Source organism: Streptomyces sp. NPDC047061, from assembly GCF_040643955.1.
Classification (GTDB): domain Bacteria; phylum Actinomycetota; class Actinomycetes; order Streptomycetales; family Streptomycetaceae; genus Streptomyces.
On the sequence record NZ_JBEYVI010000004.1, the window covers coordinates 1 to 57671 of the forward strand.

Here is a 57671-nt window from a genome sequence, read left to right on the forward strand (position 1 = left end):
CTGGCGTTGACTTTTGGCACGCTGTTGAGTTCTCAAGGAACGGTCGCTTCCTTTGTACTCACCCTCTCGGGCTTTCCTCCGGGCTTCCCTTCGGTCTTGCGTTTCCGACTCTATCAGATCTTTTCTCGACCCGATTTCCTCGGTGCTTTCCAGGTTTCCGCTCTCGCGTTTCCCTTTCCGGCGGTTCCGACTCTATCAGATCCTTTCGGCGTCTGATTCCCAGTCAGCGGGAGTTGTCTTCGCGGCTGTTGGGCCGTTCCGACGTCCCAAACCTTAGCGGATCCGCTCCGCGATTCCCAATCGGGCCTCGCGGTCCGATCGGGCACCACTGAGACTCCGAATCGAATTGAATTCGGGCACGCCGAAATCAACCCGGTCGGGAGATCGTGCTGGTGGTTTGGGTTGCCGCTCATGCGGCGGAGGTGCTGTCGCAGAACCGTTACGGCTCCGTGGCAACTCGGAGAACATTACGGGGCGGGGAAGGGGGTGTCAACCCTCTCCTGTCAAGATTTTTTCCGCGGCCCGCGTGTCCCGGCGTCAGTCCAGGTCAGAGAGCCGACCGCCGGCATCGGGCTGAGCGTGCTCGACGCGACGCAGCAGCCTGGTGAGCACCTCGCCGAGCACCGCACGCTCCGCCGGGGAGAGGTCCTGGAGCAGATCCTCCTCGAAGACGGAGGCGAGGCGCATGGCCTCCAGCCACTTCTCGCGTCCTTCGGGAGTCAGCTCGACGATCACCCGTACGCGGTTGGATTCGTCCCTCTCCCGGGTCACGAGCCCTTCGGCGACCATCCGGTCGATGCGGTGGGTCATCGCCGCGGGAGTGAGGCCGAGGCGCTTGGCCAGTTCGCTGGGGCCCATGCGGTAGGGGATCCCGGAGAGGACGAGGGCCTTGAGGACCTCCCACTCCGCGTTGCTGATGCCGAGGGCGCCGGTCTGGCGGCCGTAGGCGACGTTCATGCGGCGGTTGAGCCGGGAGAGCGCCGAGACGATCTTCTCGACCTGGGGGTCGAGGTCCCGGAATTCGCGCTGGTAGGCGGCGATCTGTTCGTCGAGTGTCGGCTCGCCGGCGCCGGTGGTGTCGGCCATGGGTCGAAGTATCGCACGGGTGCGCTTGGCGTTGAAGTCCTTCGCGATGTAGTCTTTAGCTTCGAACTTTAGCTTCAAAGTCTTGAGACTTCAGCAGTCCAGGACTTGACGACCTGAGAGAGGTGAACGTGACCAGGGCGATGGGCGCAGCGATGCGCCGGATCCACGTGGGCAACGCACTCAGCGCGTTCGGGCTCGGCTTCACCGTCCCCTACCTGTACGTCTATGTGGCGCAGGTGCGGGGACTCGGTGCCATGACGGCGGGGTTCGTGCTCGCCGTCTTCGCCGTGGCCGCGCTGATCGTGCTGCCGTTCGCCGGCCGGGCGATCGTGCGGCGCGGCCCACTGCCGGTCCTTCTCACCGCCCTGGTGACGGCCGCGAGCGGTGCGCTGAGCCTGGGGCTGGCGGGGAGCGGTCCGACCGTGCTGGCCGCGGCGGCGCTGCTGGGGGCCGGGCAGGCCGTGATGCAGCCGGCGCTGGCGACGATGATCGTGGACTGTTCGACGGCGGAGACCCGGTCCCGGGCCTTCGCGACGCAGTTCTTCCTGCAGAACCTGGGGCTGGGCGTCGGTGGCCTCATAGGCGGCCACCTCGTCGACACGACCCGGGTCTCCTCGTTCACTCTCCTCTTCGCGATCGAGGCGGCGATGTTCCTGCTGCTGGCCGTCGTGATGTCGACGGTGCGGTTGCCGCACTCGCCGCGGATCGGCGACGCGCCGGCCTCGTCGTCGGCGCAGGGCAGCTGGAAGCAGCTGCTCGGGAACCGGGCGATGGTGCAGCTGTCCGTGCTGGGCTTCGTGCTGTTCTTCGCCTGCTACGGGCAGTTCGAGTCCGGGCTGAGCGCGTACGGCGTGGAGGCGGCGGGGATATCCACGTCCGCGCTGGGGACCGCGCTGGCCGCGAACACGCTGATGATCGTCGTCGCGCAGTTCGCCGTACTCAGGTTCGTCGAGCGGCGGCGGCGGTCGCGGGTGATCGCCGGGGTCGGACTGATCTGGGCCGTGGCGTGGGTCGTCGCCGGGTACGCCGGACTGGGGCACGGCAGCCAGGAGATGGCGACGGCGGCGTTCGTGTCGACGTACGCGCTGTTCGGGCTGGGTGAGGCGATGCTGTCGCCGACGGTGGCTCCGCTGGTGGCCGACCTCGCGCCGACAGGGATGGCCGGGCAGTACAACTCGGCGTTCGCGCTGGTCAAGCAGCTGGCGCTGGCGGTGGGGCCAGCGGTGGGCGGGCCGATGGGGGCCTCGCTGCATGCGCCGTACGTCGTGACGTTCCTGCTGTTCTCGCTGGGGATCAGTGTGCTGGCGGTGCGGCTCGGGAAGCGGCTGACCGACGTCCAGGACCGGCCGTGGCTCGCTGCGAGGAGCAGGGTCGTGGCGCGGGGCGGGGCGACTTCGGAGTCCGTGTCGGCTTAGTGGAGGCGGGGGCGGGGACGCTTACCGGCGAGAGCGCCCCGTAAGGGGCGCGGGGAACTGCGCGAGCAACCCCCACCGGCCCGCAGCCGAAACACAAGGGCCGCCCCCCTACGGCACTCCCCCTACCCCTTCGGCAGTACGAACTCGCACCACACCGCCTTCCCGCCCCCGGGCGTCCTTCTCGACCCCCACCCCGAAGCGATCGTCGCCACGATCGCGATGCCCCTCCCGGACTCGTCGCCCGGTTCCGCGCGCCTCCGGCGCGGCAGGTGGTCGTCGCCGTCCGTCACCTCGATGATCAGTCGGCGGTCGGTGCGGCGAAGCCGCAGCCGCATGGGCGGGGTGCCGTGCTGGAGGGAGTTGGCGACCAGCTCGCTCGTGGCGAGGACGCCCAGGTCGTGGAGATCGGCCGGGAACCGCCAGCTGGTCAGCACGCCGGAGGCGAACGCACGGGCGCGTGGCGCCGCCTCAATGCCACCGAGCAGTTCCAGCGCGGCGTTGCGGAACAGGTCGCTGTCCGGGCCCGTACGGGCCGGATGCTGGAGGACCAGGACGGCGACGTCGTCGTCGTGGTCGGCCGTGACGCCGGCCGAGCGGACCAGTCGGTCGCAGACGACCTGGGGGGTGCCGGTGGCTCCCGCCAGGGCCCGCTCCAGAGCCGCGATGCCCTCGTCCAGGTCCTCGTCCCGGCGTTCGACCAGACCGTCCGTGTAGAGGACGGCCGTCGAGCCGGGGCCCAGCGGTACCGAGCCGGACGCGTGGACCCAGCCGCCGGTGCCGAGCGGCGGTCCGGTCGGTTCCTCGGTGCGCAGCACGCTGCCGTTCTCGTCGCGGACCAGGATCGGGAGGTGGCCGGCGGAGGCGTACACCAGCCGGCCCTCGTTGGGGTCGTGGACGGCGTAGACACAGGTGGCGATCTGGTTCGGGTCGATCTCGGTGGCGAGGCCGTCGAGGAGCTGGAGGACCTCGTGCGGGGGCAGGTCCAGGCGGGCGTAGGCGCGGACCGCCGTACGGAGCTGGCCCATGACCGCCGCCGCGCGGACGCCCCGGCCCATCACGTCGCCGATGACGAGGGCGGTGCGGCCGCCGCCGAGGGTGATGACGTCGTACCAGTCGCCGCCGACCGCGGCCTCGGTGCCGCCGGGCTGGTAGGTGGCGGCGATGCGCAGGTCGTCCGGTTGTTCGAGTTCCTGGGGGAGGAGGCTGCGCTGGAGGGTCACGGCCGTCTCGCGCTGGCGGCGTTCGCTGGCGCGCAGCCGCTCCGCCGCCTCCGCGTGGTCGGTGACGTCGGTGGCGAAGAGGAGGACGCCGCCGTCGCGGTCGCCGTTCTCGGCGACCGGGGTGCAGGTGAACGTGTAGGTGCGGCCGTCGAGCGCCTTGCGGGACTTGAGCGTGCGGGGCTTGCCGCTGCGCAGGACCTGGTCGAGGAGGGGGAGGAGGCCCAGTTCGGCGAGTTCGGGCAGGGCTTCGCGGGCGGGGGCGCCCGGGGGGCGTGCGCCGAAGGCGGTCGTATAGGCGTCGTTGACGTACGCGATGTGGTGGTCGGGGCCGTGGACGAGGGCGACCAGGGCCGGGACGTGGTCGAGGACGCCCCGGGCGGGCAGTTCATCGACCGCGGGCACGCAGGACGAGTCGTCGGTCAGTTGTTCGGCGCGGGCCGCGGGCACGGAGCCTTCCCCCCGCCGGTCCGGGGAGACCGCGTGCTCGGTCCGCGCTGCGGCGCGGCGCTGCGTTCCGGGGAGCCGGGCGCTCCAGCGCGTGAAGTTCACGAAACCTTGCCTCGTGTCGTCGTCTCCGGCCGGCTCGGAGAGCGGCCGGGGGCCGGGGGAAGTCCCCCGGTGCAGTTCTGGGGAGAGGGTGGGGCGAAGCCTTGTGCTCGGTCGGGGAGCAGTCTGGCAGGGTGGCCGTCGGCGACGACATCCGTCAGACGCCGGGGCGGGCCGTGGAGTTCCTGAGTTCCGTCAGGACGACCCGTTCGAGTCGTCGGAGGGACTGTGAGGAGGCTTTCCACCGGCCGCGAGTTCGAACTCCGCTCGGGGATGTTCGAGTGATCCGAGCGAGACGATCTCCCGTTTGAAGAGCCCCGAGAGGGTCCATTCGGCGAGGACACGGGCCTTGCGGTTGAAGGTGGGCACCCTGCTCAGGTGGTAGACGCGGTGCATGAACCAGGCAGGGTAGCCCTTCAGCCTGCGCCCGTAGACCTGGGCGACGCCCTTGTGGAAGCCGAGGGAGGCGACCGAGCCGACGTATGCGTGGGCGTAGGTGTCGAGGGGTTCGCCGCGCAGTGCGTGGGCGATGTTGTCGCCGAGGACCCTGGCCTGGCGGACCGCGTGCTGGGCGTTGGGGGCGGTCTCGGTGCCCGGTTCGGCGGCGGTGACGTCGGGGACGGCGGCGGCGTCGCCCGCGGCCCATGCGTGGTCGACGCCGTCGATCGTCAGTTCGGCGGTGCATTTCAGCCGTCCGCGCGGGGTGCGCGGCAGGTTGGTGGCGGCGACCAGGGGGTGCGGTCTGACGCCGGCCGTCCAGACGAGCGTGCGGGTCGGGAAGCGCTGGCCGTCGCTGAGGGCGACGACGCGGTCGGCGCAGGACTCCAGGCGGGTGTCGAGCAGTACCTGGATGTTGCGGCGGCGCAGTTCGGTGACGGTGTAGCGGCCCAGCTCGGGGCCGACCTCGGGGAGGATCCGGTCGGTGGCCTCGACGAGGATCCATTTCATGTCCTCGGGCTGGACGTTGTGGTAGTACCGCGAGGCGTAGCGGGCCATGTCCTCCAGTTCGCCGAGGGCCTCCACGCCCGCGTAGCCGCCGCCGACGAAGACGAAGGTGAGGGCCGCGTCGCGGATCGCGGGGTCGCGGGTGGAGGAGGCGATGTCCATCTGTTCGATGACGTGGTTGCGCAGGCCGATCGCCTCCTCGACGGTCTTGAAGCCGATGCCGTGCTCGGCGAGACCGGGGACGGGCAGCGTGCGGGCGATCGAGCCAGGGGCGAGGACCAGTTCGTCGTACTCCAGGAAAGTGGGGCCCTTGCGCTCCTCGGCGGTGGCCAGGGTGGCGACTTCGGCGGTGCGCTTGGCGTGTTCGATGGCCGTCACCTCGCCGATGACCACATGGCATCGGTCCAGAACGCGCCGCAGGGGTACGACGACATGCCGAGGGGAAATCGAACCCGCGGCCGCTTCGGGAAGGAACGGCTGGTACGTCATGTAGGGATCGGGGGCGACGACAGTGATGTCGACCTCACCCTGCCTGAGCTCCCGCTTCAGCCTCCGCTGCAGCCTCAGGGCCGTGTACATCCCGACGTAGCCGCCGCCGACAACGAGAATGCGCGCACGTTCCTTCACCATCCCATGACGCACCCGTGACTGTTGTTTGTCCACAGCCCCGGCAATTTGTGTGACCGGACGGCGCGTGTGCCGGGCATCGGGCGCGTGCGCCGGGCCGGAGGAAAGGGGCCAGGTCAGCGGGGGCGGGCAGGGGGGCGCGAAGGCACCGAATCGGGAGGTAAACGACCCGTACTCCGATCGAGGGGCGCACCGTGCGGAACGTCCCCCTTCTGAATTGACAGCCTCTCAACTATGTTCGTGTGTCGACGGGGTGTAGGGGATGTGGCCGAAGGGTCCGCGACGGGCGGTCCGCCCGGCCCGGGGTCCATGGATCGATCATGGGTCGGTCGCATTTCCGCTCGCTCCGGCCATCAGTGACGGGGAGAGTCTCCGGGGGGAGACGTCGTTAACCGGGGGAACACAAATGCACATTCAGGACACACATTGGGCATCCGCCTCCGCCCTGGCGGCCGGTGGCGGAACGGTGAGCGCGACGGCGGGCAACGGACGCGGTGACGGGCCGCGTACGACGCCGTTGCGGGTGGACGCACAGCGCAATCTGGAGCACGTGCTGCGTGCGGCGCGTGAGGTCTTCGGCGAGCTGGGATACGGCGCGCCGATGGAGGACGTCGCACGGCGGGCGCGGGTCGGGGTCGGCACCGTGTACCGGCGCTTCCCGAGCAAGGACGTGCTGGTACGGCGGATAGCCGAGGAGGAGACCTCCCGGCTGACCGACCAGGCGCGGGCCGCGCTCGGGCAGGAGGACGAGCCGTGGTCGGCGCTGTCGCGCTTCCTGCGGACGTCGGTGGCGTCGGGGGCGGGCCGGTTGCTGCCGCCGCAGGTGCTGCGGGTCGGGGTGCCGGAGGAGGTCGGCGGCAGTGCCGTGGCCGGCTCCGGGGCCGAGGAGGCCCGGGTGCCGCAGCAGCGGACGCAGCCGGGGGCCGGGGAGTTGCGGCTGGTGCCGGAGGAGCGGGAGCCGGTGGCCGACGCCGCAGACGACGACGCGGGCGCGGCCGCGCTGCTCGACGTCGTGGGGCGGCTGGTGGAACGGGCGCGGGCGGCCGGTGAGTTGCGGCCGGACGTCTCGGTGTCCGACGTGCTGCTGGTGATCGCCACGGCGGCGCCGTCCCTGCCGGATGCCGCGCAGCAGGCGGCGGCTTCGGCTCGGTTGCTGGACATCCTGCTGGAGGGGTTGCGGTCGCGGTAGTGACGGTGGTTTCCGGTACTTGCGGTGCCCGCGGGAGCGCGGCAGCGTGTGCCGTGTGATGACCGTGGGCGAGTGCGGGTGCGTGGGGGCTGGTCGCGCAGTTCCCCGCGCCCCTTACGGGGCGCTGACGTCCCGGCTCTTCCCCTGACGGGGCGCTGCGGGTCGGTGCGTCTCCCCTTACGGGTGACCGTCTCGTCGCTCGGGGGTACGGGGGAAAGCCGGTGTGGCAGTCTGGGCCGGTGATTCGGTCGGGTGGGCAGGCATCGGGGGCGTTCCACGATGAGCGTTGACGGATGGGACGAGTCCGTCGGTGAGGGGACGGCCTCGCCGCAGGTGCCCAGCCAGGGCGGGCGGGCCGGGGTGCCGTCGGCCGGCGAACCGCCGGAGGGGAACGTTCCGGCACAGCGGGACGGGAGTGTGCTGCCGCCGCCCCGGGAACTGCCTCATCCCGACAGTCAGTTGATCGAGCGGATGCGGGCCGGCGACGACTCGGCGTACGAGGAGCTGTACCGGCGGCACGCGGACGCGGTACGGCGCTACGCGCGCACCTGCTGCCGGGACGGGCACACCGCCGACGACCTGACCGCCGAGGTGTTCGCCCGCATGCTGCAGGCGGTGCGCGGCGGGTCGGGACCCGAGTACGCCGTGCGCGCCTACCTGCTCACCTCGGTACGGCGGGTCGCCGCGCAGTGGATCAAGTCGGCCCGGCGGGAGCAACTCGTCGACGACTTCGCGCTGTTCGCGGCGCAGGCCGTGCGCGGCTCCGAGGTGTCCGACGACACCGCGTCCCTCGGCCCCTTCGGAGCGGGCCTGGACCTCGGCGCGGACGTGCGGGCGATGCACGAGGCCGAGCAGTCCTTGGCGATGCAGGCCTTCCGTTCGCTGCCGGAGCGCTGGCAGGCCGTGCTGTGGCACACCGAGGTCGAGGACGAGTCGCCGAGCGAGGTGGCCACCCTCTTCGGGCTGGACGCCAACGGCACCCGGGTCCTTGCCAGCCGGGCCCGTGAGGGTCTCAAGCAGGCCTACCTCCAGGCCCATGTGAGCGCCTCCCTCGTCGACGACGAGGAGTGCGCCCGCTACGCCGACCAGCTCGGCGGCTACGCCCGCCGCAAGCTGCGGGTCCGTGCCGAGCGGGGGCTGCGCAAGCACCTGGAGGAGTGCGCCAGGTGCCGGCTGGCCGCCGCCCAGATCGAGGAGGTCGCGAGCGGTATCCCGGCCGTCGTACCGGTCGCGGTCATCGGCTGGTTCGGGGCCGCCGGGTACGCCAAGGCACTCGGGATCATCGCCGGGGGCGCCGGGGTGGGGGCCGCGGGTGCGGCCGCCGCGGCGAGCGGTGCGTCCGGCGGGGCGGGCGGCGGGGCCGGGGGTGGTGCCGCGGCCTCGGAGGGGCTCGCGGGGCCGGTGAAGGCCGGTATCGCCGCCGGAGTGGTCGCGGCGGCGATCGCCGTGGTGGCCCTCGCCCTGACGAACGACAGCCACCCGGTCAAGGAGGCCGTGAAACCCGCCCCGTCCACGCCGGTCGTGCAGCCCGGGGCACCGACCCCCACCCCCAAGAAGAAGAAACCGGAACCCGAACCGGTCGCCCTGGCCCCCGAACCGACCCCGACGCCCACCCCGACTCCGACCCCGACTCCGACCCCGACTCCGAGCCCCAGGCACACCCCGAGCCCGAAGCCGACCCCCACTCCGGCACCCACCCCGACCCCGAGCCCGACCCCCAGCCCCACCCCGACGCCCACTCCGCCGCCCGCCCCGGTCGTCTACGAGTGGAGCGAGCTGAGCTTCGACGTCAACGGCGACGGCACCCGGCCCGAGATGCGGCTCCACGAGAGCAGCTGGGTGTGGCAGCGGTACGGCGTGACGGTCGCCGGCAAGGAGTACGCGCACGGCGTCACCGTGCACGGCCGGTCCTCCGTGACCATCGACCTCAACCGGCAGTGCACCGCCTACGACGCGATGGCCGGCGTCGACGACATGACCCTCGGCCTCGGCAAGGTCACCTTCGCCGTCTACGCGGACGGGGTGCGGCTGTGGCAGTCCGGGGTGGTCGAGGGCGGACAGGCCGCCGTACCCGTCCATGTGGACCTGACCGGGCACCGGACCGTGCGTCTGGTGGTCGAACCGCAGACCACCTTCGACAGGGCGGCGCTCGCCGACTGGGCCGAGTCGAGGTTCACCTGCCGGTAGCGGCCGGTGCGCTGCTCAGTTCGCGCAGGGCGTCCTCCTCGGTGAGGGAGGCGCCGCGCGAGCGCTCGGCCGCGTAGCGCTGCGGGGTCAGCGTCGCGCGGGCGGCCGCGTCGACCTCCTCGGCGCGGGTGCGCTCCGGCTCGGGGCGGACACACTCGGCGCGCCAGTGGTCGGCGGCGGCGTACAGCCGTACCGCCCCCGCCAGATCGCCGAGCCGGGCCAGCAGGTCGGCGCCGACGTCCGCCAGGGCCGCCGTGATCACCTCGGCGCACCGGTACTCCACCGCGTCGCGCAGCCCCTGCGCCACGACCGGCAGCGCCCGCGCAGGGCCGTGCTCCAGGGCCGTGAGCATGGCGTCGACGGCATGGATCGCGGCCATGAACTGCGGGGGCGCGCCGCCGGCCGCCGTCATGGCACGGGCGGTCTCGTAGTACTCGCGCGCGTGGGGCAGGTCCCCGTCGTCATGGGCCAGGACCGCCCGCAGCAGCGCCACGTACGCCTTCGACTCGGCCACCCCGTACCGGTCGGAGGTCTCGCCCGCCCGGTCGAGGGTGGCCCGGGCAGCAGCCCGGTCCCCGGCGCGGAAGGCGGTCTCGGCGAGCCGCGCGAGCAGGAACGGCGTCTCCGCGTGGGCGCCGACCTCGTGGGCGAGCCGCAGCGCCTCCCGGTACTCGCTCTCCGCCGCCGCGAACCGGCCGCGCGCCATGTCCGCCTCGCCGGCCGCGCTGCACACCTGCGCGCCCATCCAGCGGTCCCCGACCCGCCGGCTGAGGACGCGCAGCTCGGCCAGGTCCTCGTCGACGCCCCGCAGGTTGCCGGGCGAGTCGACCAGGATGTGGGTGCGGTACATCAGGGTGACGCCGACCTCCCAGTCACCGCCGTGCACCCGGCAGTTGGCGAGCACGGCGGACATGTCCGGGGCGATGTCCACGGCGGGGCCGCCCAGGGTCCACGCGGTGAGCGGCCAGACGATGCCCGGCAGCCGGGCGGCCCGCGGACCGCCCGGCTCGAAGGAGGCCCGGACGAGCGCGACGTACCGCGGCGTCCGCTCGTCCGTCACCAGGTCCCGCTGGCCGGACTCGGATGCCAGGAACAGGTCGAGCAACCTGAGGTCCATGCGCAGTTCGTACAGCGGGTGCCCGGCCTCGGCGTCGGGGGCGGCCAGGAGTACGCCGACGGGATCCGCCGCGCCGGCGACCGCGCGCAGCTCCTCCGGACCCGCGTCCTCGGGCAGGGCGTCCCGGGCGACGCCCAGACGCAGTACCGCGCGCACCGAGGCCGTCGCCTCCTGGCGGTAGTTGCGCAGCCACCAGAACCAGCCGACGGCGAGGACGATCCGGCCCGCCTGCACCTCGTCGCCCGCGCGGACCGCACGGTCCAGGGCGGCCCGGATGTTGTCGAGGTCGGTCTCCAGCCGGCGGATCCAGGGGAGCTGCTCCCCGGAGCGCAGTCTCGGCTCCGCCTCCTCCACGAGCGCCCGCACCCACGCGCCGTGCCGCCGCTCGACCGCCGCGCGCAGCCCGGGGACCTCCGCGGCGCGCTCGACGGCGTACTCGTGGATGGTCTCCAGCATGCGGTAACGCATTCCGCCGGTGCCGTGCGCGCCGTCCGGGGTGGCGACGATCAGGGACTTGTCGACGAGCGCGCCGACGAGGTCGGCGGCCGGTCCGGTGCACACGGCCTCCGCCGCCGTGAGGTCCCAGCCGCCGGCGAAGACGGACACCTCGCGCAGCATCGTCCGCTCCCGCTCGTCGAGCAGGTCCCAGGACCAGTCGACGACCGCGCGCAGGGTCTGCTGGCGGGGCAGGACCGTGCGGCTGCCGGCGGTGAGCAGGCGGAAGCGGTCGTCGAGCCGGTCGGCGATCTGCCGGGGCGTGAGCAGCCGCAGCCGGGCCGCCGCGAGCTCGATCGCAAGGGGCAGTCCGTCCAGGCGGCGGCAGATCTCGTCGACCGCTGCCGTGTCGTCCGGCACGGCGGCGGTGCCGGGGCGGACGGTGGCGGCGCGCTCCTCGAAGAGGCGGTGGGCCTGCTCGGGGGCGAGGGGTTCGACCGGGCGCACCGACTCCCCGGGGACGCCCAGGGGTTCACGGCTGGTGGCGAGGACCGTGAGACCCGGGCAGCGGGTGAGCAGGGTCTCGGCGAGGGCGGCCGCCGCTTCGATGACATGTTCGCAGTTGTCAAGGATCAGGAGTTGGCTGCGTGGGGCGCAGTACTCGACGAGCAGGGCCGTGGGGTCCTTCGGCACGGTCGCCAGCTCGTTGGTCATGAGCACGGTCTCGCGCAGGCCGAGGGCGCTGACCACCGCACCGGGCACCGCCTCCGGCCGGTCGAGCGGGGCGAGCTCGACGAGCCACGCCTGCGGGAGCCCGGCGGCGGCCTCCTCGGCGAGACGGGTCTTTCCGGAGCCGCCCGGTCCGGTGAGGGTGACGAGACGGGCCCTGTGCAATTCGGAACGAACGGCTTCGAGTTCGGGTTCCCGCCCCACGAAAGAGGTAAGCCGCGGACGGAGGTTGCCGGTGCGGGGCGGAGGCTCCTGCAACGGGGTCGCGAGCGGGGTTGCTTCCTGGGTGAGCAACGACGCGTGCAGCGCCTGGAGTTCCGGGCCGGGGTCGGTACCGAGGCCTTCTGCGAGGGTGCGGCGGGCGGTCTCGTACGCGGCGAGGGCGTCCGCCGGGCGGCCGGTGTCGCGCAGGGCGCGGATGAGCAGGGCGTGCAGCGGCTCGTCGTACGGGTGGACGGTGGTGAGCTCGGTCAGCTCCGGTACGGCGTCGACGGCACGGCCGAGGCGGAGGGCGGCGTCGGCGCGGGCACGGGTGGCTTCCAGCCGGAGCGCCTCGGGGCGGGCGGCGGCCGCGGTGCGGTCGGGGAGGTCGGCGAGTGCGGGGCCGTGCCAGAGGGCGAGGGCCGCGGTGAGGAGGCGGTGGGCCGCCGCCGGGTCGCCGACGGCCAGGGCTCGGGTGCCTTCGCGTACCTGCCGCTCGAAGACGTGCAGGTCGATGTCGTCCTCGGCCGCCGTCAGTCGGTAGCCGCCGGGGCCCGAGGTGACGGCGTCCTTCCCGAGACCGCGGCGGAGCCGGCCGACGAGGGCCTGGAGGGCGGCCGGGGCGTCCTGGGGCGGGTCGTCGTCCGCCGCCCAGATCTCCTCGATGAGGGTTTCGGGGGTGAGGGTGCGGGTGGGGTGCAGGGCGAGGACGGTGAGCAGGGCGCGCAGGCGGGGGCCGCCGACGGGTATGGGGGTGCCCTGGTCGTCGCTGGCTTGGGCCACGCCCAGGATTCGGTACCGCACCGGGTCATTGTCGCCGGGGGGTGGGGGGAGAGGCACGGAGTTTCGACGCCGGGGGTTTCGGGGCGCCCGGGGTGGGGGCGGGGAGCCTCGGCGCCGGGGTCGAGAGGTGCCCGGGGTGGGGGCGAGGGGGGGGACGCTTACCGGCGCTTGCAGGGTGCCTCCCCAGCCTTCGGCCGGGGGGACCCCCAGCGCCCACCCGTGCCGCCCTGCGGCACGCCTGCCCGCAGCTGGGTGGCTGTGAAGCGCCCCGTCAGGGGCGCGGGGAACTGCGCGAGCAACCCCCGCCGGCCCGCGGCCGAAGCACGAGGGTTCCACTCCGATGCGGGGGCCTGGGGGCGGCAGCCCCCAGATGCGGCACCCTCCTCACGCCCCCGAGGCCAACGCCCCCCTCATCGGCGTCACCCCCGCAGGGACCGCACGTGCCCGTGCCGGCGTCCCCGTCCAGCACGTGCCCCGGCGGGACAGCAGCCGGCGCAGCCACAGCTCCAGGGAGACCAGGTCGGCCAGCCCGTCCAGCGGCAACGGCTCCCCCGCGGCGGCCGCGCGCAGCGCCTTGCGGACCACCCTCGCCTCCACCAGGCCCGCCTGCGCCAGCAGCGGCGTGGCGAAGAGGGAGATCAGGTCGTCGGCCGCGACGCGCAGCCCCGTGCGGGTGGCGGCCGCCGAGGAGGCGTGGGAGGGGGCGCCCCAGCCCGGCGGGAGGTCGGTGACGCCGGCGCCCTCCAGGACCGTGCGGAGGATCGCGGCGCGGGCGCCCGGCTGGACGCGCAGTGCCTCGGGGAGGTCGCGGCACGCGCGGACCACCTGGTTGTCGAGAAAGGGTGTGTGGAGGCGCTGGGAGCGGATCTCGGCGGCCTGTTCCAGGACGCGGATGTCGGCCGCGTGGCGGGCCAACACCGCACGCGCGCGGTAGTCTCCGGGGCGCTGCGCGGGGCCGACGCCGGAGCGGTTCGCCGCCCCCTGCAGCAGAACCGATACTTCAGCGAGGGCCTCGCCGGTCAGCCAACGCGCCGCCGGGCCCGGTCTCGCCCAGGTGAGCGCCGCGAGGGACGCGCCCACCGCGCCTCCCGGATCGTCGAACCGGCGCCGCAGCAGGCGCTCGGCGAGGGACTCGACGCCCGCGCGGTACGGCGTACGCGCCAGGCGCCGCGCCGCGCTGTACACGCGCGCGGGGACCATCACCGAGCCGTCGGCCTTGGCGAGCGCGGCGACCGGGCGGACGAGGTGCCGGCGCTTGCGGTCCATCAGCAGGTCGGCGAGGCGCGCGGGGTGGGCGTCGAGGACCTGGCGGGCGCCGTAGCCGGTGAAGTGGTCGGCGCTGCCCGCGGCGAGCCGGGCGCGGTGCCGGGCCGCGGCGATCAGGGACGGGCCCGGTTCGTCGGTCAGGGGGCCGTCGAGGTCGGCGTACGGCAGGATCTCCTCGCCGCCGGTGACCACCACGTGGTGCAGGCGCGGGTTGGCGGCGAGGGTCCCGGCACGCTGGAGTTCGGCCTCGCGGCCGCCCACGGCCAGGTCGTTGAAGGTGACGGCGAGGAGCCGCTCGCCGGCGCCCGTGCCGTGGCCGAGGACCGTGCCGGGCATGCCGGGCAGGCCCGCCGCGAGCAGCGCGAGCGTCCCCGACGCCGGGCCGCCGGAGAGGTCGGCGCCGATGCCCGGGACCGGCATCCCGCGCGCCGCGCGGCGCTCCGCGGGGCCCATGCCGGGCACCGGACCTGGGTCGATGTCCGGGACGTGCCGGGGTGCCGACAGCCGCGCGCGTACCGCGTCTACGAGTGCGTCCCGTACGGCGTCCACCGCACGGTCCGGGTCGGCGGAGGGGGCCGCGACCGCGAGCGAGGCGACCTGCTCGTACCCGGCGACCTCGCGCGCCCCGGTGCGCAGGATCAGCGCATGCCCCGGCGGAATGCGCCGCACGCCCTCGTACGGGGTCGAGTCGTGCAGCGCGGCCGGTACGTCGGGGACGGCGAGGAGGGCCGCGAGGTGGCCGTAGTCGAGGTTGGCCTCGATGAGGTCGGCGAGCGGGAGCGCGGCCGTGGCGTAGGCCGTACCGCCTGCCCAGGGGGTGTGGAAGACCGGGCGGGCGCCCGCGAGGTCGCCGCAGACGGTGACCCGGCGGCCGACCTGGACGACGGCGGTGTAGCTGCCGGGCCAGGCGGTCAGATGCCGGAGAGCGCCCCCGCGCGCCGTGAAGAGGCCGAGACGCAGCTCCTCGTCGGTGGCACCGCAGGTGCCGAGGACGGCGATGCGGTTCTGCGCGTCCGCCTTGACGACGCGCACCTCGTCGGGGCGCCAGTCGCCGACCGCCCAGAGCGGGTCGGGGTCGCCCCACAGGAGCTGGGAGCCGACGGGATGGACGGTCTCGCCGTCGTAGCCCATGGCGCCGGCGGAGCCGAGCGTGGCGGCACCGGAGGCGGTGCTGCTCCATCCCACCAACCACCGCATCGACGCCTCCACAGGCTGTGGACAACCATGCACGGTACGAACCGGGTCCCCATGCTGCCATGAAGGACGCGCTCCGGAGGGGCGGTGGGGCCGCCTTTGATCCCTGGAAGATTTCACGGAGTTGCCGCAGGACCGGCCGCGCGTGCGCGCTGTGGAAGAGTCTCCGCGGGGGCCGACCGCCTTACGGCAGGGGGCGACTGCGACGTGAATGCGCCCCCTGTACGCTCCCCCAGAACGCCCTTCGCGCCCTCAATTCCCGTGGTAGGAGCGTTGAACGCCCGCGAAAGGTGGGGTCGATTTTCGGCCAAATCGCCGATGACCACCCGGGCTTGCGCACGCTCCGTACATGCTTTGCGCATCGCACGCGCGTGTGCTCGAACGCGCACAGTCCGGGAGGCGGGCATCGCCTCCCGGACCGGTCCGCCACCCGCGGGGATGAAGGTGGCGGTGTCCCCCAGCCCACTGGATCCAGTACAGCGGGCCGACCCACGCACTAGCCATGGAACCGCTCCCCCGGTGGCCGGAGAAGAGCGCACGGACGGGCGCACGGCCACACGGCGGGGGCACGTCGCGACCGGTCGTGCACGGTGCGTATACGGGCCGCACTCGCGTACGGACCACAATCCCGCCATCCGGAACAATGCCTCTTAACGCTTGGGATGCGGCGAACTACGCTGGGTTTACGAATGCCGCGTGGTTATGCCAGCGCGGCAGCCGTCTGTGTCGAGGGGTGGCGCATGTCCAGGGAGCAACGCGGGCCGAACGAAAAGCTCGGCGCCGTTCTCGCCCTCGCGGGAATCAGCAACGCAGGACTCGCGCGACGCGTCAACGATCTTGGCGCTCAACGCGGGTTGACTCTTCGCTACGACAAGACGTCGGTGGCGCGCTGGGTGTCGAAGGGCATGGTGCCGCAGGGTGCCGCCCCGCACCTCATCGCCGCCGCGATCGGCCAGAAGCTCGGCCGCCCGGTGCCGCTCCACGAGATCGGCCTGGCGGACGCGGATCCCGCCCCCGAAGTGGGCCTCGCCTTCCCCAGGGACGTCGGGCAGGCGGTGCGGTCGGCGACGGAGCTGTACCGCCTCGACCTCGCCGGCCGCCGGGCCGGTTCCGGCGGCATCTGGCAGTCGCTGGCCGGATCGTTCGCGGTAAGCGCATACGCAACGCCCGCCTCGCGTTGGCTGATAACCCCCGCCGACAGTTCGGTCGCGCGCGAGGCGAACGCCGTGGACGGTGCGGGCGCAGCGCTCAAAGTCGGCCACAGCGACGTACAGAAGCTGCGGGAGGCCGCCGAGGACGCCAGGCGCTGGGACTCCAAGTACGGGGGCGGCGACTGGCGGTCGTCGATGGTGCCGGAGTGTTTACGGGTGGAGGCGGCACCGCTGCTGCTCGGCGCGTACTCCGACGAGGTCGGGCGGGCGCTGTTCGGGGCGAGTGCCGAACTGACGCGCCTTGCCGGGTGGATGGCCTTCGACACCGGACAGCAGGAGGCCGCGCAGCGGTACTACATCCAGGCGCTGCGGCTCGCCCGCGCGGCGGCCGACGTGCCGCTCGGCGGGTACGTCCTGGCATCGATGTCCCTCCAGGCGACGTACCGGGGCTTCGGCGACGAGGGCGTCGACCTCGCGCAGGCCGCGGTGGAGCGGAACCGGGGGCTGGCGACCGCGCGGACCATGAGCTTCTTCCGGCTGGTCGAGGCGCGGGCCCACGCGCGGGCGGGGGACGCGCAGGCCGCGGGGGCCGCGCTGAAGGCGGCGGAGGGGTGGCTGGAGCGGGCGCGGGAGGGCGACAACGATCCCTCCTGGCTCGGTTTCTACGGCTACGACCGGTTCGCCGCCGACGCGGCCGAGTGCTACCGGGACCTGAAGGCCCCGCGGCAGGTGCGGCGCTTCACGGAGCAGGCCCTTTCCAAGCCGACGGAGGAGTTCGTGCGGTCGCACGGGCTGCGGCTCGTCGTCTCGGCGGTCGCCGAACTGGAGTCGGGGAACCTCGACGCGGCGTGCGAGCAGGGGGTGCGGGCCGTGGAGGTGGCCGGGCGGATCTCGTCGGCGCGGACGACGGAGTACGTGAAGGATCTGCTGCACCGGCTGGAGCCGTACGGGGACGAGCCGAGGGTGGTGGAACTGCGGGAACGGGCACGGCCGTTGCTGATGGCGCCGGCGTGAGGATCGTCTGGCCGTCTGCCGGGCCGCGGTGATCTCGCGGGTGCGGGTGCGTGGGGGCTGGTCGCGCAGTTCCCCGCGCCCCCTTGGGGCGCGTGTGCGTGGCCACACATCGAATACAGTCCCGCGCCCCTGACGGGGCACTTCACCAACCGTACGTTTGAAGTGGCTGTCAGTGGCGCAGTGCACTATCGGATGCGGGAGGTGGTGCAGGTGTCTGTCGGGTACGACTGTGACGTGCTCGTCGTCGGGGGTGGCATCGTCGGGCTGTCCACCGCGTACGCGATCACCCGTGCCGCGCCCGGGACCCGGGTCGTCGTGCTGGAGAAGGAGGCCGGGCCGGCGAGGCACCAGACGGGCCGGAACAGCGGGGTCATCCACAGCGGGATCTACTACCGGCCCGGGTCGCTGAAGGCGCGGTACGGCGTCAAGGGCGCCGCGGAGATGGTCAAGTTCTGCGCGGAGTACGGCATCGCGCACGCCGTCACCGGCAAGCTGATCGTCGCCACCGAGCGGGAGGAGCTGCCCCGGCTGCACGCCCTGGTGCAGCGCGGCCGGGAGAACGGCATACCGGTGCGGGAGCTCGGAGCCGCCCAGATCGAGGAGTACGAGCCCGAGGTGCGGGGGCTCGCCGCCATACACGTCGGGACGACCGGGGTGTGCGACTTCGTGGGGGTCGCCCGGCAGCTCGGGGAGGCCTCGGGGGCGGAGATCCGGTACGGCGCCCAGGTGGTCCGCGTGGACCGGCGGCCGGAGCGGGGCGTGGCCGTGCTCACCTCGCGCGGTGACGTCGTACGCGCCCGCGTGCTGGTCAACTGCGCGGGACTGTACTGCGACGAGGTCGCGCGGCTGACCGGGGACGAACCGGGGATGCGGATCGTGCCGTTCCGCGGGGAGTACTACGAGCTGGCGCGCCCCGAGCTGGTGCGGGGGCTGGTGTACCCGGTGCCGGACCCGGCGTTCCCGTTCCTCGGGGTGCATCTCACGCGCGGGATCGACGGAGGCGTGCACATCGGGCCCAACGCGGTGCCGGCGCTGGCCCGGGAGGGGTACGGGTGGGGCGTCGTACGGCCGCGGGAGGTCGCCGGGACGCTGGCCTGGCCGGGATCCTGGGCGCTGGCGCGGCGGCACTGGCGGTACGGGGGCGGGGAGCTGCTCCGGTCGGTGTCGAAGAAGGCGTTCACGACGGCCGTACGGCGGCTGCTGCCCGCCGCCGAGGAGGGAGACCTGGTGCGGGCGGCCGCGGGGGTGCGGGCGCAGGCCGTGCTGCGGGACGGGACGCTCGTCGACGACTTCCTGATCAAGGAGGCACCGCGCGCGGTCCATGTGCTGAACGCGCCCTCGCCCGCGGCGACCGCCTCGCTGCCGATCGGGCGGGAGGTGGCGCGGCGGGCACTGGAGACGCTGGGCTCGGCATGACAGCCCGGTGCGACGGCTGGGTGTGGCAGTTCGGCATGGCAGCCCGGCGTGACAGCCCGGCACGACAGCTCGGTGTGACACCCCGCTGGCCGGCCCGTGGGGGTCGTAAAATCGACCCACTGTGTCTGACTCCCTCAATGCCCCCGAAGCCCCCCAGCCCGCCGAGACCGGCCCCGCCGGGCACGTCCCCGGTGCGCACCCCGACCACACCCCCGGGGTGTCCGTCCGGCACACCCGGGCCAAGGGGGAGCCGCGGTTCCCGGACGGGCCGAGGGCCGATCCCGCCGGGTCGCACTTCGAGCGGCGGATCCGCAGCTTCCAGCCGCGCCGCAGCCGGGTCACCGCCGGGCAGGCCGACGCGCTGCAGCGGCTGTGGCCCAAGTGGGGCCTGGACATCGACGGGCAGCGGGTCATCGACCTCGGCGAGCTGTTCGGGAACGACGACCCGGTGGTGCTGGAGATCGGGTTCGGGATGGGCGAGGCGACCGCGCAGATGGCCGCCGAGGTGCCGGGCGTCAACATCCTCGCCGTCGACGTGCACACGCCGGGGCAGGGGAACCTGCTCAACCTCGCCGACCAGAACGGGCTGTCCAACGTCCGTGTCGGGAACGGCGACGCGATCATCCTGCTCCGGGAGATGCTGGCGCCGGACTCGCTGGACGGGCTGCGCGTCTACTTCCCGGACCCCTGGCCGAAGAAGCGGCACCACAAGCGGCGGCTGATCCAGGCCGAGTTCCTCGATCTCGCCGCGACCCGGCTGCGGCCCGGGGCGATCGTGCACTGCGCGACCGACTGGGAGCCGTACGCCGAGCAGATGCTCGAAGTGCTGGACGCGCACCCGGAGTTCGAGAACACGCAGGCCGACGGCGGTTTCGCGCCACGTCCGGCGCACCGGCCGCTGACCCGTTTCGAGGGCCAGGGACTGGACAAGGGACATGTGGTGAACGATCTGCTCTTCCGTCGCGTACAGCACCGGGTGCCGCAGAGCGAGCAGCACCGTCAGGAGTCACCTCGTTAGGGTCGATGCCGTGGCCACCTCCCCGCCGCCGTACTCGCCGTACCCGCAGCATCCGTCGTATCCGCCGTCGCCGTCGTATCCGTCATCACCGCCGTCACCGTCGTATCCGGCGGATCCCGCCGACGGCGGTCTGCGGCATCCCCGTTGGTGGCAGCGCCGCTGGGTTCGGTACGGGGCGCTGGGCACGCTGCTCGCCCTCTCCGGCCTGGTGATCCTCGCGCTGGTGCGGGAGCAGACGGGGACGGAGGGCTTTCTCGTCGGGCTCGGGCTCGCCGTGCTGCCCGTGCCGCTGCTCCTGGGCGCGTTCCGGTGGCTCGACCGGGTGCAGCCGGGCCCCTGGCGGAACCTGCTGTTCGCCTTCGCCTGGGGCGCCTGCGCGGCCGCGCTGATAGCCATCGTCGCCAACAGTTTCGCGACGAGATGGATAGCGACGGCGACCGCGGATCCGAGCAGCGCGGACCGGCTCGGGGCGACCCTGATAGCGCCGGTCGTCGAGGAGTCGGCGAAGGCGGCGGCCGTGCTCCTCGTCTTCCTCTTCCGCAGACGGGACTTCACCGGGATCGTCGACGGGGTGGTGATAGCCGGGGTCACCGCCACCGGGTTCGCGTTCACCGAGAACATCCTCTACCTCGGTACGGCCTTCGGGACCGACCAGCTGACCGGTGACAGCGGGATCGCCTCCGTCACCGCCGCGACGTTCTTCGTGCGCATCGTGCTGTCCCCGTTCGCGCACCCGCTCTTCACCGTCCTCACCGGCATCGGCTTCGGCATCGCCGCGCTCTCCGGGGAACGGCAGCGGGCGCGGCGGGTGCTGGTGCCGCTCGCCGGGCTGCTGCTCGCGATGAGCATGCACGCGTTCTGGAACGGGTCCTCGACGTTCGGGCAGTACGGGTTCTTCGCCGTGTACGGCATGTTCATGGTGCCGTCGTTCGGGCTGCTGGCCTGGCTGGCGATCTGGACGCGGCAGCGGGAGCTGCGGACCGTGCGGGAGGAGCTGCCGGCGTACGTCTACGCGGGGTGGCTGGGGACGGCCGAGCCGTTCGTGCTCGGGTCGATGCGGGCGCGGCAGATGGCCAGGGAGTACGCCGCGTACCACTTCGGGAAGGCGGCGGGGAAGGCGGTCGCCGAGTACGAGGGGTACGCGACGACGCTGGCGCTGCTGCGGCGCCGGGGGCAGCGGGGGCGGGCGGGCGCCGACTTCGTGGTGCGGGAGCGCGAGCTCCTCACGGAGCTGTGGAGCCGGCGGGAGCTGGTCCGGCCGGCCCTGGAGTACGCGGCGCGGACGGCCGCGCCGGGCGGCTGGCCGGGGTACGCCGGCTACGCGCCGCCGGCCTACGGGGCGCCGGGGTGGTACGGGGCGGCGGTGCCGTACCCGGCCTACAACCCGTACCGGAGTTAGGGCTTCGGGTCGCGGAGGGTTCGGCACCGCCGGGATGCGCCGTGAGGGCTGAGCGCCGTTGCGGCCGTTGCGGCCGTTGCGGCGGAAGAGAATGGTGGGGGCCACCGGGTGGAGCCGGCAGGTCGAAGGAGACCGTCAGGCGGAAGCCGCCGTCAGCCGTGCCAGTTCCTCGTCCGTCAGCGTCAGGTCCGCCACGCCCAGCAGCGGCGGGAGCTGCTCCAGCGTGCGGGCCGAGGCGATCGGGGCCGCGACGGTGGGCTGGGCCGCCAGCCAGGCCAGGGCGACCGTGGGGATCGGGGCCTCGTGGGCCGCGGCGATCCCGTCCAGCGCCGCCAGGACCTTCTGGCCGCGCTTCGATTCGGCGTACTGGGCGGCGCGGCCCGCCCGTGCGCTGTCGACCGTCGTACCGGGGCGGTACTTGCCGGTGAGGAAGCCGGCGGCCAGGGCGAAGTAGGGGACGGCCGCGAGGCCGGTGCGGGAGGCCAGGTCCTGGAGGGGGCCCTCGTACGTGTCGCGGGAGACCAGGTTGTAGTGGGGCTGGAGGGCGACGTACCGGGCGAGGCCCTCGCGGTCGGAGAGGTCCAGGGACTCCTGGAGGCGTTCGGCGGTGATGTTGGACGCGGCGATGTGCCGGACCTTGCCCGCCCGCACCAGCTCGTCCAGCGCGCCGATGATCTCCTCGACCGGGATCTCGGGCTTGTCGAAGTGCGTGTAGTAGAGGTCGATGTGGTCGGTGCCGAGGCGACGCAGGGACGCGTCGGCGGCGGCCTTGATGTTGGCGGCGGACAGGCCGGGGTACTCGGGGTGCTGGCTGACCTTCGTCGCGATGACGACGTCGTCGCGGTTGCCGCGCGCCCTGACCCACTTGCCGATGATCGTCTCGGACTCGCCGCCCTTGTGGCCCTCGATCCACGCCGAGTACGAGTCGGCGGTGTCGACGAAGTTGCCGCCCGCGGCGGCGTAGGCGTCCAGGACGGCGAAGGAGGTGGCCTCGTCGGCGGTCCAGCCGAAGACGTTGCCGCCGAGGGCGAGCGGGAAGACCTCGAGGTCGGAGGAGCCGAGTTTGCGAAGAGCAGTCATGCTCAACTTCAACACGGGCCGCCTGGTGACCCATCCCGGCGATTACGAAGGTCTCGTAAAGGCGGAACCCCGGCGGAACCCCGGCAGACCGAACCGGCGGCCCTGACGCCGGGGGGTGTCGTCGGGGCCGCCGGGGGGCGGTGGGTTTCCGTCGGGGGTTGCGTTCGCGGATTCCGTCGGGGGCTGCGTCGCGGATTGCGTCAGGGGTTGAGGCCCTTGCCGCGCAGCCAGGTCATCGGGTCGATGGCGGTGGCCTGGCCGTTCGGGTGGACCTCCAGGTGGAGGTGCGGGCCGGTCACGTTGCCGGTGGCGCCGACGCGGCCGATGACATCGCCGGTGGCGACCTTCTGGCCGACCTTGACGCCGATCGAGGACTGGTGGCAGAACCACAGCTCGGTGCCGTCGTCGAGGGTGATGATCGTGCGGTAGCCGTAGGAGCCGGCCCAGCCCGCCTCCGTGACCGTGCCGCTGTGCACGGCCTTGATCAGCGTGCCGGTGGGCGCGGCGAAGTCGAGGCCGGTGTGGTAGCCGGAGGACCACATGGAGCCGGCCTGGCCGAAGGTGCCGGTGATCGTGTACGACACGACGGGCAGCGTGTACTGCTTGGCCAGCTCGGCGAGCCGGGCCTGCTCGGCCTTCTGCTTCGCGGACGCCTCGGCCTTCTCCTTGGCGTCGGCGGCCTTGGCTGCGGCCGCCTTCACCGCCTTGGCCTCGGCGTCGGAGACCGCCTTGTCGGCGGCGGCGACGGCCTTGGCGCTGGCCTTGGTGTCGAGCTGGTTCTGCTGCTGCGCGGCCTGGGCGATGATCCGGTTGCGCAGCGTCTCGCCGGCGCCGGACGAGGAGGAGTCCCCGTCGGTGGCGGTCGTCGTGGTCACGCTGCTGAGCGCGGTCTGGGTGGCCTGGTGGCCGCCGCCCTCGCCGAGCAGGGAGTCGACAGAGGCGGGCAGGTCGGGCAGCGAGATGGAGACCGGCGGCTTGCCGGTGTTGGCGCTGGCCATGCCGCCCGCGCCGACGGCGGCGATCACGCCGACGCCGAGAACCGTGGAGCTGCGGGCGAGTCCGCCGCCGCGCTGCTTGGCGACCCGGTGCCGGCCGCGCGCCGAGGCCAGGGACTCCTCGGTGGGGTTCCACTCCTCCCAGGGGCCCTCGTCGGTGCGGTAGCTGCCGTAGCCGAAGGTGTCGGGTTGACGCTGGCTGGGCACGAACGGGGCTGTCGGAGCAGGCCGGTTGGACGCCACGCGGGCGTACTCCTTTCCTTCCGTCGCCTACCGGGTTAGCTGACGGGTTCGGAGCGGGAAGGTCTCCTACGCGCGTATACCGGCCGTTTCCTACCCGGCGGTAGCCGTGCGATTCACCCCAAGGTGGTGGTTCCCCGGTTCCCTTGCGGGATTCGGCGCGTGCGCGCGGAGCCGTCGCGGGTGACGGCTGGGACGACCGCGCTGCGTTATCGAACGTTAATAGACCCGGCTACCAGATTCCAAGCTGTTCGTCTTGATCATTAAGCTTTCAAAGCTTGGACTTACCTGCCACGACTGGTCAAAAACGGTCGAGTTGGCTGTGCTCGCTGCTCAGCTCAGGAGTCACACAGGTTGTGATGGTGGCTCAGTTGTGATGCGGAGGGCAGCCGCCCGAACACGATGTGTGACATAGCACAGGACCGGCGCACGGGACCGGCGGCTCAGGGCCGCCGCACCGCGAGCAGCGCCATGTCGTCCGTCATGCCGCCGCCCGTGTGCCGGCGCACCTCGGCCGCGAGCCGGGCCAGCAGTACGCCGGGGGCGGTGACGGTACGACCGGTCAGCCGCCGCTCGGGGTCGTAGAACCGGCCGTGCGCGTCGCGGGCCTCGGAGAGGCCGTCGGTGTACAGCAGCAGCGTGGCCCCGCTCGGGAACACGTGCTCGGCCGCCCGGTCGGGCCACGTCCCCAGGTCGCCCATCCCGAGCGGCAGCGCGGACTCCGGCGCCGGCACCGGGCACACCTCGCCGTCGCCGTGCAGCAGCAGGGGCGGCGGGTGTCCGCGGTTGACGACCCGGAGCGTGCAGTCGCCGTACCGGAGCTCCGCGAGTACGGCGGTGGTGAACCCCTCGTGGGCGTCGATGCCGCCGCGCCGGACGCCCTCGCGCGCCAGCGCCCGCTCCAGCCGCGCCGCCACCGCCTCCAGCGTGGCCTCCTGCTCGGCGGCCTCCCGGAACGCGCCGATCACCACGGCGACGGCGGCGACCGCGCCCATGCCCTTGCCGCGGACGTCGCCGACGACCAGGCGCACGCCGTACGGGGTGTCCTGGACGGCGTACAGGTCGCCGCCGATGAAGGTGCCCTCCTGGGCCGCCTCGTAGCGGGCGGCGATCTCGAAGCCGCCGATCCGCTCGGCGGGCTCGGGCAGGACGGCCCGCTGGGCGGCCTCGGCGACCTCGCGGGCGGAGGCGAGGCGCTGGTCGCCGATACGGACGATCCGGTTGATGCCGGCGGCGAGGACGGCGACGGTGGCCACGGTGACGATCTCGGTCACGGCGTCGGCGTCCGGGAGCACGGCGAACCGCGTGTGCACGGCGTAGGCGGCGAGGAGTGCGGCCAGGCCGGTGAGGACGGTGGTGCGCAGCGAGGAGAGGGGGGCGGCGACCAGCGGGGCGGCCGTGAAGAAGGGGACCGCGGTGAAGGGGGCGGGGGTGAGGACGTCGTAGCAGACGCCCGCGACGATCAGCAGCGCGGGCAGGTAGCGGGCGAGGGTGCGGGCGGATTCCTGGCCGTGCCGCTCCGCCTCTCCACGGCTCGCCACACGACTCCCCTGCTGTCCCACGCGCCCGACGTGCCCGACGTGTCCTACACGCCCGACGTGCTCGATGTGCTCGACGTGTTCGATGCGCTTGACCTGTTCGACGCGTCCGATGTCTTCGATACCTGTCCGTCCAGGTTTGCCGTTGCGAGCGGGTGGGGCGAATGGTGTGGGCCGGGCGGATGAGTGCGGACGTGTGTGATGAGGAGCACGTGCCTGGATATGACTCAGGGCCGGAATCCTCTGACTTGGATTCCGGCCCTGGGTTTCAGTAGCGGGGACAGGATTTGAACCTGCGACCTCTGGGTTATGAGCCCAGCGAGCTACCGAGCTGCTCCACCCCGCGTCGGTGACACCAGCATACGCCATCCGAAGAGGGTGAGTCACACGGGTTGAGAGCCGCGGGGACGACGGAGGTCGTTACGGGGACGACGGAGGCCGTGGCGGGGTCAGCGGACGCCGAAGCGCCGGGCCAGGGCGACCGCCTCCCGGGGGCCGTCCGCGAACGGCTGCCCGTGCCCCGGCAGCAGGACGGTGTCCTGGGACAGTCCGGCGACGGCGTCCAGGGAGGCGAGGGCGGCGGCCGAGTCGTGGGTGAAGGCGCGGCAGACCAGGCAGGGGCCGGTGTGCCCGGTGAAGGCCTCCTGGGTGACCAGGGCGTCGCCGGTGAAGAAGAGGCCCTGGTCGGGGAAGTGGAAGCCGGTGCTGCCGGGGGTGTGACCGGGCAGCGCGACCGCCAGCGGCCGCCCGGGCACGCCGTCCAGTCGCGCGCCGTCGCCGAAGGTGTCGTGGCCGTTGGCCGTGGTGGCGGGGACCGGCTGGATGGTGTCCCAGTGCTCCACGATCTTGTGGTTCTCCACCCGGAACACGTCGACGAGCCCGATGCCGCCGAACGTGTCGGAGGTGCCCGCGTGCGTCTGGAGCAGGACCAGGTCGCCCTGCGCGATCACGTGCGTGGTGACCGAGCCGGTGCCGGGGGTGGCCGTCGCCTTCAGGTTCTCCGCCAGCTGGCGCAGCGCCTCGGGGCCGTTGGCGACGTTGGGGTTGTGCTGGATGTAGTCGGGCGAGGCGTACTTGTCGATCACGGACGTGTCGTAGGAGGTGAACAGCTGCTTGTACACGTACGTGACCAGCGCCTTGTCGGCCGCGGTCTCGCGGGCGGACACCGAGCCGGCGGCGGCGCCCGTCCCCGGGTGTCCGGCGGGCCGGGACACGGCCGTCGCGGGACCGGTCGCCAGTGCCGTCGCGGCGGCGACGGCGGCCACGGCCGCGCCGGTCCGTACCGCAAGGTGTCTGTTCATCGCACTCTCCTGACTCGGAACACCCGCCGGCCCAAGGGCAGGTCGGCCAGGCCGACACTAGGAGCGCCGGGCCGATCCGTCGTCGCCCTGTGAAGGGTGGTACTCACGGGGACAGGTTCGCCGCGGCCGCGCCGCCTAGCCTGGCCTCATGGCACAGGCACAGGCACAGGCACAGGGCAGCGACACCCACGCGCCGGGGCCGCTCGGCGAGTACCTCCGTGCGCGCCGGGCCCTGCTGAGCCCCGAGCTGCTCGGGCTGCCGGACGCGGGCCGCCGGCGGGTGCCGGGCCTGCGCCGCCATGAGCTGGCGCTGCTGGCCGGGGTGAGCACGGAGTACTACACCCGGCTGGAACAGGGCCGCAACCGCCATCCCTCCCCGCAGATCGTCGAAGCCCTCGCCCGGGCCCTGCACCTGGACGCGGAGGGCACCGCCCACCTCCACCAGCTCGCGGCCCCCGCCCCGCCCCGGCGCTCCCGGCCGCGCGGCGAGCAGGTGCCGGCGGGCATCCGCATGCTCCTGGAGACGTGGTCCGCGCTGCCGGTGGTGGTGGCCGGGCGGCTCTGCGACGTACGCGCGGCGACCCCCCTGGCCGTCGCCCTCTCCCCCGCGCACCGGCCGGGGGCGAACCTGGCCCGGGAGGTGTTCCTGAACGACGCCGTGCGCACCCTGCACCGCGACTGGGACGTCGCCACGGGCGGCCTCGCGTCGACGCTGCGGGTGGCGGCCGGGGAGGATCCGGGCGACCCTCGGCTGTCCGCCCTGGTCGGCGAACTGTCCGTGCACAGCGAGCGCTTCCGGTATCTGTGGGCGCGCCATGACGTCCGCCCGAAGCAGGGCGGACGGGCCCTGCTTCGGCGCCCGCAGGTCGGTGAGCTGGACCTCCGGATCGAGAAACTGGCGGTCCTGGGCACGAACAGCCTCACCATGATGTGCTTCCACGCCGAGCCCGGCAGCCCGTCCGCCGAGCGCCTGGCCCTGCTCGCCAGCCTCACCGCGGCCGGGACACCGCCCGGCACGGCATCGGCGGGGACACCGACCGGCACGGCATCGGCGGGGACACCGACCGGCACGGCATCGGCCGGCACGACTTCGGCCGACACCGCTTCGACCGGCACGACTTCCGTCGCGGCCTCGGCGGAGCAGCCGCGCCACCGGCTCGGGTGAGCCCAGGCAAGCAGACGGCTTCAGCCGAGAAGATGCGCGTTCGGCGCCTTCGCCAGGCTCTCGTACTCCCCGAGCACCAATACCTCCACCCCCGCCTCCCGCAGCATCCCGGTGCCGTCGGCCGCCGCCACGAACGTGTCCGGCTCGCGCCACGCCGTCACCACCCGCCGTACCCCGGCCCGCAGGATCAGCTCGGCGCAGGGGTGCGGGCGGGAGGCCCGGTGGGTGCAGGGTTCGAGGCTGGTGTAGACGGTGGCCGTGGCCAGCCGGGGGTCGGCCGGGGGGATCTTGGCCAGGGCCGCCTCCTCCGCGTGGACCACGGGGTCACCGGCCTCCCGGGAGTGGCCGCGGGCCAGTTCCGTGCCGTCGGCGGCGACCACCACCGCGCCCACGCTGAACGCGGTCCGGGACGGCGGGCACTCGGCCGCCAGTTCGCAGGCGAGCCGCAGCCAGTGCCGGTCGGCGGCGGACGCCGTGCCGCCCGTGCCGGGGGCCGTGGGCTCGTAGCGCATCAGGACGACGTCCTCGATACGGCGGGTGTCCAGGAGCCGCAGCCGCCCGGCCTGGTAGCCGCCGGGACCGAACAGCCGCGGTGCCTTCGGGTCGCCGACGAAGAGCGGGGCCAGGACCAGCTGGACCTCGTCGGCCAGGCCCTGCTGGAGAAGCTGGGTGTGGACGGTGCCGCCGCCCTCGACCATCAGGCGCCGCACGCCCCGTACGTCGTGCAGGTGTTCCAGGAGCGGCCGCCAGTCGAGGTCGGCGCCGAGGGGGACGACGTCGGCGGCGGTCCCGAGGGCGCGGGCCCGGCGCGCGCCCTCGTCCGTCGTGTACACGATCTTCTCGCCGCCGGTGTGCCAGAACTTCGCGTCCGGGTCGAGGTCGCCGGTCGCGGTGACCGTGACCTTGAGGGGGTACTCGGGCCGGCCGGCGGCGGTCCTGGCCGCGCGCCGCTCGGGGGAGTTGACCAGGAGCCGGGGGTTGTCCGCGCGGATGGTGCCGGCGCCGATCAGGATGGCGTCGACGGAGGCGCGCACCTCGTCGACACGGTCGAAGTCGGCGGGGGACGAGAGCAGGAGCCGGTCGGGGCCGGTGTCGTCGAGGTAGCCGTCGAGGGAGACGGCGGCGGACAGCAGGACGTAGGGGTACGGCATCGGACGCGCTCACTCTCGGCGGGCGGGCTGATTGACTGGGCCTGCGCTGACACGGACGCTTGGTTAAAGTTTGAAACAAACCTACACTGGTCGCATGACGACTCGCTGGCTCACCCCGAAGGAGCAGAGCGCCTGGCGCGCCTACATGGCGGCGACGCACCTCCTGGAGGACGCGATCGACCGGCAGCTCCAGCAGGACGCCGGCATGCCGCACCTGTACTACGGCATCCTGGCCAACCTCTCCGAGGCGCCGGAGCGCAAGCTTCGCATGACCGATCTCGCCGAGAAGTCGAAGATCACGCGGAGCCGGCTGACGTACGCCGTGACCCGGCTGGAGAAGGACGGGCTGATCCGGCGCGAGGACTGCCAGTGGGACAAGCGGAGCAGCTTCGCGATCCTGACGGACGAGGGCATGGCGGTGCTGGAGCGCACGGCGCCGGGGCATGTGGAGACGGTACGGGCGGCGGTCTTCGATCATCTCTCCGCCGAACAGGTGCAGCAGCTGGAGGAGATCAGCTCGGTGATCGCCCGGGCGCTGGAGGGCGACGAGTCGACGCCACGCCCGACGGCGGACGAGCTGCCGTGGCGACGCCGGTCGGCGTCACCCTGTTCCGGATCCTGAACCCGGCTCGCACACCAGGACCGCACACCCGGACCGTGCGCTCGATTTCGCGAAACCGTACGGAAATCTGTTGCTTCAAATTTAAAACATGAGGTAGGGTTCCAGCCGTGGATCTGCTTCAAATCTGAAGCAGGCACCCGCGACGTCCCACTGGAGACCCCGATGACCGACTTCCCCGCCGCCACCCAGCGCGCCCGTGTCCGGGTCCCGCTGCGCTTCAACGACGGCTACAGCGTCAACACCGAGCTCGTCACGTTCCATGGCCTGACCGACGGACAGGAGCACGTCGCCGTCGTCATCGGCGAGCCCGCCCCCGGTGCCCTCCCGCTGGTGCGTCTGCACTCCGAGTGCCTGACCGGCGACGTCTTCGGCTCGGCCCGCTGCGACTGCGGCCCCCAGCTGCGCGAGGCCGTCGAGCGCATCGCCGACCGCGGCGGCGTCCTGCTCTACCTGCGCCAGGAAGGCCGCGGCATCGGCCTCTACAACAAGCTCGACGCCTACGCCCTCCAGGACCAGGGCCTCGACACCTACGAGGCGAACGCCGCCCTCGGCCTCCCCGAGGACGCCCGCGACTACACCGCCGCCGCCCAGATGCTGGCCGCCCTCGGGATCACCGACCTCGACCTGCTCTCCAACAACCCCGACAAGGCCGAGCAGTTGCGCGGACTCGGCGTCACCGTCCGCGACCGCGTCCCGACCGGCGTCTTCAGCACCGCCCACAACGTCCGTTACCTGCGCGCGAAGGTCCTGCACACCCAGCACACGCTGCCGCTGGCCGAGCTGACGGAGCTCAACGCGGGCTGAGCCCCTGTCTTTTTTCGATGTACGACGCCCCGCCGGACGTGCTAGCAACAACAGGCACACCGAAGACGACGGGAGCCTCCGTGGACGACCAGCTGGCGCGTGTTCTCGACGACCTCTACCAGGAGGGGCGGGCACACGACGGCCCGCTGGCCGACCGGCTGCTGCGACTGCGCAACATGACCCCGGACGCGGCCCGGCTGGTCTCGACGCTGATCCGGGCCCGGCGCGCCACGTCCGTCCTGGAGATCGGCACGTCCAACGGCTACTCGGCGATCTGGTTCGCCGACGCGGTCCGCGACACCGGCGGCCGCCTGACGACGGTGGAGATCGACGCGGACCGGGTCACCGCCGCACTGGCCAACCTGGACCGGGCGGGAGTCAGGGAGTACGCGGACGTCGTCCACGGCGGCGGCGCCGAGACCCTGTCCGGAACCCCCGACGCCTCCGTCGACCTGGTCGTCCTCGACGCCGAGCGACCGGCCTACGCGGACTACTGGCCGCACCTGCGGCGCATCCTGACGCCGTACGGCATCGTGGCCGTCGACAACGCGGTGAGCCACCGCGACCAGGTGACCGCGTTCCGTGAACTCCTCACCGCGGAGCAGGAGTTCGCCGTCACCCTGCACGAGGTGGGCGACGGTGTGCTGACCGGGATCCGGGTGCGCTGAGCACCACACCCCGTTGCACCCCCGTTGGACCCCATTGCACCCCGTTCAGGGTTTCCGGAGGCGGTTCGGCCGCCCTGCCCGAGCCTGGCGACCAGGTCCCCGCGAGCAGTTCGGAGGAGGCCGGGTTCTGCCCGGTGTACCTGGCCGACATCTCACCGCGCAGCTTTCATCGCTACTTCCCCAGCCAGGAAGACGTCGTCTTCGGCGACCACATCCCCTCGGCCGAGGAGGTGCGCGAAGAGCTGCTCCGGCACCTCGACGACCACGCGCCCTGGCCCCGGAGATCGCCACCCGCCTGGACGGCGGCGACCCCGACGCGGCGATGAAGGCCCAGACCGCGTGGCGGGCCGGCGCCAGGGCGGGAGCCGGAGTTCCTCCAGCCGACCCCCACCCCGCTCTCACCGTCTCTCAGTCCTGCCGCCGGGTGCGCCGACGCCACCACGCCAGCCCCAGCCCGACCAGCAGGATCCCCGCCGCGCCGGAGGCCGCCGACGCGGCGATCAGGCCGGTGTCGTGCGTGCCGTCGGCGGAGCCGGCCGGCCGCAGTGCGTCGCCCACCTGGTTGCGGACGTCATTGCCGCCGGTCGCGCCCTTGGCCAGCGGGCCCCGCGAACCCGCCACGGGCTCGGCCAGGTAGGGGAAGGAGTCGCCGAACCTCTGGTCGTTGGCGTCGACCGCGTCGCCCAGGTCGTTCTTCGAACCGACCAGTTCGCCCTCGACGACCTGCAGCGCGATGTCCACGACGTCGTCGGTGAGCCGACGACCGTTCGGGAAGCCCGCGTTGTCGCCGTCGAGCACACCGAGCCGTTTCGGTTCGGCGGCCGGCTTGATGGAGGTGTTCAGGCGCAGCATCTCCGCCGGCCGCACGTTCGGCGGCTGGTTGAGGCCCTTGACGCCCTTGAGGAAGACGTCGACGAGATCGTTGCGCGGTTCCGCGGGCGCCTTGATCCCGTAGACGGACTCGATGAGCCTCGGCAGCTCCGGACTGGTCACGTTCTTCGCGAACTGGCCGTCGTTCCACGGCGAGGACGCGTTGAACCTGTCCTTGTCCCGCTGCGGGTTGACGACCTCGTTGACCAGCGGGTTGCCCAGCCGGGAGACCTGCTCGTAGCTGCCCTGGGCGTTCTTTCGCTGGGTGGTCGACCAGATGCCGACGACCGGCTGGTCCTTCGACTCGGTGATCAGGGCGGTGGGCAGTTGCAGGGCGACCGAGTTGACGTTGTAGCCCTTGAGGGTGTCGTTGCCGACCTCGGAGAGGTTCCCGCCGTACAGCAGGTCGAACACGCGCAGGTCCAGGAAGAACGGGTCGTCTGCCTGGCCGGCGAACGTCTGGACGCCGTCGGCGAGTCGACGGACGGCCTGGCGGCGGAGTTTGCCGTAGTCCGGCATCGACGCCTTGCCGACGTTCGACGGAGCCACCGGTACGTCGTCGGCGAGCTTCGTCTCCGACACGACCTTCTGGTTGTGCAGCTTGAGCAGTTGGATGTCGTAGGTCTGCGTGACGTTCAGGTCCGGGTCGTCCAGGCTGGTGACCGGGCCCGTGTTGTAGAGGAACGTCTTCTTGTTCTTCGTGTGCGTCGTGAAGGTGTAGCGCAGCAGCAGTTCGCCCTGCGCGTCGCCGTTGTTGTCGATGTGGATGTCGTACTGGGCGTCGTCCGCGAACGTGTAGAAGTTCGGGCCGCCCGCCGGGTCCTCGAACGGGATCCAGTCCGCGATGACCGTCGTCGTCTCCGGGTGGTCCGGACTGACGAAGGCGTACACGTCCGTGTTGTCGTACCGGGGCTGTCCCGAGATCAGCGGCGCCTCCCGGTGACTGGAGGCGGAGGCCGCCCCCGGTTCCAGCGTGGCCACACCGGCGGCTGTGAGTCCCCCGGCGGCCAGCGCACCCGCGATGAGGGTCGCGAGGCCCCTGCGCCCCGCACCGCTCCTGGAGATAGGTGTCATACCGTCCGTCCTCCATGCCAACTTGCCTGACGCCTGGAGATTCGGAGCGGCCTTCTCTGCGGATTGGTGAATATCGACCGATCTGACGGACCTATCGGTTGATCTACGGATTCACGTTCGGGTGCGAACCGCCGGCCGGGTACGGCGGCCTGGCCACCCACAACCCCGGCCGGCGATCGCCCGGGGTTGTGGGTGGCCAGGATGGAACAGGGCGGCGCCCTCGGCTCCTTCGAACGCCGGGTCGCCCCGAGGGCCCTGGGCCATCCGCTCACCGCGTTCGTCACCGCACGGGTCGACCAGCATCGGCTGGCCGAGGTGTCCGCCGAGGATCTGTACCGGATCGCGGGGCAGATCCTCGCCGTTCCCGGCATCGAACGCACGACGACGGCCCTGGCCATGCGCGAACTCGTACCGCACCGCGTCACCCCGCTGCTGCGCCATGCCGCGACGGGCAGACAGCCGAACGGCCGCTGACGCACCGCCACGAGAACGAAGCCGAGACCGCCGCCCTGGCGTCAGACCCCGCCGAGCAGTTGATACGTAAATAGCTGAATCAGCAAACGAATCTGCGTTTGCATATCATCAGGAGCCCATTAAAATCGACTATATGAGTGAGACAGCAGCGAAATTCTACGTAGTAAAAAAGGGTGACAACCTGACCAAGATTGCCGCCTTGTACGGTCTGACACTGGACCAAATCCTGGAGTGGAATCCGGAGATCACCAATCAGAACGTGATTCAGATCGGGCAGCGGGTCCGCGTCTCCGCACCGGAGCCGTCCGGCGAGTACGAGCCCTTCCCGGGCGTCGACTTCTTCGTGCCGGACACGGCCAGCCCGATCATCGAGGCCATGGGCTACCGCCTCATCGAGGAGCATTGCTCGTCCTACCCCGGCGGGCCCGACTATCAGTGGAGCGACGCCGACCGGGCCTCCTACGCCAAGTGGCAGCACAAACTGGGATTCTCGGGCGATGACGCGGACGGAATTCCGGGCAAGAGGTCCTGGGACAAGCTCCATGTACCCGCCATTCTGACCGAGTGATCACCCTTCGGTGGCCAGTCGCTTCACTGCCCCTCTAGTTCTCGTCGGGGCATTCCGGGTCCAGAAGCCAGATGGTCTCGTCGAAGACGCCACCGCCGTAGGTTTCGACCAGCTCCTTGTAGTCGTCCGGCACTCCACGGCGGGGCTTCCATGCCGGCGGCCCGGCCGCCAGGCCCGGGTGCGCCGTGGCGGACACGGCCACCCCGTGCGACGTCGGCCTCGTCGCACGGAGTGAGCCCCATCGGGTCGCACAGGGTGTGCGGGTTGTCGACGTAGGCGACGGGGGGGGCACATCCGCGCATGCACGAGCCCGGAAACGAAGCAGCGCCCGACCCGAACGAAGTCGGACCAGGCGCTGCACAGCAGGTCAGGGGCCATGTCCCCCGCCCACCACCCGTAGGCCGTGTGGGACTCGAACCCACAACCAATGGATTAAAAGTCCACTGCTCTGCCAATTGAGCTAACGGCCCAGGCGATGTTGCCTCCCCGAGCATAGCCGGACGGAGGCGTCTCGCCGATCGGGTATCGGGGTCGTGGCCGCGTCGCATGGCAGAAGTGGGACATCGGGAGCCGGTGGGTCAGAGGTCGGCCAGTTCGGGGCTGTCCTCCTGGCGGGGCGTCGCGGCCGGGTTGAGGAACCAGTGGCGGGCCGAGGCCTGCCACCAGATCGCGGCGAAGCCGAGGACGGCCAGCACGGCGACCGGGGCGTAGTTGAAGGACTTCCAGGTGACCGGGGAGACCTGCGGGAGCATGAAGAGGACGGTGATGACCACCACCCACGTCACCGAGATCACGCCGATCACGATCGACCAGCGGCCCAGGTGCCACGGGCCCCGCTCGAACGCGTCGCCCTTGCGTACCCGCAGCAGTGTCGGAATGACGTAGGCCACGTACAGGCCGATCACCGCGATCGACGTCACGGCGGCGTAGGCCGTGTAGTTGATCAGGTACGGAAGGCCCAGGGCGAGGGCGGAGAGGGCCGCCAGCCAGACGGCCGCCACGGGGGTGCGGGTGCGGGGGCTGACCGTGTGCCAGAGGCGGGAGAAGGGCAGCGCACCGTCGCGGGAGAAGGCATAGATCATGCGGCTGTTGGCCGTCACCGAGGCCATCCCGCAGAAGAGCTGGGCGCCGATGGCGACGAGGAGCAGGAGCTTGCCGGTCGTGGCGCCGAGCGCGTCCAGGAGGATCTGGGCCGGCGGTGCGCCCGTCGGGGACGCCGCCTCCTTGTCGTACGACTGGATGGCGAACGTGAAGCCGAGGAGGAGGACGAAGCCGGCTATCCAGGACGTCCAGATCGAGCGGACGATGCCCTTCGGGCCGGCCGTGGACGCGTCGTGCGTCTCCTCCGTCATGTGCGCCGAGGCGTCGTAGCCCGTGAAGGTGTACTGGGCCATCAGGAGGCCGATGAGGACGACGTACGGGCCGCTGCTCCAGCCCGTGTCGTTCACGAACTTGGTGAAGACGAAGGACGCCGACTGGTGGTGGTCGGGGACGAAGGTCAGCGCGCCGACGATCACCAGGACGCCGACCACGTGCCACCACACGCTGACGCTGTTCAGGAGGGCGACTATGCGGACGCCGAAGGTGTTGAGGAGGCCGTGGAGGACCAGGATCCCGGCGAAGAGGAGGATCGTGCGGCCGGGGGTGACGGTGAAGTCGAACTGGAGGTTCAGGTACGCGCCGAGGAAGGACGCGGCGCCGAAGTCGATGCCCGCCGTCACCGCCACCTGGCCGAGCACGTTGAACCAGCCCGTGAACCACGCCCAGGCGGCCGCGCTGCGGGGCGGGGCCAGCCGGTGGGCCCAGAAGTAGAGGCCGGCGGAGGTCGGATAGGCGGAGCAGATCTCGGCCATCGAGAGGCCTACGAAGAGGGTCATCAGGCCCACGGCCACCCAGCCCCAGGTGATCACGGCCGGGCCGCCGGTGATCATGCCGAAGAGGTAGAGGGTGAGACAGCCGGAGAGGACCGAGATGATCGTGAAGGAGACCGCGTAGTTCGAGAAGGCCGACATACGGCGGGCCAGGACCTGGGTGTAGCCGAGCTGGGCGAGCCGCTCCTCGTCGGAGAGTGCGCCGGAGGGCGACTTGACCGTCGCGTCATCTGTCATGCCCCCAGCGATTCCCTCACCGGGGGCGTGACATGCGTCACAGCTTGGCCGAAAACAGGCTGGAACGGCCCGGAAACAGACCTCGGTAGCCTGAACAGGAGCCTCGGCAGAGGCCTGAACAGGGCTTAGAAGAGCGCCTTGTAGCCCTGCCAGCCCGTCGCGATTTTCACGCGCGCCGCGAACGTGCCCCTGCCCGTGCCCGTCTGCCGGTACAGGTTGCCCGCGGTGTCCCGCATCACCAGGTCGTTCTTCCCGTCCCCGGTGATGTCGCCGACGCCCACGACCGCGTTGTACGAGGCGTTCCAGTGCGCGGCGACCTGCACCCGCTCCTTCACCTGGCCCGTCCCGGTGCCGTCGTAGCGCCACAGCGTCCCGGACTTGTCGACCGCCAGCACGTCCCCGAAGCCGTCGCCGTTCAGGTCACCGGCGCCGACGATCCTCGTGTACGACGACCACGTGCGGATCTTCACCCCGGCCTTCAGCCTCCCGGTGCCGTCGTCGGCGAACAGGTAGACGTCCCCGGTGGCGGCCTTGCGGGCCAGCAGGTCGGTCCGGCCGTCGCCGGTGAGGTCGCCGGGGGCGGTGAGGACGTTGTACGCGTTCCAGCCGGTGCCGAGGGAGACGTGCTTGTCGGACGGCTTGTACGAGCCGCCGCACTTGCCGGTGTACCGGCGCAGCTCCCCGTTCGGCATCCGCACCAGCATCTCCGAGCACCGGTCACCGGTCATGTCCCCGAAGGGAACGGCGACCGTGCCCGCCGGCCAGCCGAAGGCCGCCCAGTTGCCGCTGAACTTGCCGTTGCCGGTGGTGGAGTGGAGCGTGAGGCCGCCGGAGGAGCTGAGGGTGGCCAGGTCGCCGTAGCTGTACCCGCTCTGGTCGTGGAAGCCCTGCGTGCCGCCGGTGTAGCCGAACTTCCCGCTGGTCGTGTACGTCCCCGGGCCCTCGACGGCGGTGGCGGTCAGCGTCCAGGTCTTCGGGCCGTTGAGCGGATAGCCGCCCGTGTCGTTCGTGCCGTCCCAGCCGATGTCGACCGACGTACCGCTGCCCTTGATGGTGCGGTCGGCGTGCCCGCGGCTGTCCTTCACGGTGAAGGTCCACTTCGCGGGCTTGCTGAGCTGCCAGACGCTGCCCCAGACGGTGTTGCCGGTGGCGCCCCGGGCGTCCTCGTCCCAGTCCGCCACCTCCGACTCGATCCCCGTCAGCGGCTGCGTCGGCACCCCGCTGGGCACGATCCGGATCCGGTTCTCCCGGTCGACGTAGGCGATGTCGCCGCCGAACTTGTCCACGGACCAGGTCTGCCGCCGCTGGTCGGCGCTCTGCCCGGCGGGCAGGTCGGCGACGGCGCGCGGCGCGGCCGCCGTCCCGGTGTGGAAGTCCGTCAGCATCAGCTTGCCCGCGGTCCGGTCGTGCTGGACCAGGTAGCCGTCGCCGACGAGCACCGGGCCGGAGGGCACCTTGATGTTCTTCTTCGCCGTACGGTCGTACACGCCCGCGGCGCCCGCCGGGCCGCAGTTCCAGTAGATCCAGCGGCCGACGACCTGAAGTTCCTTCACCGTGCAGGGCGCGCCGGTGGAGACGGACGCGACCGTCTTCTTCGCCTTCAGGTCGTATCCGGTGACGACGCCGTTGCCGGTGCCCGGCGTCCACAGGGTCGAACCCCACACGGAGGCGGCGGTGACGGACCGGGTCAGCCGGACGTTCTCGGTCTGGTACACGGGCACCGCGTCGACGTACTGCTTGCCGGTGGAGGACGCCTGGTAGACGTAGAAGCGGCCGGTGGCGTCGACGAAACGGCCGCCGGTGACGACCGGATCGGGCCCGCCGTCCATCGTGTCCTCGGTCAGGTAGATCTGGGCCTGCTGCTTGCCGGTGCCGTCGTCCAGGAAGTCGCCGACGTAGGAGTTGCCGAAGGTGCGCAGCGGCACACAGCCCGGCGCGCCCTGGTCGCAGGACACCCGCTGGACATGGCTGCCGACCGCGAACGTGCCGGCGAATCCCCGGGTCGTCCTGTCCAGCACCGTGGAGCCGTCGGCCGAGATCTGCCGGCCGATCACCCACTGGTCGCCGCTCGGCGCGTTCTCCACGGTGGCCAGGAAGCCGCCCGCGTAGTCGATGCCCCAGACGCCGCCCGTCGTGATCGGCGTCGGAGTGGTGTCCGCGGCGGCCGTGCCCGCGGTGGTCAGCGAACCGGCGCCGAGGGCGGCCAGTCCGACCAGTGTGAGTGCGATCCGGGCATGCCGGCTCAAGGAACCCCCCAAGAAGTCAAAAGTCAAAGGATGTTAACAACCGGCGCACAGGCATCAACAGTGAATTGACCGTGAACAGGGGGTAGTTGGCGGGGCCGGTCCGTGCCGCCCCGGTCCGGGACGCGGAAGGGCCCGTACGACAGGTCGTCGCACGGGCCCTTCGTCACCTCACTCGGTGTCAGCCGTTGCGCTTCCAGCGCGGCTTGTCGTCCCGGCGGCCGAAGGAGCCGGAGGGGCCGGAGGGGCCGGAGGAGGAGCCGCGGTGGTCGTCACGACGGCCGAACGGGCGGTCGTGACCGCTGTGGCCACCGCTGCGGAAACCCGGGCGGTCGTCGCGGCGGTCGCGGTTGAACGGGCGGTCGCTGCCCCGGTGGCCGGACGGACGGTCGTCGCGGCGGAAGCCGCCGCGGTCGTCACGGCGCTCGAAGGAGCGGCCGCCACGGTCGTCACGGTCCCGGTCGAACGGCCGACGCTGCTCGTCACGGCGGAAGCCGCCGCGGTCGTCACGGCGCTCGTCACGACGGTCGAAGGAACGGTCACCGCGGTCGTCACGGCGGTCGTCGCGGCGGAAACCGCCCGACGGACGGTCGTCACGGCGGAAGCCGCCACGGTCGCCACCGTCACGACGGTCGTCGCGGCGGTCGTCACGGCGGAAACCGCCCGACGGACGGTCGTCGCGACGGAAGCCGCCACGGTCGCCACCGTCACGACGGTCGTCACGGCGGAAGCCGCCCGACGGACGGTCGTCACGGCGGTCACGGCGCTCGTAGTTGCCCCGCTCGTCACGCTGCTGACGCGGACGCTCGTACGAGGTGGACTCCTGACGGGCCGGCGCCTCGGCGGCCGGCTGATCCGCCGTCTCGGCCTCGGCCTCGGCCACGGCGGCGGCCTCGGCCACCGCCGCCTCCGGGTCCTCGCCGCGCTCGCGGGCGACTCGGGCGACCAGGCGGTCGGCCTCCTCGCGCAGCTCGGCGGCCCGGCGCTGGGCCCGCTCCAGCTCCTTGGTGAGCTGGGTGACCTCGCGCTCGGCCTGCTGCGCCGCGTTGGCCGCGGACTCGGACTGGACCTCGGTCATCGAACGCGCGCCGGTGATGTCGGCGACCTCGGGCTCGAAGGCTGTACCGGAGTTGATGATGTGACGCCCGGCGTCGACGCCCGCGTCCTCCATCAGCCGGAAGATCTGCCGGCGCTGGTGCGGCAGGGAGAGCGAGACGACCGTGCCGGTGCGGCCCGCGCGAGCGGTACGGCCGGCGCGGTGCAGGTAGTCCTTGTGGTCGCCGGCCGGGTCGACGTTCAGGACCAGGTCGATGCCGTCGACGTGGATGCCGCGGGCGGCGACGTCGGTGGCGACCAGGACGTTGACGTACCCGTCCTTGAAGTCGGCGAGGGTCCGGGTCCGGGCGCCCTGGGTCATGCCGCCGTGCAGCGCGTCGGCCTTCACGCCGGAGTCGCGCAGCTGCTCGGCGACGCGGTCGGCGCCCAGCTGGGTGCGGACGAAGATGATCGTGCGGCCCTTGCGGGAGGCGATGGCGGCGGTGACCGGCGCCTTGTCCTTGGGCTTCACGATGAGGATGTGGTGGGACATGGTCGTGACCGCGCCCTGGGCGGCGTCGACCTCGTGCGAGACCGGGTCGACCAGGTAGCGCTTGACCAGCGTGGAGATCTCGTTCTCCATGGTGGCGGAGAAGAGCATGCGCTGGCCGCCGGCCGGGACCTGGTCGAGCAGCTCGGTGACCTCGGGCAGGAAGCCCAGGTCGGACATCTGGTCGGCCTCGTCGAGGACGGCGATCTGCACGTCCTCGAGGGAGCAGGCGCCGCGGTTGATGATGTCGCGCAGGCGGCCCGGGGTGGCGACGAGGATGTCGACACCGCGCTCCAGGGCGTAGATCTGGTTGCCCATGGAGGTACCGCCGCAGACGACCTTCATCTTCAGCCCGACGACGTCGCCGTAGGGCTGGAGCGCGTCGGCGACCTGCATCGCCAGCTCGCGGGTCGGGGTGAGGATGACGGCACGCGGCCGCTTCTTCTCGGTGCGGCCGCCGGCCAGCGTGGCCAGGGTGGGCAGACCGAAGGAGAGGGTCTTGCCGGAGCCGGTGCGGCCCCGGCCGAGGATGTCCTTGCCGGCCAGGGCGTCCGGGATGGTCGCGGCCTGGATCGGGAAGGGGGTGGTCACGCCGTTCTGCGCGAGCTTGCGCACGACGCCCTCGGGGAGACCGAGGTCGGCAAAGGTGATCTGGGGGGTGGTGTCAGCGGTCTCCTCGGAGACCTGGGTCACCAGTTCGTCGTCCTGGATGTTCTCGGGCACAACGATCTGGTCATTACTGGACACGGACATGCGAATGCGAAACCTTCCGGAGTCTCTTCGGCACGCGCCCGTCAACTCCGTGATTCGCTCACGACCGCCTCAATGCGGTCCGCCACGGCAAGGGAGAGTACGCGCCACACGGCGCGCTCTGCAGTGGCGCCGGGCAAATGGGATCAAACGATCTACCACCATACGCACCCAACACCCCCGAAGGCAAACCGAGCCCTAGTCACGTAGCTCACAGCAGGTTTGCCACAACCCTGACGACGATCACGCCAATCCGTCGGCACACAGACCACACAGACCGGACGCGCTGCCCTACGCACTCCCCAACACCGGACCCCACCCCTCTTCTTCCCCACGCCGGAGAAGGCCGACTCACAGCGCCCCGGCCCATTGGAACGCGCCCCAAAGGGGCGCGGGGAACTGCGCAAGCAACCACGACGATGCCGCACCCGGCACACGCCCCGCACCCGCTACGCCGGCGTCCCCGCCTCTGGTGCCGGTTCCCGTTGCACCAGCTGGGTCCCCGTGTCCTCGTGTGCCGACGAGGACGGCTCGGCCGACGGGGGGTCCGTCGCCGGGGGCGGTGGGGTGGGCGAAGCGGGCGGCGGGGTGGGGGAGGCCGCCGGGGGCGCGGGCGTCGTCGGGGCCGCCGTCGGCCCGGCCGGCACCCCCGGCGCCACGCTCTTCCCCGGCTGCACCGGCACGGCCGGCCCCGCGCTCGCCCCCTTCGTCGGTTTCGCGGACGCCGACGCCGACTCCCCCGGCTTCGCCTTCTCCCCGTGCCCGCGCTTCCCGTCGGCCACCGCGCCGCCGTACCCCGCACCGCCCTCGCCGGACACCCCGGACCCGCCGTCGGCCACCTCACCGTCCCGGTGCCCCGCGGAGTGCGACGGCTTGGCCTTCCCCGCGTCGTCGCCCACGCTCACACAGCCGGCGGCGGCCGCGACCGCCATCACCGTGACGGCCAGACGGACGGGTACGTTCAAGGGGCGCACGGCGGCCACCTCCGGGGGCGGAGAAAGAAGTCAACCTGCCCAACTCCCGCCGCCCACAAGAGGACACGCCTCCCCGCCACCGACCGTCGCGGGGGTGTGGGCGGGTGGTTCACCATGGGGTGTGCGATTCGACTCCGTTCCCATGCCGGCGAGCGTCGAGGCCAGGCCTCGTGACAGCCGTGGCTACCCCGTGCCCGCCATCACGCCGTGGGAGGGCGACGCCCCCCGGTTCGCACTCACCGACTACGAGCGCAGCGCGGAGTGCGCCCGCAACAGGCTGTGTTCCGTCTGCAACACGCTGATGCCCAGGGGCCCGGTGTGGCGGGTGGTCGGCGCCGCGGAGAGCTCCGCGATCGGCGACGCGCTGGCCGCCGGGCGGCCGTACCGCAACCTGGCGCCGACCCTGGAGGCTCCCGGGCACCGCGCGTGCATGCTCTACGCCTCGATGGTCTGTCCGTACCTGGCCCGCCCCAACGCCCGGCGGGGCACCAGCGCGGAAACCCCGGACGACATGACCGCGCATGTCGTCCGGGGTGCGGTGCGAGGGGAGCTGGGTGCCGTGGTGGGGTTCGGCGACTACGAGTTCGCCGTCACCAGGTCCCAGGTGCTGTTCCGTTTCCTCGACGTGGTCGAGTTCCTGCCCCACGACACGGCCGACGAGCACCTGGCGGCGCTACGGGCCGAACTCGCCCGCTCCGACGGCCGCTCGGGCGGCAGCGGTCAGCCGCGGTAGGCGGGCAGTCCCTTGTGCGCGGAGGCCTTGACCGGCTTGCCGAACCCGTGGGCGGTCCTGGTGACGGTGTAGATGCCGTTCGGGGTCCGGAAGGCGATGGTCTTGCCGTTGGGCGACCAGGTGGGCTCGGTGTAGTCGGTGGTGGCGTGCGGGGTGATGTCCTTGACCGCGTTGGTGCCGGCGGTCAGGTCGTCGACGAAGAGGTGGTCGTGGCCGCCGACCGAGCGGACGAAGACGACCTCCTCCGCGTCGGGGGCGAGCGCCGGCTCGGAGCCCTTGGCCAGCGCACCGCCCTGCTGACGCAGGTAGTCGTCCCGGATGTAGACCTCGCCGGTGTGGGTGTTGTCGTAGACGGCCGTGCCGTAGGGACCCCCGGCGTTCGGCCAGGCGTTGTTCGTCTGCGGGAGGGCGCCCGCCTCCGGGTCGTCGCTGTTCAGGCTGATCCTGGCCGGCTTGGCGTGGTTGCCGGTGGCCTTGACGCGCTCCAGCACGGTGCTGCCGTGGATCTTGGCGGCGAAGATGATGTTGTTCTTCGCGGGGATGCCGTTCGTCCGGTCGGCCGCGGCGACCTGCCAGGTCGGGTGGGACCAGGTCTGGTTGCCCGGGTTGGCGGCGACGGTGACCCGGTGGCTGCCGTCGGGGTCGGAGACGACGAGGTTGCCGTGGCCGTCGACGAAGGCGGCCTTGCTGCCGCTCGGGTTCCAGGCCAGGTCGCGGGCGACGGTACCGAAGTCGATCGACCTGCCGCCGACGAGAACGTGCCGGGTGCCGTCGCTGACGGTCAGCCCCCGGGGCACGGTCACGGCCCTGGCGACGGGAGCGGCCGTCGCGGCGGCGGACACACCGGCCACACCGGCCACGGCCAGCAGCGCGGCGACACCGGTGGCGGCGGCTGCGGTGCGACGACGGTAACGTGCGGACATCGGGTCCCCCCAGGGTGAATGACCAGGATCAGGGGCAGACCGTGCCGCCCCTTCGCGATGTCTGAAGTCTTCCCACGGGGAATGACGGAGCTGTGCGTGCGCTGTCACAGGCGTGCAATAGGGGCCGGAGCCCCCGTTCCACGCGTTCGTCCCCGACAATGGCCCTGTGCTGGAGATGACCCGCGACGGGTTCGAAGAACTGGTGAGCGAGGCCCTGGACCGGATCCCGCCGGAGCTGACGCGGGTCATGGACAACGTGGCCGTGTTCGTGGAGGACGAGCCGTCCGCCGACGACCCGGAGCTGCTGGGCCTCTACGAGGGCACGCCGCTCACCGAGCGCGGGGAGTGGTACGCCGGGGTCCTCCCCGACCGCATCACGATCTACATGGGACCGACCCTGCGGTATTGCGAGACACCGGAGGACGTGGTCCACGAGGTCGCCGTGACCGTCGTCCACGAGGTGGCACACCATTTCGGCATCGGGGACGCCCGCCTCCACGAACTGGGCTGGGGCTGACCCGCCGGCGCCCCAAGCCCGCATATGAGCTGGCAATCCTGGGCATACGGCACCAATGGCCCGCGTCCGCACCCGAACCCGAGCCCGCCCGCCCGTCCTGGAACTCGCCCCCGAGGCACACGAGCCGCCCGCCTGGAGCCGCGCCCTCGGGCTGGCCGCCGTCGTGCTCGTCGGCGCCTGGCTCGGCCTGCTGATCGTCGGGAACGTCCGCACCCAGGTCGGCCCGATGGACACGACGATGACACTGCGCCCGTCCCTCAGCGGCGGCACGAAGATCAACGTCTCACCGCTGGGCGCCCTGTACCTGGACACCCACGCCGGCCCCGTCCGCCTCGACGTCAACGTCGACCAGCTCGACCCGGTCCGCTCCCAGGCCCTGGTCGACCACCCCGAGCGCCTCTCCGGACTCCAGGACGAGGTCGCCCACGACGTCGAGCACGGCACCCTCGACCTGGCCGTACGCTCCTGCGTGGCCGTCGTCGCCGGTGCCACCGCCCTCGGCCTCGCGGTCTACCGCCGCCCGCGCCGCGCCCTGGCCTCCGGGGGCCTCGCCCTCGCCCTGCTCGTCTCCTCGGGCGCGACCGCGTACGCCACCTGGAACCCCGAGTCGGTCCTGGAACCCAGGTTCTCCGGCCTGCTCTCCTCCGCCCCGGCGCTGGTCGGCAACGCGCGCAGCATCGTCACCGAGTTCGACGTCTACCAGAAGGAACTGGCCCGCCTGGTGACGAACGTGACGAAGCTGTACGACGTGACGTCCACGCTCCCCGCCTACTCCCCGGACCCCGCCACCCTCCGCGTCCTGCACGTCTCCGACATCCACCTGAACCCGGCGAGCTGGAAGATCATCGCCTCGCTGGTGGAGCAGTACAAGGTGAACGTGATCGTGGACTCCGGCGACACCATGGACCACGGCACGGCGGCCGAGAACGGCTTCCTGGACCCCATCGCCGACCTGGGCGTGCCGTACGTCTGGGTCCGGGGCAACCACGACTCCCGCACCACCCAGCGCTACCTCTCCCGCATGAAGAACGTGCACGTCCTGGACGACGGCCGCGCCGAGACGATCGCCGGGCTGCGCTTCGCCGGGATCGGCGACCCCCAGTTCACCCCGGACCGCTCGACCGCCCCCGGCGGTGACGCGGCCGAGGAGCTGGCCGGGGACCGCCTGGCCACGGCCCTGCGGGAACAGCGGGCGGCCGACACCCCGGTGGACGTCGCGATCGTCCACGAGCCGACGGCGGCCCGGATGACGGACGGCGAGGTGCCCCTGGTCCTGGCGGGCCACCTCCACCACGAACAGACGGAGATCCTCGCGCACGGCACCCGGCTGCGCGTGGAGGGTTCCACGGGCGGCAGCGGGCTCCGGGCGGTCGAGGGCAGGTACCCGGACCCGATCGAGGCCTCGATCCTCTACTTCGACCGGGACAGCCGGCGGCTCCAGGCCTGGGACGAGATCAGACTGGGCGGTCTGGGCGAGACGACGGCCGAGGTCAGCCGCCACCTCCCCGAGACGTAATCGATCAGCGGCTCCACCGCGGGCCGGCCGGGGGCCACCCCTCCCCCTCGGAGAGCCCGTCACCCTCAGGAGGCACCCCTGGAACCCCGTCGCCCTCGGGGTCGTAAACCGTTTTGGCGATACTCCCCGCGATCCCATATGCTTCTCACGTCCCCGACGCGCTGACGAAGCGCGCAGGCGGGCCGATAGCCCTCATCGTCTAGCGGCCTAGGACGCCGCCCTTTCAAGGCGGTAGCACGGGTTCGAATCCCGTTGGGGGCACGCAAGATCGTGTGCAACACTGTTGCACACACAGCTTGGTCCTGTGGAGCAGTTTGGAGTGCTCGCCACCCTGTCAAGGTGGAGGCCGCGGGTTCAAATCCCGTCAGGACCGCTGAGGTTTCACGTGAAACCTCGTGGCTGGGTAGCTCAGTTGGTACGAGCGATCGCCTGAAAAGCGATAGGTCGCCGGTTCGACCCCGGCCCCAGCCACAACAAACAGCCCCTCCGGGATTCCGGAGGGGCTGTTCTCGTACCACCTCATGCCACCCGCGCTATGCCATCCGCGCCAGCAGTTCTGCTTTGCCTGCCGACCGGCTCCGTTTTGAGCAAGGCGAGGCCGGATCATGGCATTCCTTGGGAATCAGGCTGCGATCATGACAGCTGCATGCCAACGCTGAGCTGAACCGGCCCGGGCCCCAAGCACACCTGCCCCCAAGGCCGTTCACCCCCATCCGGCGTTCTCGTGACCGCACCGCGAACGCTCCCGGGAGACCCCGTGCACAGATCCCGCCCCACCGTCGGCCTGCCCCTCGCCCTGATCGTCGTGGCGGGGGTGATGAGCGGCCTGGGCGGCGGGTCCGCGATGGCCGACCCGGGGACCGACGGGACGCTGTACGTGAACCACGACGTGGCCTGCAACGACAGCGGGACGGGGACACCGAGCCTGCCCTTCTGCACCGTGCAGGCCGCAGCGGACGTGGTGGAGCCGGGGGACACGGTCCGGATCCTGTCGCCGACCGGCGATCCGTACTCGGGATCGGTGACCCTGACCCGGTCGGGGACGAGTGACGCGCCGATCACGTTCACGGGGGCACAACCCGGTACGGCCGGTTCGCGGGCGGTGTTCGGGTGGCCCGGCTCCGCACCCGCGCTGACGCTGGACGCGGTGCACGACGTGCACGTGGAATCGCTGGCCTTCACCGACGACGGCGGAAACGGTGTGGCGGTCACCGGATCCACGCACGTGACCCTCGACCGGCTGGCGATCAACCGCCCGGCCCTCGCGGCCCCGGCCACGGGGAGCGCGGTCAGCGTGGACGGCATGTCGTCGGACGTCACCGTGTCACGGAGCTGGCTGGGCCCCTCGTACGGGTACGGCGTGCGGACGGAACCCGGAGCGGCGCGGGTCACCGTGACGACCAACGAGATCACCACGATGCGGGAGGGCGCCGTCGTGGTCACCGGAACGTCCGACGCGGACGTGACGAGCAACACGATCCTGGCGGCGTGTGCCGGCGGAATCTCGCTGGACGGCGCAAGCTCCGGGGTGGTGGAGAACAACGTCGTCATCACCCCCGGGTCGGCGCAGGGCAGCACCTGCCCGGCGCCGACCGCTCCGCTCTACGCGGTGTCGGCCGACTCCACGGCCGAGGTCACCGCCGACTACAACGTGGCGGCGAACGACGCGGGCCCGTCCGCCCCGGCGCGCACCGAGTACTCCTGGGGCGGCACCGCCTACGCCACCAGCGCGGCGTTCCGGGCCGGGACCGGACAGGCCACCCACGACATCGACGGGCTCGTGGTCGTTCTCGGGAGCCAGCCGCCCGAGCGCTCTCCCCTCGTCGACTCCGCCGACGCCGCCGCACCCGGCGAACTCGGCACCGACTTCGGGGGTCACCCGCGGGCCGACGATCCGATCGTCGGCAACACCGGCACCGGCGCACCGGCGCCCGACCGGGGCGCCCTGGAGCGGGCGGACGTCATCACGATTCCCGCCGACGCCTACCCATCGAGCGGCGTCGCGCCGTTCGAGACCTCGGTGAAGACGGACGCCGTCAGCAACTGGGCCAAGGCGCTCACGTACTCCGTCGACTTCGGGGACGGCAGCGACCCGGCCACCGGAGCGCAGGGCACCCCGATCACCCACACTTACACCACGCCGGGCCGGTACCTCACCCGCATCACGGTCACCGACAGCGACGGAACGAGCACGTCCGGAACCACCTGGACGACGGCGGGCACGGCCACACCGCCGACGGCGACACTGTCCGCGGCCGCCGACACCGCGAACGACGGCACGGTCAACGCGGGTGCCGCGCAGTTCACCGCCGCGGAACCGGCCGACTCGTGGGAGGTCCTCAGCCGGGTCCTGGCCTACGGGGACGGCAGCCAGGAGGCGCTGGGCGACGGGGTCGGACAGGCACTGCACCAGTACCCGGCCCCCGGCACCTACACCGCCACGCTGACGCAGACGGACCGCCTGGGCCGCACCACCACCGCCACGACCACCTTCCACGCCGCGGACACCTACGTGGCGACGATCCCGCAGCACGACACCGAGAAGACGATCGCCGCCCACGGCATCCTGAAGCTCTCGGCCGCCACCCTGCACGCGGACTCCGGCGGCGTCGACGCCGCCCAGCTGCAGCTCGTCACCAGCGCCGCCAAGGCGAGCGGCTCACTCACCCTCTACACCGCCGGCACCACCCGCCCCGGCACCTCCACCATCGGCTTCGAGCCCGGCCGGACGGCGCTCGACCAGGCGACGGTCAAGGTCACCCCGACCGGTTCGGTCGACCTCTACAACGGCAGCTCCGGCGCGGTCACGGTCAATGTCGCCACCGTCGGCCTCCAGTCGCACGCCCAGTACGCCGACACCTACCACCCGGTCGCTCCGGTCCGCCTGCTCGACACCCGCACCGGTACCGGCGGCAGCACCGGCCCGGTCGCCGGCGGCCACTCGATCACGCTGTCGGTCGGCGGCACCCACGGTGTCCCGGCCGGGGCGACGGCGGTGGTCCTCAACACCACCGCGACCGGCACCAAGTCCTCCGGCAATCTGGTCCTCTCCACGCACGGCACCACCGGCTCCAGCCTGACCGGCCCGTACTGGACCACCGGACAGACCGCCTCCGCCCAGATCACGCTCCCCCTGAAGGACGGCAAGGTGGTGCTGCACAACGCCGGCAAGGGTTCGGCGCAGCTCGTCGCGGACCTCGCCGGCTGGTACGGCACCGCCACGGGCGGCTCGGAGTTCCTGCCGGTCACCCCCGCCCGCGTCCTCAACACCCGCACCGGAACCGGCACCGGCAAGGTCGCCAGGCTCGCCGCCCACGCCACCCTCAAGCTCAAGGTCACCGGCGCCCACGGCGTCCCGGCGACCGGAGTCACCGCCGCCGACCTGAACCTCACGGTGCCCGCCCCGTCCGGCAGCGGCTACCTCGTCGCCTACCCCGACGGCACCCCGCGGCCCGGCGTCTACTCCCTGAACTTCACCAAGGGACACACCACGGCCAACCGCGCACTGGTCAAGGTCGGCACCGACGGCGAGATCGACCTCTACAACGCCGGTTCCGGCCCGGTGGACGTGTACGCAGACCTGCTGGGCGACTACGACGTCTTCCCCGCCACGTCCTGAATCTCCTTGGCGGCGCGACCCGCCGCCGCTAGTTTCTGGCGGGTCGACACATCACCAGGGTGGGGAAGATGAACCGGGATCAGGACATACAGCTGGAGAAGGACCGTGCGCGCTACGGCCTTCTCGCCGTCGTCGTCAGCAACCTCGCGATCGCCGGGGTCGCGGTCTTCGGCGTCTGGCGGCTCAACGGCAACGAGTCGGTGATCATCGGCGTCCTCACCGCCGCCTTCACGGCGGTGAGCAGCATGACCACGGCATACCTCGGGATCAAGGCCGTATCCAACACGGCGAAGTCCATCGCGGCAGCCACCTCCACCCCACCCGCCCCCACCCCTACGACCCCGGCCCAGCGGACCCCGTAGGGGCGGCACGCCTGCCCGCAGCTGGGGTGGCTGTGAAAGGGGCGGCTGGGCAGCGCCCTGTCAGGGGCGCGGGGAACTGCGCGACCAGCCCCCACCCACCCGAACCACGACCCGCACCCCTCACAACCCGGCCGAACCGCCGGAGGCAAAAGCGTTCGCCATGAATTTCCCCGAGGTGAGATCCTGGACCGCGTATGTCTACGCACCCCGCCCCCGCCCTCGGCCCCCTCGCCCCTCGCCTGACCGAGCTCTCACTGCGCGACGCGCACCGGCTCGGGCGCAGGCTGGAAGGTGCGCGCAAGATCCGTAAACCGGAGGCCCGGGCCGCCGTCCTCGCCGAGATCGAGGCAGAGGTGGCCAGGGCCGAGGAACGGATGGCCGGCCGCCGCTCCGTCGTGCCCGCCGTGTCGTACCCCGAGCAGCTGCCCGTCAGCCAGAAGAAGGACGAGATCGCCGAGGCGATACGCGACCACCAGGTCGTGATCGTGGCCGGCGAGACCGGCTCTGGGAAGACCACCCAGATCCCCAAGATCTGTCTGGAACTCGGGCGCGGCGTGCGCGGCATGATCGGGCACACCCAGCCCCGCCGGATCGCCGCCCGTACCGTCGCCGAGCGGGTGGCGGAGGAGCTGCGGACGCCGCTCGGGGAGTCCGTCGGCTGGAAGGTCCGCTTCACCGACCAGGTGAACCCCGACGCCACCTTCATCAAGCTGATGACGGACGGCATCCTGCTCGCCGAGATCCAGACCGACCGCGAGCTGCGCGCCTACGACACGATCATCATCGACGAGGCCCACGAGCGGTCCCTCAACATCGACTTCCTGATGGGATACCTGGCCCAGCTGCTGCCGCGCCGCCCCGACCTCAAGGTCGTCATCACCTCGGCGACCATCGACCCCGAGCGGTTCTCCCGGCACTTCGGCGACGCCCCGATCGTGGAGGTGAGCGGCCGGACGTACCCCGTGGAGGTCCGCTACCGGCCGCTCCTGGAGGAGGACTCGGACGACGCCGACCGGGACCAGATCACGGCCATCTGCGACGCCGTGGAGGAACTCCAGGCCGAGGGACCGGGGGACATCCTCGTCTTCCTCTCCGGCGAGCGGGAGATCCGGGACACGGCCGACGCGCTCACCAGGAAGAACTATCCCCGCGCCGGAGGCGCTGGTGGGCAGAGTACGGAGGTCCTGCCGCTCTACGCGCGCCTCTCGCACGCCGAGCAGCACCGGGTCTTCCAGCCGCACACCGGCCGCAGGATCGTTCTGGCGACCAACGTCGCCGAGACCTCGCTGACCGTGCCCGGCATCAAGTACGTCATCGACCCCGGCTTCGCGCGTATCTCCCGCTACAGCCACCGCACCAAGGTGCAGCGGCTGCCCATCGAGGCGGTCTCGCAGGCCAGCGCCAACCAGCGCAAGGGCCGCTGCGGCCGTACCTCCGACGGCATCTGCATCCGGCTGTACGACGAGGACGACTTCCTCGCCCGCCCGGAGTTCACGGACCCCGAGATCCTCCGGACCAACCTCGCCTCCGTCATCCTCCAGATGACCGCGGCCGGCCTCGGCGACATCGAGAGGTTCCCCTTCATCGACCCGCCGGACCACCGCAACATCCGGGACGGCGTGCAGCTGCTCCAGGAGCTGGGCGCGATCGACCCGGCCGAGAAGGACCCGCGCAAGCGGCTCACCGACACCGGCCGCAAGCTCGCCCAGCTGCCCGTCGACCCGCGGCTCGCCCGCATGGTCCTGGAGGCCGACAAGAACGGCTGTGTCCGCGAGGTCATGGTCATCGCCGCCGCGCTCTCCATCCAGGACCCGCGCGAACGCCCGGCCGAGAAGCAGACCCAGGCCGACCAGCAGCACGCCCGCTTCCGCGACGAGACCAGCGACTTCCTGGCCTTCCTCAACCTGTGGAGGTACATCAGGGAGCAGCAGAAGGAGCGCGGCTCCAGTTCCTTCCGGCGGATGTGCAAGCAGGAGTTCCTGAACTTCCTGCGCATCCGGGAGTGGCAGGACATCTACACGCAGCTGCGCACGGTCGCCAAGCAGATGGGCATCCACCTCAGCGAGGACGACGCCCCCGGCGACCGCGTGCACGTCTCGCTGCTCGCCGGCCTCCTCTCCCACATCGGCATGAAGGACGTGAAGGACGGCGCGAAGAACGAGTACCTGGGCGCGCGGAACGCCAAGTTCGCGCTCTTCCCGGGCTCCGCGCTGTTCAAGAAGACTCCCCGGTTCGTGATGTCGGCGGAGCTGGTGGAGACCTCGCGGCTCTGGGCCCGGGTCAACGCGAAGATCGAGCCGGAGTGGGTCGAGCCGCTCGCCGAGCACCTCCTCAAGCGGACGTACAGCGAACCGCACTGGGAGAAGGACCAGGCGGCCGTGATGGCCCTGGAGAAGGTCACGCTCTACGGCGTACCGATCGTCGCCGACCGGAAGGTGAACTATGGCCGGATCGACCCGGAGGCCAGCCGCGAGCTTTTCATTCGCAACGCACTGGTCGAGGGCGACTGGCGGACCCACCACAAGTTCTTCGCCGACAACCGCAGGCTGCTGAGCGAGGTCGAGGAGCTGGAGCACCGGGCGCGGCGCCGGGACATCGTCGTCGACGACGACACGCTCTTCGACTTCTACGACCAGCGGGTGCCCGAACACGTCGTCTCCGGCGCCCACTTCGACTCCTGGTGGAAGCACAAGCGGCACGAGCAGCCGGAGTTCCTGGACTTCGAGCGGGAGATGCTGATCCGGGAGTCGGCGGAGGCGGTCACCAAGGCCGACTACCCGGACTCCTGGCGGCAGGGGCAGCTGAAGTTCCGGGTGACGTACCAGTTCGAGCCGGGTGCGGACGCGGACGGTGTGACCGTCCACATCCCGCTCCAGGTCCTCAACCAGGTCAGGGACGAGGGCTTCGACTGGCAGATCCCGGGCCTCAGGGAAGAGGTGGTCACGGAGCTGATCCGCACCCTCCCGAAGCCCGTCCGCCGCAACTACGTGCCGGCGCCGAACTTCGCGAAGCGCTTCCTGGACACCGCGGTCCCCCTCCAGGAGCCCCTCACCACGACCATGGTGCGCGAGCTCAGGCGCATGGTCGGCGTGCCCTTCGAGGCCGAGGACTTCGACTGGGCGCGGGTCCCCGACCACCTCAAGATCACGTTCCGGATCGTCGACGAACGGCGCCGGAAGCTGGCCGAGGACAAGGACCTGGAGTCGCTGAAGCTCCGCCTGAAGCCGAAGGCGCGCCAGGCCCTCTCCCAGGCCGCCGCGGCCACCGCGGAGCGCCAGGGCGGCGAGTCCCTGGAGCGCAAGGGCCTCACGGACTGGACGATCGGCACGCTCACGCGCGTCTTCGAGACGCGTCGGGCAGGCCAGCCGGTGAAGGCCTACCCGGCCCTCGTCGACGACGGCGACACGGTCTCCGTCCGCCTCTTCGACACCGAGGAGGAGCAGGCCGAGGCGATGTGGAAGGGCACGCGGCGGCTCGTCCTCCGCAACATCCCGGTGAACCCGGCGAAGTTCGCCTCGGAGAAGCTGACGAACGCCCAGAAGCTCGCGCTGTCGGCGAACCCCCACGGCACCATCCAGGCCCTGTTCGACGACTGCGCGATGGCGGCGGCGGACAAGCTGATCGCCGACTTCGGGGGACCGGTGTGGGACGAGGAGTCGTACCGGAAGCTGTACGACAAGGTGCGCGCCGAGATCGTCGACACGACGGTCCGGACGGTCGGGCAGGTGCAGCAGGTGCTGGCCGCCTGGCAGGCCTGTGAGCGCCGTCTGAAGGGTGTACGGAGCCCCGCGCTCCTTGCGAACCTGACCGACGTCCGCAAGCAGCTGGACGCCCTGGTGAAGCCCGGTTTCGTGACCTGGGCCGGTATACGACGCCTCCCCGACCTCATGCGCTACCTGGTCGCCGCCGACCGCCGCCTCCAGCAGATGCCGACCAACGTCCAGCGGGACACCACCCGCATGGAGAAGGTCCACGAGATGCAGGACGAGTACGCCTGGCTCCTGGAGCAGCTCCCTCAGGGCCGGCCGGTGCCGCAGCAGGTCCTGGACATCCGCTGGATGCTGGAGGAACTGCGGGTCAGCTACTTCGCGCATGCGCTGGGGACCGCGTACCCGATCTCCGACAAGCGGATCGTGAAGGCGATCGACACGGCCGCACCGTAACCGACCGGGCACGCTAAGTGAGTTCGACCGGGGCCCGCACCCTCCTGTACAGTCCTTCTCGCAGCACAACGCAAGACAAAGTGCCGCGAAACCTGGTCCTGTGGAGCAGTTTGGAGTGCTCGCCACCCTGTCAAGGTGGAGGCCGCGGGTTCAAATCCCGTCAGGACCGCACAACACCGAGGCCCGTTTCCCTTCCGAGGGAAGCGGGCCTCAGGCGTTACCGCCCGACGACGACCTCCCTCGCCACCCGGTCAGGGGAAGCGGGCCTCTTCCGTGTTCGGCGGCCGGGAACGAGCCCGTGCCATTGACGGCGTCACATTCGCTCGGTACCCAGAAGACAGGGCCCGCTTCCCCTCGACCCCCCTCTGGAGGTGGCGTATGGCGGCTTCGGTGCGGCACGAGACGCGGGCGCTGCTGAGGGCCCACCTGGCGGCCGCCTCGTCGTACCGGCATCTGACCCGCCACTGCGCGGTCTGCCATCAGCTGCTGCGGCTGGCCATGGACTCCGCCCCGCACACCGCCGAGGCTCCCGAGGACGCCGTGGAGGACCAGGGCCCCGTCGGCGCGTGACGGTGCCCCAACGGCCGTTCCCCCAAGGGCCGATGGAGCAGGCCGCTCCTCTATCGCACCCGGGACAGTACAAACAACCCGTGCGGTATGTGACGGGTGTCACCGCATGAGTTTCCGAAACGGTGGCACTTACCCCCTTCCTACAACTGGTCAATTTAATATGTGCAATTGCACCACCCCGAGGACCCGCCCCGGAGCCGCACCGGATCCCCTCCGGACGCCCGCACAGCAGATCCGACAGCGATCCCCAGAGTCCGACAAGGCTGCTCACAGAGCCGCTGGTTACGGTGGCCGAAGGCCCCACAGGACCCCATGGACGCACAAAAAAGATCGCGCTGGACCCGGCGGAGTCCAGCGCGATCTACGACGCACCCTGTATCGCTTGCCTGAGAAGTCTCTTGTCGGCCTGGGCGTAGGTCCTGTTGGGGCAGGTCCTGCGTCGCTCGGAGCTAGGGTTGGGGCACCTCGGCCAGTTGGGGGACCGGTCGGTTTGCCCGCTATTCAGTTGGGTCAGGCCTCGCTGCGCTGCTGCGGAATGCCCGCCAGCAGGGCGCGCACCTCAGCCTCGCGGTAGCGGCGGTGTCCGCCGAGCGTGCGGATCGACGTGAGCTTGCCGGCCTTCGCCCACCGCGTGACCGTCTTGGGGTCGACGCGGAACATCGTGGCGACCTCAGCCGGGGTCAGCAGCGGCTCGGCATCAGGGGTGCGAGCGGTCATGAGCGGCCTCCTCGGGAGAACCGAACCTTCTCGGTTCTTTCCTCTAAATTCTGCACCTTGACCCGCGTTGCCCGAAATGGCGGACGCGAGTCGAGTCGGTTATAGGACGAACGGCTTGTCCTCGGCACTACAACTACACCATCTGTCCAGCCGCGTCGGCCAAACCGATGGAATTGCCCTCCCAGGTAGGCATCAGCCGCGGAAGCCGATGGACCATGCCATAGCGGACAGTCACGCCTCTGTGACGATCAGTCACAGGACGATCAGGAGTCACCAGACCCCCCAAAGCACGTAATGCTGAGAATCCGCCCACAGTGCACCACACTTGGACGGATGGAGACCTCCCCGGACTCCTTGTCCTATTTTGGCACGAGGAGTGGCAAGAGGCGCAAGAGCCGTGTAAGTGCTATCCGTCACCCTTGACGCAAAAGCCCGGATCGAGATCCAACGTCCAGTGCGTTCACTGAAGTGCCGTCAACGTACGTTGTTTCATGCCTTCTGGGCCGTGACGTACATCACTCACCGCACACACGTCACGCAGGTGTCATCCGGCTGTAAACACCATCAGACGCCCCATCAGTCAGTACGGATCAGTGGGCATCCACGCTCAGACCGGCACTCAGTTCGCCGAACGCCGGTCCCGTACCGTCCGCCACCGCTCCACCAGCCGCCCGTACGCCGCCCCGGCCGCGGCCCCGTCGCCTAGGCGCAGCGCCTCGATGCCGGCCGCCACGTCGGCCGCGGAGTGGTCGTCCTCGAGGTCCCCGGCCGGCAGGGTGTGCACCAGGCCGCCGTAGTCCAGTTCGACCAGCGAGCGCGGGTGGAACTCCTCCAGCCAGCGGCCGACGTCCACCAGGCCGTCGATCAGCGGCCCTTCCTCCACGGTGTCCTTGAGCGTGCGCAGCGCCCGGGCCACCCGGCGCCGGGCCTGCACCATCGGCGTGCGGTAGCGCAGCATCGGCGGGATCTCCGCGGTGCCCTTCTCGTACCGGCGCTCCTCGTCGGAGACCAGCACGAACCAGTTCAGCGGCACCTGCCAGGTCGCGGTGCGGATCCAGGGCCGGGAGTCGGGGTTGCGGACCAGCCAGCGCTCGTAGTCCATCGCGGCCTGCCGGCGCACGACCGGCGGCAGCATCGCGTCCAGGACGGGCTTCGGCAGTTCGTCGGAGAGCTCCTGCAGGGCCTGCCAGCCGCGCAGCCGGGTCCGCCACGGGCAGACGCAGACGACGCCGTCGACCTCCAGGACGAACGCGTCGGCGCTCTCCTGCACCGGCACCGCGACCGGCGGGGTGGGCAGCAAGTCGGCCAGGGAACGGCGGAGTTCGTCCTGGTACGAGGGGCGCTCCGGGCGGCGGGCGTAGCGCGTCCAGTGGTCGCGCTCCCGGTCCGGGAAGGCGGCCAGCGGCTCGTACACACGCAGGTACGTCGCGTAGGGGACGACCACCGAGGACACCTTGGGCACGCCTGCTCCCTCCCCATCGGACCGGGCTCGAAACCAGCGGAACCCACGGCGGAGCCATGACGGAGCCGGCCGGGGCCGGCCGCGGAAACCACAGCAAATCGTCCCACGCTCATACGTGCACACACGGCACGGGAGAGTGATCCTGAACACTGCGCGGATGGTGTGCGGGCAATGGCTCTACGCTCATGCCACGGCCCCCGCCACCCTTACGGGAGCCCCCGCTTCCACCGCCGCGACACACGCGACACAACCGGGAGTCACCACAGTGACCGACGTTTCCACCGGCGTCCTGCACACCCTGTTCCACTCGGACCAGGGCGGTCACGAGCAGGTCGTGCTCTGTCAGGACCGCAAGAGCGGCCTCAAGGCCGTCATCGCCATCCACTCCACCGCGCTGGGCCCCGCCCTCGGCGGCACCCGCTTCTACCCGTACGCCAACGAGGAGGAGGCCGTCGCCGACGCCCTCAACCTCGCGCGCGGGATGTCGTACAAGAACGCCATGGCCGGGCTCGACCACGGCGGCGGCAAGGCCGTGATCATCGGGGACCCGGACCGGGACAAGACCGAGGAGCTGCTGCTCGCCTACGGGCGGTTCGTGGCCTCGCTCGGCGGCCGGTACGTCACCGCCTGCGACGTCGGCACGTATGTCGCCGACATGGACGTGGTGGCCCGCGAGTGCCGCTGGACCACCGGACGCTCCCCCGAGAACGGCGGCGCCGGCGACTCCTCCGTGCTCACCGCGTACGGCGTCTACCAGGGCATGCGGGCCAGCGCCCAGCACCTGTGGGGCGACCCCTCGCTGCGCGGCCGCACCGTCGGCATCGCGGGCGTCGGCAAGGTCGGCCACCACCTGGTGGAACACCTCCTGGAGGAGGGCGCCGAGGTCGTGATCACCGACGTACGGCAGGAAGCCCTCTGGCGCATCGCCGACAAGCACCCCGCCGTGGGAGTGGCCGCCGACACCGACGCCCTGATCCGGATTGAGGGCCTCGACATCTACGCCCCCTGCGCGCTCGGCGGCGCCCTCAGCGACGACTCCGTGCCGGTGCTGACCGCCCAGGTGGTGTGCGGTGCCGCCAACAACCAGCTCGCCCACCCGGGTGTCGAGAAGGACCTCGCCGACCGCGGGATCCTCTACGCGCCGGACTACGTGGTGAACGCCGGCGGGGTCATCCAGGTCGCCGACGAGCTGCACGGGTTCGACTTCGAGCGGTGCAAGGCCAAGGCGGCGGAGATCTTCGACACCACGCTGGCCATATTCGCACGTGCGAAGGACGACGGGATTCCGCCGGCCGCGGCGGCCGACCGGATCGCCGAACAGCGGATGCACGAAGCGGCAACGGCGGGTGGACGCTGACCCGACGCCGGGTTTCCGGTCGGTTTTCCGGTACCTGCCGGCGGGCAGTTGGAGAGAACTCTCACGTTCGTCGGCGGGTCGCCCGCCAGGAAGTGGTTAAAATCGTGGTTGACCAGCGGGGACGGGGCACCTCGCGGGTCATGGAGTCAGGCGCGTGGTGCGGGCGACGTACCGTATGGGCGCGGGCTCAGGTACCGTGGAAGCCCTACGGACCGGTCTCTCCGAGGAGAGTCCGTTCCGGATCATGAACGCGTGTCAGACTCTGGGGCCGTCGAGCCCCGTCACCGAGGGGGTCGAGCCATGGGGCGCGGCCGGGCCAAGGCCAAGCAGACGAAGGTCGCCCGCCAGCTGAAGTACAACAGCGGTGGGACTGACCTGTCACGTCTGGCCAACGAACTGGGCGCATCGACTTCGAGCCAGCCGCCGAACGGCGAGCCGTTCGAGGACGACGACGAGGACGAGGACGACCCGTACGCCCAGTACGCGGATCTGTACAACGACGATGAGGACGAGGACGAGGACGACCAGTCCGGTCCGCACTCCCAGCATCGTCGCGGTGCTTGACGCCTGCGGCTGCTTAGCCG

Annotated in this window: 42 protein-coding genes, 6 tRNA genes, 3 pseudogenes and 1 riboswitch; of the genes and pseudogenes, 30 read left to right on the forward strand and 21 right to left on the reverse strand. The window is 71.6% G+C overall.

What is annotated here, in order from left to right; all coding sequences use genetic code 11:
* Positions 1 to 216, forward strand: a 216-nt coding sequence (locus ABZ887_RS08430) for a hypothetical protein (RefSeq protein WP_352094450.1), incomplete at its 5' end; no start/stop codon positions are given.
* Between the two features lie 321 nt (positions 217 to 537).
* Here ABZ887_RS08430 and ABZ887_RS08435 read toward each other — a convergent pair.
* Entirely contained in the window at positions 538 to 1086 is a 549-nt protein-coding gene (locus tag ABZ887_RS08435) for a MarR family transcriptional regulator (protein ID WP_361284659.1), read from the reverse strand.
* 140 nt (positions 1087 to 1226) lie between these two features.
* Between ABZ887_RS08435 and ABZ887_RS08440 the strand changes: the two genes are divergently transcribed.
* Positions 1227 to 2501, forward strand: coding sequence for an MFS transporter (locus ABZ887_RS08440; RefSeq protein WP_361285753.1), 1275 nt, complete (start codon positions 1227 to 1229; stop codon positions 2499 to 2501).
* A gap of 122 nt (positions 2502 to 2623) precedes the next feature.
* Here ABZ887_RS08440 and ABZ887_RS08445 read toward each other — a convergent pair whose 3' ends face one another.
* Positions 2624 to 4270: a SpoIIE family protein phosphatase gene (locus tag ABZ887_RS08445; RefSeq protein ID WP_361284662.1), complete on the reverse strand. Its 1647-nt coding sequence runs from the start codon at positions 4268 to 4270 to the stop codon at positions 2624 to 2626.
* Positions 4271 to 4462: 192 nt separating this feature from the next.
* Positions 4463 to 5842 (reverse strand): NAD(P)/FAD-dependent oxidoreductase, encoded by a 1380-nt coding sequence (locus ABZ887_RS08450; protein WP_361284665.1) that lies wholly within the window; start codon positions 5840 to 5842, stop codon positions 4463 to 4465.
* A 403-nt stretch (positions 5843 to 6245) separates the two neighbouring features.
* On the opposite strand from ABZ887_RS08450, the gene ABZ887_RS08455 reads away from it, so the two are divergent.
* Positions 6246 to 7028: a helix-turn-helix domain-containing protein gene (locus ABZ887_RS08455; protein WP_361284668.1), complete on the forward strand. Its 783-nt coding sequence runs from the start codon at positions 6246 to 6248 to the stop codon at positions 7026 to 7028.
* Between the two features lie 279 nt (positions 7029 to 7307).
* Positions 7308 to 9215: a sigma-70 family RNA polymerase sigma factor gene (locus ABZ887_RS08460; RefSeq protein ID WP_361284670.1), complete on the forward strand. Its 1908-nt coding sequence runs from the start codon at positions 7308 to 7310 to the stop codon at positions 9213 to 9215.
* Here ABZ887_RS08460 and ABZ887_RS08465 read toward each other — a convergent pair.
* Positions 9202 to 12501: a BTAD domain-containing putative transcriptional regulator gene (locus tag ABZ887_RS08465; RefSeq protein WP_361284673.1), complete on the reverse strand. Its 3300-nt coding sequence runs from the start codon at positions 12499 to 12501 to the stop codon at positions 9202 to 9204. The two genes, ABZ887_RS08460 and ABZ887_RS08465, sit on opposite strands and share 14 nt — an antisense overlap.
* Before the next feature lie 363 nt (positions 12502 to 12864).
* The gene (locus tag ABZ887_RS08470; RefSeq protein WP_361284676.1) at positions 12865 to 14943 is read right to left on the reverse strand and encodes an asparagine synthase-related protein; all 2079 of its coding nucleotides are present in this window, start codon (positions 14941 to 14943) and stop codon (positions 12865 to 12867) included.
* Between the two features lie 737 nt (positions 14944 to 15680).
* Between ABZ887_RS08470 and ABZ887_RS08475 the strand changes: the two genes are divergently transcribed.
* The 4 genes from ABZ887_RS08475 to ABZ887_RS08490 all read left to right on the forward strand — a co-directional run bounded on the left by ABZ887_RS08475 (position 15681) and on the right by ABZ887_RS08490 (position 20938).
* Complete coding sequence (locus tag ABZ887_RS08475) at positions 15681 to 17105, forward strand: MFS transporter (protein WP_361284679.1); 1425 nt, start codon at positions 15681 to 15683, stop codon at positions 17103 to 17105.
* A gap of 192 nt (positions 17106 to 17297) precedes the next feature.
* Positions 17298 to 18521, forward strand: coding sequence for an L-2-hydroxyglutarate oxidase (lhgO, locus tag ABZ887_RS08480; RefSeq protein ID WP_361284682.1), 1224 nt, complete (start codon positions 17298 to 17300; stop codon positions 18519 to 18521).
* Between the two features lie 121 nt (positions 18522 to 18642).
* A complete protein-coding gene (trmB, locus tag ABZ887_RS08485) occupies positions 18643 to 19539 on the forward strand; it encodes a tRNA (guanosine(46)-N7)-methyltransferase TrmB (RefSeq protein ID WP_361284685.1) in 897 nt (298 codons plus the stop codon).
* Between the two features lie 130 nt (positions 19540 to 19669).
* A complete protein-coding gene (locus ABZ887_RS08490) occupies positions 19670 to 20938 on the forward strand; it encodes a PrsW family intramembrane metalloprotease (RefSeq protein ID WP_361285756.1) in 1269 nt (422 codons plus the stop codon).
* 135 nt (positions 20939 to 21073) lie between these two features.
* On the opposite strand, the gene ABZ887_RS08495 is transcribed toward ABZ887_RS08490, so the two are convergent.
* The 3 genes from ABZ887_RS08495 to ABZ887_RS08505 form a co-directional block, all read right to left on the reverse strand.
* Complete coding sequence (locus ABZ887_RS08495) at positions 21074 to 22018, reverse strand: aldo/keto reductase (protein ID WP_361284688.1); 945 nt, start codon at positions 22016 to 22018, stop codon at positions 21074 to 21076.
* A 200-nt stretch (positions 22019 to 22218) separates the two neighbouring features.
* Positions 22219 to 23256 (reverse strand): M23 family metallopeptidase, encoded by a 1038-nt coding sequence (locus tag ABZ887_RS08500; protein WP_361284691.1) that lies wholly within the window; start codon positions 23254 to 23256, stop codon positions 22219 to 22221.
* Between the two features lie 7 nt (positions 23257 to 23263).
* A riboswitch (cyclic di-AMP (ydaO/yuaA leader) is annotated at positions 23264 to 23424 on the reverse strand.
* Between the two features lie 272 nt (positions 23425 to 23696).
* A complete protein-coding gene (locus ABZ887_RS08505; RefSeq protein WP_361284694.1) occupies positions 23697 to 24794 on the reverse strand; it encodes a PP2C family protein-serine/threonine phosphatase in 1098 nt (365 codons plus the stop codon).
* A 30-nt stretch (positions 24795 to 24824) separates the two neighbouring features.
* Between ABZ887_RS08505 and ABZ887_RS08510 the strand changes: the two genes are divergently transcribed.
* The gene (locus tag ABZ887_RS08510) at positions 24825 to 24977 is read left to right on the forward strand and encodes a hypothetical protein (RefSeq protein WP_361284697.1); all 153 of its coding nucleotides are present in this window, start codon (positions 24825 to 24827) and stop codon (positions 24975 to 24977) included.
* An 86-nt stretch (positions 24978 to 25063) separates the two neighbouring features.
* Here the strand turns inward: ABZ887_RS08510 and ABZ887_RS08515 are convergent.
* Positions 25064 to 25137: transfer RNA gene (locus ABZ887_RS08515), tRNA-Met, on the reverse strand.
* A gap of 103 nt (positions 25138 to 25240) precedes the next feature.
* Positions 25241 to 26092 carry an ester cyclase gene (locus ABZ887_RS08520; protein ID WP_361284700.1) on the reverse strand — a complete coding sequence of 284 codons (852 nt, stop codon included), beginning with the start codon at positions 26090 to 26092 and terminating at the stop codon, positions 25241 to 25243.
* Between the two features lie 148 nt (positions 26093 to 26240).
* Here ABZ887_RS08520 and ABZ887_RS08525 point away from each other — a divergent pair, with 148 nt between their 5' ends.
* A complete protein-coding gene (locus ABZ887_RS08525; protein ID WP_361284703.1) occupies positions 26241 to 27257 on the forward strand; it encodes a helix-turn-helix transcriptional regulator in 1017 nt (338 codons plus the stop codon).
* A 20-nt stretch (positions 27258 to 27277) separates the two neighbouring features.
* Here ABZ887_RS08525 and ABZ887_RS08530 read toward each other — a convergent pair whose 3' ends face one another.
* Positions 27278 to 28408, reverse strand: a complete 1131-nt coding sequence (locus ABZ887_RS08530) for a dihydrofolate reductase family protein (protein ID WP_361284706.1) — start codon at positions 28406 to 28408, stop codon at positions 27278 to 27280.
* 94 nt (positions 28409 to 28502) lie between these two features.
* On the opposite strand from ABZ887_RS08530, the gene ABZ887_RS08535 reads away from it, so the two are divergent.
* The 4 genes from ABZ887_RS08535 to ABZ887_RS08550 all read left to right on the forward strand — a co-directional run bounded on the left by ABZ887_RS08535 (position 28503) and on the right by ABZ887_RS08550 (position 30828).
* A complete protein-coding gene (locus ABZ887_RS08535) occupies positions 28503 to 29030 on the forward strand; it encodes a MarR family transcriptional regulator (protein ID WP_361284709.1) in 528 nt (175 codons plus the stop codon).
* A gap of 162 nt (positions 29031 to 29192) precedes the next feature.
* Positions 29193 to 29834 (forward strand): GTP cyclohydrolase II, encoded by a 642-nt coding sequence (gene ribA, locus ABZ887_RS08540; protein ID WP_361284712.1) that lies wholly within the window; start codon positions 29193 to 29195, stop codon positions 29832 to 29834.
* A gap of 80 nt (positions 29835 to 29914) precedes the next feature.
* Positions 29915 to 30502 carry a class I SAM-dependent methyltransferase gene (locus tag ABZ887_RS08545; protein WP_361284715.1) on the forward strand — a complete coding sequence of 196 codons (588 nt, stop codon included), beginning with the start codon at positions 29915 to 29917 and terminating at the stop codon, positions 30500 to 30502.
* Positions 30503 to 30636: 134 nt separating this feature from the next.
* Positions 30637 to 30828, forward strand: coding sequence for a hypothetical protein (locus ABZ887_RS08550; RefSeq protein WP_361284718.1), 192 nt, complete (start codon positions 30637 to 30639; stop codon positions 30826 to 30828).
* An 82-nt stretch (positions 30829 to 30910) separates the two neighbouring features.
* On the opposite strand, the gene ABZ887_RS08555 is transcribed toward ABZ887_RS08550, so the two are convergent.
* Positions 30911 to 32446, reverse strand: a complete 1536-nt coding sequence (locus ABZ887_RS08555) for a DUF4331 domain-containing protein (protein WP_361284721.1) — start codon at positions 32444 to 32446, stop codon at positions 30911 to 30913.
* Between the two features lie 192 nt (positions 32447 to 32638).
* Here ABZ887_RS08555 and ABZ887_RS08560 point away from each other — a divergent pair, with 192 nt between their 5' ends.
* The 3 genes and pseudogenes from ABZ887_RS08560 to ABZ887_RS08570 form a co-directional block, all read left to right on the forward strand.
* On the forward strand, positions 32639 to 32920 hold the full coding sequence (locus ABZ887_RS08560; protein ID WP_361284724.1) for a hypothetical protein: 282 nt from the start codon (positions 32639 to 32641) through the stop codon (positions 32918 to 32920).
* A 133-nt stretch (positions 32921 to 33053) separates the two neighbouring features.
* Positions 33054 to 33197: pseudogene (locus ABZ887_RS08565) on the forward strand (LysM domain-containing protein); the annotation flags it as partial.
* A gap of 36 nt (positions 33198 to 33233) precedes the next feature.
* Positions 33234 to 33488 (forward strand): annotated as a pseudogene (locus ABZ887_RS08570) (peptidoglycan-binding protein); the annotation flags it as partial.
* Between the two features lie 37 nt (positions 33489 to 33525).
* Here ABZ887_RS08570 and ABZ887_RS08575 read toward each other — a convergent pair.
* From ABZ887_RS08575 to ABZ887_RS08600, 6 genes and pseudogenes are all read right to left on the reverse strand, one after another.
* A pseudogene (locus ABZ887_RS08575) lies at positions 33526 to 33621 on the reverse strand (SMI1/KNR4 family protein); the annotation flags it as partial.
* A gap of 264 nt (positions 33622 to 33885) precedes the next feature.
* Positions 33886 to 33958, reverse strand: a tRNA-Lys gene (locus tag ABZ887_RS08580).
* Positions 33959 to 34066: 108 nt separating this feature from the next.
* A complete protein-coding gene (locus ABZ887_RS08585) occupies positions 34067 to 35596 on the reverse strand; it encodes an amino acid permease (RefSeq protein WP_361284727.1) in 1530 nt (509 codons plus the stop codon).
* A gap of 125 nt (positions 35597 to 35721) precedes the next feature.
* Positions 35722 to 37842 carry a VCBS repeat-containing protein gene (locus ABZ887_RS08590; protein ID WP_361284730.1) on the reverse strand — a complete coding sequence of 707 codons (2121 nt, stop codon included), beginning with the start codon at positions 37840 to 37842 and terminating at the stop codon, positions 35722 to 35724.
* A 178-nt stretch (positions 37843 to 38020) separates the two neighbouring features.
* Positions 38021 to 40177 (reverse strand): DEAD/DEAH box helicase, encoded by a 2157-nt coding sequence (locus tag ABZ887_RS08595; protein ID WP_361284733.1) that lies wholly within the window; start codon positions 40175 to 40177, stop codon positions 38021 to 38023.
* A gap of 446 nt (positions 40178 to 40623) precedes the next feature.
* Positions 40624 to 41148, reverse strand: coding sequence for a hypothetical protein (locus ABZ887_RS08600; protein ID WP_361284736.1), 525 nt, complete (start codon positions 41146 to 41148; stop codon positions 40624 to 40626).
* Between the two features lie 142 nt (positions 41149 to 41290).
* Here ABZ887_RS08600 and ABZ887_RS08605 point away from each other — a divergent pair, with 142 nt between their 5' ends.
* Positions 41291 to 41881 carry a hypothetical protein gene (locus ABZ887_RS08605; protein WP_361284739.1) on the forward strand — a complete coding sequence of 197 codons (591 nt, stop codon included), beginning with the start codon at positions 41291 to 41293 and terminating at the stop codon, positions 41879 to 41881.
* On the opposite strand, the gene ABZ887_RS08610 is transcribed toward ABZ887_RS08605, so the two are convergent.
* Positions 41869 to 42804, reverse strand: coding sequence for a hypothetical protein (locus tag ABZ887_RS08610; RefSeq protein ID WP_361284742.1), 936 nt, complete (start codon positions 42802 to 42804; stop codon positions 41869 to 41871). The genes ABZ887_RS08605 and ABZ887_RS08610 overlap by 13 nt on opposite strands.
* Positions 42805 to 42970: 166 nt before the next feature.
* Between ABZ887_RS08610 and ABZ887_RS08615 the strand changes: the two genes are divergently transcribed.
* The 10 genes from ABZ887_RS08615 (at position 42971) to ABZ887_RS08660 (ending at position 53551) form a co-directional block, all read left to right on the forward strand.
* Positions 42971 to 43321, forward strand: coding sequence for a metallopeptidase family protein (locus ABZ887_RS08615; protein ID WP_352361908.1), 351 nt, complete (start codon positions 42971 to 42973; stop codon positions 43319 to 43321).
* A 55-nt stretch (positions 43322 to 43376) separates the two neighbouring features.
* Positions 43377 to 44837 carry a metallophosphoesterase gene (locus tag ABZ887_RS08620; protein ID WP_361284746.1) on the forward strand — a complete coding sequence of 487 codons (1461 nt, stop codon included), beginning with the start codon at positions 43377 to 43379 and terminating at the stop codon, positions 44835 to 44837.
* 188 nt (positions 44838 to 45025) lie between these two features.
* Positions 45026 to 45098 (forward strand) — tRNA-Glu (locus ABZ887_RS08625).
* A gap of 37 nt (positions 45099 to 45135) precedes the next feature.
* Positions 45136 to 45210, forward strand: a tRNA-Asp gene (locus tag ABZ887_RS08630).
* Positions 45211 to 45234: 24 nt separating this feature from the next.
* Positions 45235 to 45308, forward strand: a tRNA-Phe gene (locus tag ABZ887_RS08635).
* A gap of 286 nt (positions 45309 to 45594) precedes the next feature.
* Positions 45595 to 48456, forward strand: coding sequence for a PKD domain-containing protein (locus ABZ887_RS08640; RefSeq protein ID WP_361284749.1), 2862 nt, complete (start codon positions 45595 to 45597; stop codon positions 48454 to 48456).
* A gap of 68 nt (positions 48457 to 48524) precedes the next feature.
* Complete coding sequence (locus ABZ887_RS08645; protein WP_361284752.1) at positions 48525 to 48818, forward strand: hypothetical protein; 294 nt, start codon at positions 48525 to 48527, stop codon at positions 48816 to 48818.
* 194 nt (positions 48819 to 49012) lie between these two features.
* Positions 49013 to 52981, forward strand: coding sequence for an ATP-dependent RNA helicase HrpA (gene hrpA, locus ABZ887_RS08650; protein WP_361284755.1), 3969 nt, complete (start codon positions 49013 to 49015; stop codon positions 52979 to 52981).
* Positions 52982 to 53075: 94 nt separating this feature from the next.
* Positions 53076 to 53150: transfer RNA gene (locus ABZ887_RS08655), tRNA-Asp, on the forward strand.
* Positions 53151 to 53359: 209 nt separating this feature from the next.
* On the forward strand, positions 53360 to 53551 hold the full coding sequence (locus tag ABZ887_RS08660; RefSeq protein WP_361284758.1) for a DUF6274 family protein: 192 nt from the start codon (positions 53360 to 53362) through the stop codon (positions 53549 to 53551).
* Positions 53552 to 54061: 510 nt separating this feature from the next.
* Here ABZ887_RS08660 and bldC read toward each other — a convergent pair.
* Positions 54062 to 54268, reverse strand: coding sequence for a developmental transcriptional regulator BldC (gene bldC / locus ABZ887_RS08665; RefSeq protein ID WP_003949541.1), 207 nt, complete (start codon positions 54266 to 54268; stop codon positions 54062 to 54064).
* A gap of 619 nt (positions 54269 to 54887) precedes the next feature.
* Positions 54888 to 55730, reverse strand: a complete 843-nt coding sequence (locus tag ABZ887_RS08670) for a hypothetical protein (protein ID WP_361284761.1) — start codon at positions 55728 to 55730, stop codon at positions 54888 to 54890.
* 265 nt (positions 55731 to 55995) lie between these two features.
* On the opposite strand from ABZ887_RS08670, the gene ABZ887_RS08675 reads away from it, so the two are divergent.
* On the forward strand, positions 55996 to 57087 hold the full coding sequence (locus ABZ887_RS08675; RefSeq protein WP_361284764.1) for a Glu/Leu/Phe/Val dehydrogenase dimerization domain-containing protein: 1092 nt from the start codon (positions 55996 to 55998) through the stop codon (positions 57085 to 57087).
* Positions 57088 to 57387: 300 nt separating this feature from the next.
* Complete coding sequence (locus tag ABZ887_RS08680; RefSeq protein WP_361284767.1) at positions 57388 to 57651, forward strand: DUF3073 domain-containing protein; 264 nt, start codon at positions 57388 to 57390, stop codon at positions 57649 to 57651.
* The last annotated feature ends 20 nt before the right edge of the window (positions 57652 to 57671 follow it).

Coding starts and splice junctions, on each gene's coding strand:
- ABZ887_RS08435 (WP_361284659.1), bottom strand. CDS start 1,086: ATGGCCGACACCACCGGCGCCGGCGAGCCGACACTCGACGAACAGATC.
- ABZ887_RS08440 (WP_361285753.1), top strand. CDS start 1,227: ATGGGCGCAGCGATGCGCCGGATCCACGTGGGCAACGCACTCAGCGCG.
- ABZ887_RS08450 (WP_361284665.1), bottom strand. CDS start 5,842: ATGGTGAAGGAACGTGCGCGCATTCTCGTTGTCGGCGGCGGCTACGTC.
- ABZ887_RS08455 (WP_361284668.1), top strand. CDS start 6,246: ATGCACATTCAGGACACACATTGGGCATCCGCCTCCGCCCTGGCGGCC.
- ABZ887_RS08460 (WP_361284670.1), top strand. CDS start 7,308: ATGAGCGTTGACGGATGGGACGAGTCCGTCGGTGAGGGGACGGCCTCG.
- ABZ887_RS08470 (WP_361284676.1), bottom strand. CDS start 14,943: ATGCGGTGGTTGGTGGGATGGAGCAGCACCGCCTCCGGTGCCGCCACG.
- ABZ887_RS08475 (WP_361284679.1), top strand. CDS start 15,681: ATGTCCAGGGAGCAACGCGGGCCGAACGAAAAGCTCGGCGCCGTTCTC.
- lhgO (WP_361284682.1), top strand. CDS start 17,298: ATGCGGGAGGTGGTGCAGGTGTCTGTCGGGTACGACTGTGACGTGCTC.
- ABZ887_RS08495 (WP_361284688.1), bottom strand. CDS start 22,018: ATGACTGCTCTTCGCAAACTCGGCTCCTCCGACCTCGAGGTCTTCCCG.
- ABZ887_RS08520 (WP_361284700.1), bottom strand. CDS start 26,092: ATGAACAGACACCTTGCGGTACGGACCGGCGCGGCCGTGGCCGCCGTC.
- ABZ887_RS08525 (WP_361284703.1), top strand. CDS start 26,241: ATGGCACAGGCACAGGCACAGGCACAGGGCAGCGACACCCACGCGCCG.
- ABZ887_RS08530 (WP_361284706.1), bottom strand. CDS start 28,408: ATGCCGTACCCCTACGTCCTGCTGTCCGCCGCCGTCTCCCTCGACGGC.
- ABZ887_RS08535 (WP_361284709.1), top strand. CDS start 28,503: ATGACGACTCGCTGGCTCACCCCGAAGGAGCAGAGCGCCTGGCGCGCC.
- ribA (WP_361284712.1), top strand. CDS start 29,193: ATGACCGACTTCCCCGCCGCCACCCAGCGCGCCCGTGTCCGGGTCCCG.
- ABZ887_RS08555 (WP_361284721.1), bottom strand. CDS start 32,446: ATGACACCTATCTCCAGGAGCGGTGCGGGGCGCAGGGGCCTCGCGACC.
- ABZ887_RS08585 (WP_361284727.1), bottom strand. CDS start 35,596: ATGACAGATGACGCGACGGTCAAGTCGCCCTCCGGCGCACTCTCCGAC.
- ABZ887_RS08595 (WP_361284733.1), bottom strand. CDS start 40,177: ATGTCCGTGTCCAGTAATGACCAGATCGTTGTGCCCGAGAACATCCAG.
- ABZ887_RS08605 (WP_361284739.1), top strand. CDS start 41,291: ATGCCGGCGAGCGTCGAGGCCAGGCCTCGTGACAGCCGTGGCTACCCC.
- ABZ887_RS08610 (WP_361284742.1), bottom strand. CDS start 42,804: ATGTCCGCACGTTACCGTCGTCGCACCGCAGCCGCCGCCACCGGTGTC.
- ABZ887_RS08620 (WP_361284746.1), top strand. CDS start 43,377: ATGGCCCGCGTCCGCACCCGAACCCGAGCCCGCCCGCCCGTCCTGGAA.
- ABZ887_RS08645 (WP_361284752.1), top strand. CDS start 48,525: ATGAACCGGGATCAGGACATACAGCTGGAGAAGGACCGTGCGCGCTAC.
- hrpA (WP_361284755.1), top strand. CDS start 49,013: ATGTCTACGCACCCCGCCCCCGCCCTCGGCCCCCTCGCCCCTCGCCTG.
- ABZ887_RS08660 (WP_361284758.1), top strand. CDS start 53,360: ATGGCGGCTTCGGTGCGGCACGAGACGCGGGCGCTGCTGAGGGCCCAC.
- bldC (WP_003949541.1), bottom strand. CDS start 54,268: ATGACCGCTCGCACCCCTGATGCCGAGCCGCTGCTGACCCCGGCTGAG.
- ABZ887_RS08680 (WP_361284767.1), top strand. CDS start 57,388: ATGGGGCGCGGCCGGGCCAAGGCCAAGCAGACGAAGGTCGCCCGCCAG.